Consider the following 55,633-nt stretch of genomic DNA (forward strand, 5'->3'; position numbering starts at 1 on the left):
GGGGGGCCCCGGCCGCCGCGTGGGCGGTTTTGTTTGTGTGGGGCGGGGGGGGTCGGGGGCGCCCCCCCCCACCCGCCCCCCGGCTTTCACCTGAGGGGTACTCAGGAGCTCATCGGTGACTGCGAGTTGAATAAAGGCTTGAGCTAGGAGTTGACCTGCGTGGTCACCAGGCTGGAGAAGGTCGTCAGGCGGGTGTAGACACCCGGGTAGCCGGCCTCGGCGCAGCCTTCGCCCCAGGAGGTGATGCCTGCCAGGACGCCGCCGATGAGCAGCGGGCCGCCGCTGTCGCCCTGGCAGGTGTCGACGCCGCCGGAGGAGTATCCGGCGCAGACCATGTCGCTGGCGATGAAGTCGGAGCCGTACGAGCTCGTGCAGCTGGTGTTGGAGACGATCGGGACGGTCGCGGTCCGGAGCTGGTTGGAGGAGCTGCCGCTCTCGGAGGTGGTGCCCCAGCCGAGGACGCGGGCGGTGGCGCCGGTCGCGTACACGCTGGTCTGCGAGGAGGTGACGTACGACACCGGGGTGTACGACATCGCCGTCGACAGGGTCAGTACGGCCACGTCGTCGCCGTTGGTGGCGTCCGTGTAGCTGGGGTTGATCCAGATCTTGCTGACTCTGCTGACCGTGCCGTTCGTGCCGTTGAGGTACGTACGGCCGCCGACGACGCGGACGCTGCTGGTGGTCTCGCCGACCATACAGTGGGCGGCGGTGACGACCTTCGTGGCCGAGACGAGCGTGCCGCCGCAGAACTGGTTCTGCGAGGCGTCCGTGATCTGCATGACGAACGGGTACGTGGTCGTGGTGGTCGTCGTACCGCCGACGATGGGCTGGGGGGCGGCGACGGCACCGGGTGCGCCGAGCAGTGCCGTCGCGGCGGCGGCAGCGGTTGCCACGCAGAGCGCGGCGGTCTTCTTGGCGCGGTTGAGCCCGAACATGGTTCTCCTCGGAGTTGCCGGTGGGGGGACGCGCGGGTGTGGGGGGTGCTGCACGGCGCCGGTGGGTCGGCGCCGTGTGCCCGGGCGAGCGGCACTGGGATCAGGCTAGAAGCGGAACCCCTCCAACCCCAAGGGGGGAAGCCCCTAAGGGAGTTGGAGGAGGGATAACCCTTGCTGTGAGGCAGCTGGGTTTAGCTTGTGATTCCGTCCGGTTGGTCCCGTATCCGGGGAGGGATCGGGTCCCGGCCTTCCCTGGATACGACGGAACGTCAGCCCGGCCGGTGCCCGACCGCCAGCCGGACTATGTCCACCCGCGAGCGGATCCCCAATTTCCGGTACACCCGCGTCAGTGTGGCCTCCACCGTCTTCACGCTGATGAAGAGACGCGCGGCGATCTCGCGGTTGGTGGCGCCCTCCATGACGAGCGCGGCGACCTGCCGTTCGGTCGCGGCGAGGCTGTCCAGCGCGGCGGCGGCGACGCTGTCGGGGTCGGCGGACGCGAGGGGCGCCGCTGTCGAGCCGGCCGACGGGGCCGCGGAGGCCGTCTCGACCTGGCGCAGCCACGGCAGGGCGCGGCAGCGGCGGAAGAGCCGGGTCGCCTCGTCGTACGAGGTGGGACCGGGCCGCAGGGTGCGCAGCCCGGCGAGGGCGTACGCGGCGCGGGCCTCCTCAAGTCCGTAGCCCAGCTTGCCGAGTCGGTCCTGGGCCGCGGTCAACTGCCGGGTGGCGGCGCCCTGTTCGCCGCGAGCGGCGCGTACGAGGGCCTCGGCGCGGTCGAGTACGGCGAGCACGCTCTCCCGGCCGAGCCGCAGCGCCTGCGCCCGCGTCGCGTCGATGACGTCCTGCGCCTCGTCCGGTTCGCCGATCCGCACCAGCGCCTCGGCGAGATCCCCGTGCCAGCGCCCGCGGGCGGGATCGACGACCCCGAGGCTCTCCTCCAACTCCCTTACGCGCCGCAGCGACCGGACCGTCGCCGACGCGTCCCCCGCCACCAGCTGAGCGTGGCCGAGGGCGCCGAGGGCGCGCGACAGGTAGATCAGGTCGCCGTCCTCCTCCGCGCGGTCCACGGCCTCCTGGGCGAGCGTCAGCGCCTGGTGCACGTCGCCGCCCGCGGCCTCGGCGAGCGAGGTGAACATGGCGGTGGCCGCCTCGCCGATCCCGGTGTCGCGGGCCAGGCGCAGGCTCTCGCGGGCGAGGTCGAGAGCCCGGCCGCAGTGCCCGGAGCGCAGCTCGGTCTCGGCGAGGCCGCGCAGGAAGTGGACCTCGCTCTCCACCATCCCGCGCCGCCGCACCTCGCGCAGCAGCGCGGTGATGGTCGTACGGGCCTCGGCGAGCTGGTCGCCCATGATCAGCCAGCGGAAGCGGGCGGCACCGGCACCGTTGTGGTCGCACGCCACCCGGGGATCCTGCGGCTCGCGCATCGCGCGTTGGATGGTCGCAGGGGCGCCGGGGTGCCCCATGAGGGTCTCCATCTGCGCCTGGAAGCCGAGCGCGAGGAGTTCGGTGGGCCGGTCCCCGGCAACGGCCGCGAGCTCCGCGGCGCAGGCGGCCTCCTCGCGGGCCTTGGCCATCTCGCCCTCCATGAGCAGGGCCCGCCAGGCGAGTTGGTAGCGGACGAGGGCGAGCAGCCGCGGGTCCTCGCCCGCGTCCGCGAGCGCCTGCGGGAAGACGGCGTCGATCTCGGCCATGGCCTGGCCCGCGGCGTCGATGACGACCATCCAGGCCCGTACCCGGTCCGCGGGCACGGTGGCACGAGCCAGTACCTGGCGCGCGATGTCCCGCGCGAGGTCTGTCTCGCCGGCCGTGAGCGCGTCCTCGGCCGCCTGCAACCTGCGCTCGTCCGGGCCCGGCACGGTGTCCGGCGGGGTGTGCCGGGCCGCCAGCAGTCCGAGCCCCGCCGCGACCGAGGGCGCGCCCCGGTCCCGGGCCGCCGCCGCTGCCTCGCCGAGCCGGGCGGCGACCGCCGGGTCCGTACCCGTGGCGGCCAGGGCGAGGTGCCGGGCCCGCTCGATGGGATCGGAGGCCGCCGTGGACAGCGCGGCATGGGCGGCGCGCCGCTCCTGCGCGCTCGCCTGCGCGTACAGGGCGGCGGACACGAGGGGATGCGCGAACCGGATCACCGGAGCCTCACGCTCCGTCGCCAGCAGACCTAGTGAGGCCGCCGAGGCCGTCTCCGCCTCGGCGTTCTCACGCCCGGCGGCGTGCAGCAGCGCCAGCGTGGGCCGCGCCCCGGCGCTCGCCACGAGCAGGGTGCGGCGGGCCTCGGCGGACAGCATCTCCAGCCGGCTGAGGACGAGCGCACTCAGCGAGGTCGGCACCGGCAGGGGTTCGCCGGGGCTCGGCGGGGTCGGGCTCTCGGCGAGGGCGCGGCCCAACTCCAGCGCGAAGAGCGGGTTTCCGCCGCTGGTGCGGTGGATGTCCCGCACGATCGAGCGGGGCAGGCCGGTGTAGCCGCGCTGGCCGAGGAGTTCGGCGACATGCGCACGGGAGAGCGGGTTGAGCCGCACGGCCAGGGTGTCCGGTGGGGACGCGCGTAGATATCGGTCGTGGTGCTGCCCCTGCGGTTCCGTTTCGGTACGTACGGCACACAGCATCCGTACGGGCATGCCACCGAGCCGACGGGCGGCGAAGCCGAGCAGCTCGGCGCTGGCCGGGTCCAGCCACTGCAGGTCGTCGGCGACGACCAGCACGGGTCCCTGGGCGGCCAGGGCGCGGAACGTCGACAGGACCGCGAGCCGCAGGGCCAGTCCGTCGCGTTGCAGGGTGGATTCGCCGCGGCCGGTGAGCGCCGACTCGAGGGCGGTGCGCTGCGGTCCTGGCAGCTTTGCGGAGACCTCGTCGACGACCAGACCGAGGAGGTCGGCCAGGGCGAGGAAGGGGAGATGGGATTCGGACTCGGTGGCCGAGCAGCGCAACACGGTTCGTGCAGATTCGGTGTGTTCCGCGACCAGCGCCCGCAGGACGGTCGATTTTCCAATTCCGGCGGGGCCGTGCACCAGCACACTGCCGCCGCCGGAGAGCTGTTCGCGCGCCCCCGCGAAGAGCTCCTCCCGGCCGATGACCAGGTCGGGGCGGGGTCTCGCAGGTTCCTTGAAGTCCCCTTGCACGGTCACCGCTCCCCTCGTGTGTCGTGTCCTGACCAATGTTAGGCAATATCTCTTTGAATTACGGACGGACGGGATGGTGAGGGAAATAACAGGGGGCGTATAAGGCATTTCAGAGCGCTCACGATTGAATGAGAAAACGCCAGAACGGGTCGGAGGAACGGGTCGGGGATCCGACGAACTACGGCAGCAGTCCGGCCCGTCGCGCTGCGACCACCGCCTCCCACCGGGTGTGGGAGCCCAGCTTGCGCATCGCCGACCGCAGATATCCCTTCACGGTCTCCGGGCGGAGCCCGAGACGCTCCGCGGCGCCCGCGTTCGTCGCGCCGGCCGCGACACAGGCGAGAACGTCCACCTCACGCGGTGCCAGGCCGATTTCACGAGAGCCCGGGCCCGGGGACACCGCCTCGGCCAGCAGCCCGCAGACCGAGAGGAGTTCGGCCCGCAGCGTGGGATCGAGAACGCGCGGCGCCAGCGCGCGCAGCGCCCCGTGTGCCTCGCGCACTTCCTCCCAGGCCGCGTTCCCCACTCCGGGTGCGGGCTCCCGGGCGACGGCCAGCAGCGCCCGTACCTCGTCCTTGACGACCAGCGCCTGCTCCACGTCCCGGGCCGCCGCCACCGCCGCGCCCAGCGTGCGGTCACCCAGCGGCTGGGATGTGCGCAGGGCGCCGTACAGCACACCGCGCACCCGGCGACGTACGACCACAGGGACCGCGAGGACGGAGCGGAGCCCCTCCGTCGCGACCGCCACGTCGTACTCGTGGCTGATCTGCCGCGAGGACGAGTAGTCGGTCACCGCGCACGGCCGGGCCAGGGCCACCGCCTTGCCGCCCAGGCCGTTGCCGGAGGACACCGCGAGTGCGCTGAGCGCGGCCGTCGCCGTGCCGCTGAGCTGGCTGATGCATACGCGTCGGCTCCCGGAATCGACCAGGCCGCCGAAGGCGACAGGCAGTCCCGTCGTGCGCCGCAGCCGTACCAGCGCGCCACGCACCTCCACCGCATCGGCTGTGTCTGCTGTCACCTGATCGCCCCTTCATCGCGGCGCACCCCCGTTCGGGGGTGGTGAGACCTGCATCACGGAATACACGATGGTAGGCGGCTGTCCGGCGACGAGGAGGACACATGACGGTGACGAGAGACGTGACGGAGCAGTTCCGCACCGCGCGGGACTTCCTGCTGGCCCACCGCGAGGACTACGCGACGGCCTACGAGGGCTTCGACTGGCCCCGCCCGGAGCACTTCAACTGGGCGCTGGACTGGTTCGACGTCATCGCCCGGGACAACGACCGCACGGCCCTGCACCTCGTCGAGGAGGACGGCACGCGGACCGAGATCTCCTTCGCCGCCATGTCCGAGCGCTCGAACCGGACGGCCAACTGGCTGAGCGCGCAGGGCGTCCGCGCCGAGGACCGCATCCTCGTCATGCTCGGCAACCAGACCGAACTGTGGGAGACGGCCCTCGCCGCGATGAAGCTGCGCGCCGTCGTCATCCCGGCGACCACCCTGCTCGGCCCCGCCGACCTGCGCGACCGCGTCGACCGCGGCCGCGTCCGGCATGTGATCGCCCGCGCGGAGGACACGGCGAAGTTCGACGCGGTGCCGGGCGACTACACCCGGATCGCGGTCGGCGGCTCGCGGCCGGGCTGGCGCTCGTACGAGGAGGCGTACGCCGCCGACGCGGCCTTCGAGCCCGACGACGTCACCCACGCGGACGACCCGCTGATGCTCTACTTCACCTCCGGGACGACGGCCCGCCCCAAGCTCGTCGAGCACACCCACGTCTCGTACCCGATCGGTCATCTGGCGACCATGTACTGGATCGGGCTCCAGCCCGGCGACGTACACCTGAACATCTCCTCGCCCGGCTGGGCCAAGCACGCCTGGTCCAACCTCTTCGCGCCCTGGAGCGCGGAGGCGACCGTCTTCCTCCACAACTACACGCGCTTCGACGCGGCCCGGCTGATGGCGGAGATGGACCGGGCGGGGGTCACCACCTTCTGTGCCCCGCCCACCGTCTGGCGCATGCTCATCCAGGCCGACCTGACCCAGCTGCGCACGCCGCCGCGCGAGGCGGTCGCCGCGGGGGAGCCCCTGAACCCCGAGGTCATCGAGCAGGTACGGCGGGCCTGGGGCGTCACCATCCGGGACGGTTTCGGGCAGACGGAGACCGCGGTCCAGGTCTCCAACAGCCCCGGGCAGCCGCTGAAGACGGGCTCGATGGGGCGGCCCAGCCCCGGGTTCCGCGTCGAGCTGCTCGACCCGGTGTCCGGCGCGCCGGGCGCGGACGAGGGTGAGATCTCGCTCGATCTGTCGCTCAAGCCCGTCGGCCTGATGACCGGCTACCACGGCGAGCCGGACCGCACCGCCGAGGCGATGGCGGGCGGGTACTACCGGACGGGTGACATCGGTTCGCGCGACGAGGACGGCTACATCACCTATGTGGGCCGGTCCGACGACGTGTTCAAGGCCTCCGACTACAAGATCTCGCCCTTCGAGCTGGAGAGCGCGCTCCTGGAGCACGAGGCGGTGGCCGAGGCGGCCGTGGTGCCCGCGCCGGACGAGCTGCGCCTCGCGGTTCCCAAGGCGTACGTCGTCCTCGCCGCGGGCTGGGAGCCGGGCCCCGACACCGCCAAGGTCCTCTTCGAACACTCCCGCACGGTCCTTGCGCCCTACAAGCGGGTGCGCCGCCTGGAGTTCGGCGAACTCCCCAAGACCGTGTCCGGCAAGATCCGCCGTATCGAGCTGCGCGAGGCCACGGCCGCGGGATCGGACGCCGAGTACCGCGAGGAGGACTTCCGGTGACTGACCCGTCGTACGCGCACGGGACGAGCACGACCGCGTTGCTGGGGGACACGATCGGGGCGAACCTGGACCGGGCCGTCGAGGCATGGCCCGACCGGGAGGCGCTCGTCGATGTGCCGTCCGGGCGACGCTGGACGTACGCCCAATTCGCCGCGGACGTCGACCGGTTGGCGTGCGCGCTGCTCGCCGGCGGAGTCGCCAAGGGCGACCGCATCGGCATCTGGGCGGTCAACTGCCCCGAGTGGGTGCTCGTCCAGTACGCCACCGCCCGCATCGGCGCGGTCATGGTGAACATCAACCCGGCCTACCGCACCCATGAGGTCGAGTACGTCCTCAACCAGGCCGGGATCTCGGTGCTGTTCGCCTCGCTCAGCCACAAGGCGAGCGACTATCGGGCCATGGTCGAGCAAGTGCGCGGCAGATGCCCGCAGTTGCGGGAGACCGTGTACATCGGCGACCGGAGCTGGGACACGCTGATCGGGCGTGGCATCCCCGAACTGCACGAGGACCTCAGGACCCGCGCGAGCGAGTCGTCCTGCGACGACCCGATCAACATTCAGTACACCTCGGGGACGACCGGCTTCCCCAAGGGCGCCACCCTCTCCCACCACAACATCCTCAACAACGGCTATTTCGTGGGTGAGTTGATCGCCTACACCGAGCAGGACCGGATCTGCGTGCCCGTGCCCTTCTACCACTGCTTCGGCATGGTGATGGGCAACCTCGCGGCGACCTCGCACGGCGCGTGCATTATCATTCCCGCTCCCTCCTTCGACCCGGCGGCCACCCTGCGCGCGGTCCAGGAGGAGCGCTGTACGTCCCTCTACGGCGTACCGACCATGTTCATCGCGGAGTTGAACCTCGCCGACTTCGCGACGTACGACCTGTCGTCGCTGCGTACCGGCATCATGGCGGGCTCGCCCTGCCCCGTCGAGGTGATGAAACGGGTGGTCGCCGAGATGCACATGGCGGAGGTGTCCATCTGTTACGGCATGACGGAGACCTCGCCGGTGTCCCTGCAGACGCGGCGGGACGACGACCTGGAGCACCGCACCGGCACCGTCGGCCGGGTCCTCCCGCACATCGAGGTGAAGGTGGTCGATCCGGTGGACGGGGTGACGCTGCCGCGCGGCTCGGCGGGCGAACTGTGCACCCGCGGCTACAGCGTCATGCTCGGCTACTGGAACGAGCCCGAGAAGACCGCCGAGACCGTCGACGCGGGCCGCTGGATGCACACCGGCGACCTCGCCGTGATGCGCGAGGACGGTTACGTCGAGATCGTCGGGCGCATCAAGGACATGATCATCCGGGGCGGCGAGAACATCTACCCGCGCGAGATCGAGGAGTTCCTGTACGCCCACCCGAAGATCGCCGACGTCCAGGTGGTCGGCGTGCCCCATGAGCGTTACGGCGAGGAGGTCCTCGCCTGTGTCATCCCGCGCGACCTGGCCGACCCGCTGACGCTGGAGGAGCTGCGGGCTTTCTGCGAAGGGCGGCTGGCGCACTACAAGATCCCGAGCCGGCTGCGGATCCTGGAGTCCTTTCCGATGACGGTGTCGGGGAAGGTGCGGAAGATCGAGCTGCGGGAGTCGTACGGGGGGTAGGGCGTACGGGGAGCGGGGCTCGCCCGGTGCCGGTGCCGGTCAGGCGCCGGGCGCCAGTAGTTCGTCGGCCGGGGTGTTCACCGGCTGGGGGGTGCCCGTGAGATCGAGGACGAAGAGGGGGACGCCGAGGGTGTCGGCGAGGGCGCGGGCGTCGTCCGCGAAGCCCGAGAGGGAGAAGTACACGCATTCCGCGGACTCCGTCATCGCCGTCAGCCACAGGCACTCCACGTCGCGCAGCGAGGCGGGTCGGACCGTGGGGTCCACCTGGGCCAGGATCCCGCGGGCGGCCAGCCCGATCCCCGTCGGGGGCCGCTGGTCCGCCCGCCTGATGTCCCGGTAGCCGAGCCAGCGCAGGTACAGCGCGGCGGCCGTGACGGCGTCCCGGGCGGTCCGGATGGTGACCGGCTGGAACGCGGGGCGGGGCGCGGGCGAGGTGCCGGGCGAGGTGTCCTTGGGGGTGTGCGGCGGGCTGTCGGTGTCGCGGCGCGGTGAGCCGTCGGTCGGGTGCGTGCGGGTTCCCGGGGCGGGTTCGGCGCGGGTGTCCTCGTCCGCGCGGTTGTCATCGTCCATGCGGATGCCGTCGTCCGTGCGGGTGTCCTCGTCCGCGAGGGTGCTGTCGTCCGTGCGGGTGTCCTCGTCCGCGAGGGTGCTGTCGTCCGTGCGGGTGTCCTCGTCCGTGTCGTGGTTCGCCTCGGCGACGGTGCCGGGCGCGAGCTGCGCGCGCCGCGGGCGACGTATCCCTCGTACCGGAATCCGCAGCTCCGTCCCGCAGGAGCACCCCAGCTCCGGAGCGGGCCACTGGCCCTCGCGGCCGCAGGCCTCGCAGCGGACGCTCACCCAGTCCTCGTCCCAGGTGCGGTGGGTGACGGCCGCCGGTTCCGCGAGGCGGTCGAGCGGGGGCGTGACGGGGGTGCCGCACACGCAGGGATAGGACTGCGCCGCGTACAGGTGCTCGCGGCGGCAGGCCGGGCACCGCACCGGCACGCTCTCGGCCATGGCCCACTCCAGGACGTCGTCACGTCGTCACGTCGGGACAGCGCGTCCATAGTCCTCCAGTGAGGGGGCCTCCGACAGGGAAACGGTCCGACAGCCTCCGACCGGACTCTTGACGACCCTCGGTACCCCGCCTACTATCTTCCAGATAGTAGAAGTTATTTTCCGCAATACGGAATTCGGACAGGGAAGCCGCTGCGGAACCGCACACGGAATCACCAGCTCTCCGCGGGCGCGACGGGAGCGCGAATCCGACAGCCGAAGCAGGAGTACTCCATGGCTCGTATGACCGCTGCCCGCGCGGCAGTCGAGATCCTCAAGCGCGAGGGCGTCAGCAACGCGTTCGGCGTCCCGGGCGCGGCGATCAACCCCTTCTACGCGGCTCTCAAGGCCGCCGGCGGGGTCAACCACACCCTCGCCCGCCATGTCGAGGGTGCCTCGCACATGGCGGAGGGCTACACCCGTACCCACCCGGGCAACATCGGCGTCTGCATCGGCACCTCGGGACCGGCAGGCACCGACATGATCACCGGGCTGTACTCCGCCACCGGCGACTCGATCCCGATCCTCTGCATCACCGGCCAGGCTCCGACCTCGGTGATCCACAAAGAGGACTTCCAGGCCGTCGACATCGCCTCGATCGCCAAGCCGGTGACGAAGATGGCGATCACCGTCCTTGAGCCGGCCCAGGTTCCCGGCGTCTTCCAGCAGGCCTTCCACCTCATGCGCTCAGGGCGTCCGGGCCCGGTCCTCATCGACCTGCCCATCGATGTCCAGCTTGCCGAGATCGAGTTCGACCCGGAGACGTACGAGCCGCTCCAGGCGTACAAGCCCGCCGCCACCCGCGCCCAGGTCGCGAAGGCGATCGGGTTGCTGAACGAGTCCGAGCGGCCGCTGATCGTCGCCGGCGGCGGTGTCATCAACGCCGACGCCGCCGAACTCCTCGTCGAGTTCGCAGAGTTGACGGGCACTCCGGTCGTGCCGACCCTGATGGGCTGGGGCATCCTCCCCGACGACCACGACCTGAACGCCGGGATGGTCGGCCTCCAGACCTCGCACCGCTACGGCAACGCCACCTTCCTGGAGTCCGACTTCGTCCTCGGCATCGGCAACCGCTGGGCCAACCGCCACACCGGCAAGCTGGATGTCTACACCGCGGGCCGCAAGTTCGTGCACGTCGACATCGAGCCCACACAGATCGGCAAGATCTTCGCCCCGGACTACGGCATCGCTTCCGACGCCAAGGCCGCGCTGAAGCTGTTCGTCGAGGTCGCGCGCGAGCTCAAGGACGAGGGCAGGCTTCCCGACCGCAGCGAGTGGGCCGCGTCCGCGCAGGAGAAGCGGGCAACTCTCCAGCGCCGTACGCACTTCGACAACATCCCGATCAAGCCGCAGCGCGTCTACGAGGAGATGAACAAGGCCTTCGGCCCGGAGACCCGGTACGTCACCACCATCGGGCTCTCGCAGATCGCCGGCGCCCAGATGCTGCACGTCTACCGGCCGCGCCACTGGATCAACTGCGGCCAGGCGGGCCCGCTCGGCTGGACCATCCCGGCCGCGCTCGGCGTCGCCAAGGCCGACCCGGAGGCCCAGGTCGTCGCGCTCTCCGGCGACTACGACTTCCAGTTCATGATCGAGGAACTGGCCGTCGGCGCCCAGCACAAGATCCCGTACGTCCATGTCCTGGTGAACAACGCCTACTTGGGTCTGATCCGCCAGGCGCAGATCGGCCTGGACATCAACTTCCAGGTCAACCTGGAGTTCGAGAACATCAACTCGCCGGAGCTGGGCGTCTACGGCGTCGACCACATCAAGGTCGTCGAGGGGCTCGGCTGCAAGGCGATCCGCGTCACCGACCCGAGCGAACTGGGCGCCGCCTTCGAACAGGCCAAGAAGCTCGCCGCCGAGTTCCAGGTCCCCGTCGTCGTCGAGGCGATCCTGGAGCGCATCACCAACATCGCGATGAGCAAGACGAACGACATCAGCAACGTCGTCGAGTTCGAGGAGATCGCGACCGAACCGGGCCACGCGCCCACCTCGATCAGGACGTTGAAGGTCTGACACGCGGGACACTGGCAGGCCATACGTCCGGCAGGGGGCGGCTCACCGGGAGGGTGAGCCGCCCCCTCGCCGTCCAGGACCTGTCCTAGCCGTCTAGAAGCCCGCCCCGCCCAACCCGGAACCACCACCGTCGGAGCCCTGCGGCGACCGCTCGTTGTCGGCCGCCCCGCCGCGCCCCAACAGTCCCGCGTCACGGGCGAAGCGGGGCGACAGGACGGTGAGCGCCTCGTCGTCGTAGAGGGCGACCGCGAGCAGTATGTCGGCCGTCGAGAGCCCCTCCCGTCCGGCGGGCGGGGGAAGTTGGGCACGCAGGTCGTCGAGGGTGCGTCGAGCGGCCCGTGTCCGGGCGCGCGGAAAACTGCGCAGCAGCCCCGCCGCGGTCAACTCCGCGCGCAGCTCCGCCACCGACGTCCGTATCCGCGGCTGCTTCAGCAGATCCCGTATCCCCGCAGGCCGGCGGTAGAGAGAGGTGTGCACCGCCTTCTCCAGAGGATGACCCGCGACCTGTGCGGCCACCCCCGACGTCCGCATCGTGCCCGGCCGTGCAGTGTTCGCGGCGCCCTGTAGGTGCAGGGCGAGCGCGGCGACCTTCACGGCGGCGAGTGGCCCCCCGCGCAGCAGCGCGACGGCGTGTGGCTCCAGCTGGATCTTCGCAGCGCTGTCCATGGTGCCCCCCTAGGACGAGGCCCGCCGCCCCCGTGTCGGCGGGCCTCGTGTGCTGAGAATGTGCCCCTACCCGGGGGGAGTTGAAGCCCCCGGGGCCGTGTTCAGAGGTTGATTTGAGGGTTCCGTACCCCGCGTACGCCCGGTGGCGTACCCACCGGGGAGCCGGGCTCACGGCTCGGTGTGCTCCGACAGGCCCGGCCACTCGTCGGGGCCGCCGCCCTGCCAGTCGATGATGTCGCTCTCCTCGACCTCGATCGCGTCGAGGTCGACGTCCGCCCGGCGCAGGACGTCGACGACGTCATCGAGGTGATAGGCGACACCGAGGGTCTCGTCCCCCGCGGTGACCCGCCGGGACCCGTCCAGAGCCGGGGTGTGCACGACGATGCTGGGATAGTCCATGACCTCAGGCTGCTGCGCGTCGGCCCGATCCGCACCCCGGGTGCATGACAGAGCGCCGGGTACGGGACCGTCCGTACCCGGCGCTCCGGCCCGGTGATCTGTGAAGTTGTGCCGTCCGACGGCGCGAGGCTGGGCGTGACAGGACATTCGCGCCGCCGGACGGAGTCGATGGTCGTGCCGTAGGACTTACGGCTGGGACCGCGGCGGGTGCGATGGAGCCGGGGCCGCCTTCCCTCAGGTCGAGAAGGGGGCCCTGGGACCTTTACCACCGCACTGGCTCGCACACCGCCGCGGTCCTCCGCATGCCCGCCTGCCGGCCGTGGTCACCCCTCATCCGGGTCCACGGTCGTGGCGGGCGCGCGTCCTGGATCAGACCTCCCGTCAGATCCAGGACGCAGCCCTTGAGTTGAGGCTCAGTCCTCGCGCAGGGCGCGGACCGCCTCCGCCACGCGCTTGCCGTAATCCGGGTCGGCGGCGTGGAAGTGAGCGAGATTCTTCTCGATGACGTCGTCGCGGGAGACCTGCGAGAGGCCGCCGGCGATGTTCGCGACCAGCCGGGACCTCTCCTCCGCGGGCATCAGGCGGTACAGCTCGCCCGCCTGGAAGAAGTGGTCGTCCTTGGTGTGGAGCGGGGCCTCGTGCGTGCCCGTGTGGCCGTGTACGGCGAGCGGCGCCGACAGCGGGCGGCCGGTCTCGACCGGGCCGGCGTAGGAGTTCGGCTCGTAGTTCTTCGCGGCGCGGCCCTGCGCGTTGGAAGCCATGACGCCGTCACGGCCGTAGTTGTTCGCGACCGTCGCCTTCGGGGCGTTCACCGCGAGCAGCGTGTGGTTGACGCCCAGGCGGTAGCGGTGCGCGTCGGCGTACGCGAACAGGCGGCCCTGGAGCATCTTGTCCGGCGAAGGACCGATGCCAGGGACGAAGTTGTTCGGGGAGAACGCGGCCTGCTCGACCTCGGCGAAGACGTTGTCGGGGTTGCGGTCCAGGACCAGCCGGCCCACGCGCCGCAGCGGGTAGTCCTGGTGCGGCCACACCTTGGTGACGTCGAAGGGGTTGAAGCGGTAGTCGGCCGCGTCCGCCGCCGGCATGATCTGGACATGCAGGGTCCAGGACGGGTTGACGCCCCGCTCGATGGCCTGGAGCAGGTCCGTCTGGTGCGAGTTGGGGTCCTTGCCCGCGATCTCGGCACCTTGCTCGCTCGACAGACTGCGGACGCCCTGGTTCGTCTTGAAGTGGTACTTGACGAAGAAGGCCTCGCCCTCGGCGTTCGTCCACTGGTAGGTGTGCGAGCCGTAGCCGTTCATGTGGCGGTAGGAGGCCGGGATGCCGCGGTCGCCCATCAGCCAGGTGATCTGGTGCGTCGCCTCGGGGGCGTGCGCCCAGAAGTCCCAGACATTGTCCGGCTCCTGCCTGCCGGTGAACGGGTCGCGCTTCTGGGAGTGGATGAAGTCGGGGAACTTGATCGGGTCCTTGACGAAGAAGACCGGGGTGTTGTTCCCAACGAGGTCGTAGTTCCCCTCCTCCGTATAGAACTTGACCGCGAAGCCGCGGGGGTCACGGACCGCGTCCGCGCCGCCGAGGTTGTCGGCCACCGTGGAGAAGCGCAGGAAGACCTCGGTGCGCCTGCCGACGCTGTTCAGGAAGTCGGCGTGGGTGAAGTCCGTGACGTCGTCGGTCACTTCGAAGTAGCCGTACGCGCCGGAGCCGCGGGCGTGCACCACGCGCTCCGGGATGCGCTCGCGGTTGAACCGAGCGAGCTTCTCCAGGAGGTGCTGGTCCTGGAGGAGGAGCGGGCCGCCTACGCCGGCGGTGGCTGAGTTCTGGTTGTCGGCGACCGGAGCGCCGGACTCGGTCGTAAGCACGCGCTTCGACATCGTGACCTTCCGTACGAGGGGCAGCGGAAAACTTCTTCCGCTTGGTGGAGCTTCCGCTTTGTGGAGCCTAGGTTCGGGGCGATCTGGGCGTCAACAGTTTGTTGAAGTCCAGGGTGTGAATCCGGGCCACGGCGGCGCATGGGCGCGACAGGACAGGTGTCAGCGCCGCCGTGGCCCGGAAGTTTCGTGGACGTCAGGACGGGGTCAGGACGGGCTCGGACCGGATTCGGGCCAGGCTCAGATCTCTGAGCCGGAGAGGCGCTCCACGCCCCGGAGCAGGGCCGAGTGGTCCAGGCCCCCGTCACCCTGCGTGCGCAGGCTGGCGACGAGCTGGGCCACCACGGCACCGACCGGAAGGGCCGCGCCGACGTTGCGGGCGGCGTCCGTGACGATGCCCATGTCCTTGTGGTGCAGGTCGATGCGGAAGCCCGGCTTGAAGTCGCGGTTGAGGAAGTTGTCCTTCTTCCGCGTCAGCACGGTCGAGCCCGCGAGCCCGCCGTTGAGGACGTCGAGGGCGGCCTTCAGGTTCACACCCGACTTCTCCAGGAAGACCACGGCCTCGGCGCACGCCTGGATGTTCACGGCGACGATCAGCTGGTTGGCGGCCTTCACGGTCTGGCCCGAGCCGTGCGGACCGCACAGCACGATGGTCTTGCCGAGCGCCTCGAAGATCGGCTCGGCCTCGTCGAAGTCGGCCTGCGTGCCGCCGACCATGATCGACAGAACGGCCTCGACCGCACCGGCCTCACCGCCGGACACGGGCGCGTCGAGCACGCGGATGCCCTTCGCCACGGCCGCCTTCGCGAGGTCCACCGAGGTCTGCGGGGTGATGGAGGACATGTCGATCAGGAGCGCGCCGGACCGCGCGTTCTCCAGGATGCCGTCAGGGCCGTACGCGATGGCCTCGACGTGCGGGGACGCGGGCACCATGGTGATCACCACGTCGGCGTCCCGTACGGCCTCGGCGATCGAGCCCGCCGCAGTGCCGCCGGCGCCGGCCAGCCGCTCCAATTTGTCCTGCTCCAGGGTGAAGCCGGTGACGTCGTATCCGGCCTTGATCAGGTTCTCGGACATGGGGGAGCCCATGATGCCGAGACCGACCCATGCGACCTTGGGGAGATTGCTCATGAGGGTGCCTCTCTGACTGCTGCGATACGTCGGTGAGTTGCCGCTCAGCGGGCGGCTCGGGCCGCTGCGGGCAGCCATGCGAAGGACTCGGCGCTCGGCCGGTCGCCCGGCTTGTACTCCAGGCCGACCCAGCCCTCGTAACCGGCCTTCCTCAGCTGGTCGAGGAGGTCTTCCAACGGGAGTGAGCCGGTGCCCGGCGCGCCGCGGCCCGGGTTGTCGGCGATCTGCACGTGGCCGGTCTTGGCCGCGTACTGCTCGATGACCGACGGCAGGTCCTCGCCGTTCATGGACAGGTGGTAGATGTCCATCAGGAACTTGGTGTTGCCGAGGCCGGTGGCCTCGTTGACCTTGTCGACGATCTCGATGCCGGCCGGGGCGGTCACCAGCGGGTAGCGCGGCGACTCGGGCTTGTTGAGGGTCTCGATCAGCAGGATCGCGCCGATGCGGTTGGCCGCGCGGGCGGCCAGCACCAGGTTCTCCAGGGCGAGTTCGTCCTGCTCGGCCGGGTCCACGCCCTCGACTCGGTTGCCGTAAAGGGCGTTGAGTGCCCGGCATCCGAGCGACTCGGCGAAGTCCGCGGCCACGTCGATGTTGTCGTGGAACCGCACGGACTCCTCGCCTGGGATCGACAGGGCGCCGCGGTCCGGGCCCGGAAGCTGTCCGGCGTAGAAGTTCAGGCCCGTGAGCTGGACGCCCGCGTCCTCGATCGCCTGCTTGAGGGCGTCGAGTTCGGACTGCTCGGGGGTGGGGGAGTCGACCCAGGGCCACCACAGCTCGACCGCGGTGAAGCCCGCCGCGGCGGCGGCCGCGGGGCGCTCCAGGAGCGGGAGTTCCGTGAAGAGGATCGACAGGTTGACGTTGAAGCGCTGGTCTGCGAATCCCATGGGGGTCGGCGCTCCCTTCCGTATCAGCGGGTCGGGTGTACTCGTGAATCTTAGCTGATTCCGTATTGCGGAAGTTCGTTTCTGCTTAATGGAAGATTGCCGCCGTGTGTCGTGGGTTGTCAAGAGGGGGCTGCCGGAAAATCGACACCGCGCAGTAGGTTGAGCGCGTGCGATTGAGAGTGGAGTTCACGACCGAGCCCTTCGACCTCGACGAGGCGCCGCCGCACGCGCTGGTCGCCCGTGAGGTCATCGAGGCTGCCGAGCTGGACGCCGTGGACGTAGGCCCGTTCGGCAACACCGCGGAGGGTGGTGCTGACGCGGTGCTCACTGCGGTCGACGCGCTGCTGCGCAAGGCCCTGGAGGCGGGCGCCACCAGGGTTTCGTTGCAGGTCAACGTGGTCGAGGAGGGGGGTCGGTGACCGGTTTCGGGGACGACCCCTTCCTCGCGGCCGTCAAGCCGCTCGTCGACGCCATGGGCGGCGAGATGCTGCCGCCGGACCAGGCCGGCGCCGATGACGTCGTGCTGTCCTGGGAGGGCGCGGATGTCGTCGCCGTACGTCTGCCCCAGCTCGCCGACTCCCTCGATCACATCCTGGTCGCCCTGGAGCGCAAGCGCGGAAAGCCGCTGGCCGACCTCGACCGCAAGGCCAAGCAGGAGGTCGTACGGATACTGGAGGCGCGCGGCGCCTTCTCCGTGCGGCACGGCGTGGAGACGGTGGCGAGCGCCCTCGGGGTGAGCCGCTTCACGGTCTACAACTACTTGAACCGCGAGAAGGACTCCTGACCTGCGGAGATGCCGGCAGATCGCTGACGGCGTCCTGGTTGTGACCCGCCGCCGTCCGGACCACCCGGGCGGCGGCTTTTGTTACCCGAAGTTTTCAACAAAGTGTTGACGTGAAGTTTCCGAGGGCGTTAGCTATCCGCAGCCCGTCCAGTAACAAGGCCACGGAGGCTCCCGTGACTTCGAGTTCCGCTACACCGGGCCTCGCCCGGTTCAACGCCCTGGAGGAGCACGCGGCAGTCGCCGCCCTCCACGAGGCGTGCGCCTCATCGGCATGGGGGAGCGGTCTGCTCGACCGCCGCCCCTTCGCAAGCCTCGCCGACCTCCTCGCCACCAGCGACGCCGTCATGGCCGAGCTGACCACCGCGGACCTGGCCGAGGCGATGGCCGGGCATCCGCCGATCGGTCGGCCGAGGCCCGGGGACCCGACCTCCTCCCGGGAGCAGCGCGGCATGGCCGGCGCCTCCGAGGAGCTCAAGGAGGAGATGCTCGAACTGAACCTGGCGTACCAGGAGAGGTTCGGCCACGTCTTCCTGATCTGCGCCACCGGCAGGACCGGCGAGCAGATGCGCGACGCGGTGAAGGAACGGATCGGCAACGCGCCGGGGCAGGAGCGCGAGATCGTCCGCACCGAGCTCGGCAAGATCAACCGCATCCGCCTCGCCAATCTCGTACAGCAGGAAGATGAAGCATGAGCACCGACAGCACGGCTTCCGTGTCCACACACATCCTGGACACCAGCGTCGGACGGCCCGCCGAGGGCGTCGCGGTCCAGCTCGCGGCCCGTGCGGGGCGTGAAGCGGACTGGCAGGCACTCGGCGGGTCCGCGACCGACGCGGACGGCCGGTGCAAGGACCTTCCGGCGCTGCCGGAGGGGACGACCCACGTACGGCTCGACTTCGCGGTCGAGGCGTACTTCGAGAAAAAGCAAGCCGATGCGCAGCAGGACGCCCCCGCGAACCGGGACAGCGGCGCGAGCGGAGTGTTCTTCCCCGAGGTGGCGATCACCTTCGCCGTCAGGCCGGGCGAGCACTACCACGTACCGCTGCTGCTCAACCCGTTCGGCTACTCCGTTTACCGAGGGAGCTAGCAGACATGACCGACAATGCCCGTCCTGCCCGCCCTGTGATCCTGGGACAGAACCAGTACGGCAAGGCCGAGAACCGCGTCGTCAAGATCACGCGGGACGGCGACACCCATCACATCAAGGACCTGAACGTGTCGGTCGCGCTGAGCGGCGACATGGAAGAGGTCCACTACTCGGGCTCCAACGCGAACGTCCTGCCGACGGACACCACCAAGAACACGGTGTACGCCTTCGCCAAGGAGCACGGCATCGAGTCCGCCGAGCAGTTCGGCATCCACCTCGCCCGGCACTTCGTGACGAGCCAGGAGCCGATCAGGACGGCGCGCATCCGGATCGAGGAGTACTCCTGGGAGCGCATCGAGACCTCGGACGCCAACTCGAAGTTCATCGGCGCCGACGAGGTCAAGCACTCCTTCGTGCGCAAGGGCCAGGAGACCCGGGTCAGCCAGATCACGTATGACGGTTCGTCATGGGAGATCATCTCGGGGCTGAAGGACCTCGTCGTGATGAACTCGACGAACTCCGAGTTCTGGGGCTACGTCAAGGACAAGTACACGACGCTGCCCGAGGCGTACGACCGCATCCTGGCCACCCAGGTCTCCGCCCGCTGGCGCTTCAACTGGTCGGGCGACGACCAGCAGATGCCCAACTGGGAGAAGTCCTACGACCAGGTCAGGAAGCACATGCTCCAGGCCTTCGCGGAGACGTACTCGCTGTCCCTCCAGCAGACCCTGTACCAAATGGGTTCGCGGATCATCAACAACCGCAGCGAGATCGACGAGGTCCGCTTCTCGCTCCCGAACAAGCATCACTTCCTGGTGGACCTGAAGCCGTTCGGCCTTGAGAACGACAATGAGGTCTACCTCGCGGCGGACCGCCCGTACGGGCTCATCGAGGCCACCGTCATCCGTGACGGCGTCGAGCCGCGGATCCCGGTGGACCTCACCAATCTCTGACCCTGCCCGCTGCCCCCGGCCTGCCTTGCTCGCCGGGCGGGGGCGGCCCTCCTTCGGCACCCGTGGCTTCAACGACCGCGGCACTCAAACCTCCTAGGGTCCTGCCGTGCCCACCCCCGAACGAAGAAGGACGCACCATGGCAGCATCGGCGGAAGTCCAGCGGATCGTCATCGAGAACTGTGCGATCGCGACGGTGGACGCGGGTGACACCGAGTACACGTCGGGCCACGTCGTCGTCGCGGGCAACCTCATCGAGTCCCTCGGCGCGGGCAAGGCCCCGCAGGGCCTGGAGAACGTCGTACGCCGCATCGACGGCACCGGCCACCTGGTGACCCCGGGCCTGGTCAACACGCACCACCACTTCTACCAGTGGATCACCCGGGGTCTGGCCACCGACCACAACCTCTTCAACTGGCTCGTCGCGCTCTACCCGACCTGGGCGCGCATCGACGAGCAGATGACGTACGCGGCGGCGCAGGGCTCCCTCGCCATGATGGCCCGCGGCGGAGTCACCACCGCCATGGACCACCACTACGTCTTCCCGAAGGGCTCCGGAGACCTGTCCGGCTCGATCATCCGGGCCGCGCGTGAGACGGGCGTCCGCTTCACCCTGGCCCGCGGCTCCATGGACCGCAGCGAGAAGGACGGCGGACTGCCGCCGGACTTCGCCGTCGAGACCCTCGAAGGGGCGCTCGCCGCCACCGAGGCGACGGTCGACGAGCACCATGACGCCTCCTTCGGCGCGATGACGCAGGTGGCCGTCGCGCCCTGTTCGCCGTTCTCCGTGTCCACCGAACTGATGCGGCACGGCGCCGAGTTGGCCCGCCGCAAGGGCGTACGGCTGCACACGCACGGCTCGGAGACCGTGGAGGAGGAGCAGTTCTGCAAGGAGCTGTTCGGCATGGGCCCGACCGAGTACTTCGAGTCGACGGGCTGGCTCGGCGAGGACGTGTGGATGGCGCACTGCGTCCATATGAACGACTCCGACATCGCCGCCTTCGCCCGTACGAAGACGGGTGTGGCCCACTGCCCGTCCTCCAACGCCCGCTTGGCCGCGGGCATTGCGCGCGTCCCCGACATGCTCGCGGCCGGCGTCCCGGTCGGCCTCGGCGTCGACGGCACGGCGTCGAACGAGTCCGGCGAACTGCACACCGAACTGCGCAACGCGCTCCTCATCAACCGCCTCGGCGCACACCGCGAGGCCGCCCTGAACGCCCGTCAGGCGCTGCGCCTCGGCACCTTCGGCGGCGCCCAAGTCCTCGGCAGGGCCGCGGAGATCGGCTCCCTGGAGCCGGGCAAGCTCGCCGACCTCGTGCTGTGGAAGCTGGACACCCTGGCCCACGCCTCGATCGCCGACCCGGTGACCGCGCTGGTCTTCGGCGCGGCGGCCCCGGTCACGCTCTCGCTCGTCAACGGCAGGCCGGTCGTCGAGGACAGCCGGCTCCTGCACGTCGACGAGGACGCCATCGCCCGCTCCACGCGGGACCAGGCACAGCGCCTCGCGCGCATCGCCGCGCAGGCCTGACGGTTCGGCTCACGCGCATCGCCGTACAGGCCTGAACAGTTGAAGATCTCCGGCTGAGGGGGACGGCCCTCGGCCGGTAGCCGTGGACCCGAGCGGGGTCCATGGCGGCCGTATCCGGGGCGTGCACGGAGGTGCGCGCCCCGGGGCGGTCTCTGCCCCGTCAGACGGTCTCCGTTCCTCCCGAACGTCCCCGTCCCGGTCCCGCACGACCGCGCATCACCTCCCTGACACCCGCGTCAATGCCGACGCGTAACCGACCGGAGGAGCCGCCGTGGCCGCCCAGCAGCCCGAGCCCAGCACCGATCCACAACCAACTGGCCAGCCCAGGTACCCAGTTGGCAAGCACCCAGTTGACGAGAAACTCCCGCCCCTGAAAATGGCCACCAGCGGCCTTCAGCACGTCGCCGCCATGTACGCCGGGGTCGTCGCCCCACCGCTGATCGTCGGCGCCGCCGTCGGTCTCTCCGCCACCGAGCTGACCTTCCTCACCGGCGCCTGCCTGTTCACCGCGGGCCTCGCCACCTTCCTCCAGACGATCGGCTTCTGGAAGATCGGCGCCAGGCTCCCGTTCGTCAACGGCGTCACCTTCGCCGGTGTCGCGCCCATGACCGCGGTCGTCGCCTCGATCAAGGACAAGAGCGACGCGCTGCCGGTCATCTTCGGCGCGGTCATCGTGGCGGGCGTCCTCGGCTTCATAGCCGCCCCCTTCTTCAGCAAGGCGGTCCGCTTCTTCCCGCCCGTCGTCACCGGCACCGTCATCACGCTCATCGGCGTCTCGCTGTTGCCGGTCGCCTTCGGCTGGGCGCAGGGGCCCAACCCCGCGGCAGACGACTACGGTTCGACGACCTACCTGGGCCTGGCCGCCGCCACGCTCCTCATCGTGTTGCTGCTGCGCCGCTTCACCCACGGCTTCGTCAAGCAGATCGCCGTACTGCTCGGCCTCGTCATCGGCACGCTCGTCGCGATCCCCTTCGGCGTCACGGACTTCGGACCGGTGGCCGACGCGGACGTGGTCGGCTTCCCGACGCCGTTCCACTTCGGCGCCCCGCAGTTCCAGGTCGCCGCGATCCTCTCGATGTGCGTGGTGATGGTGGTCTCGATGACCGAATCGACCGCGGACATGCTGGCGTTGGGCGAGATCGTCGAACGCCCGGCCGACGAGCGGACCATCGCGGCCGGCCTGCGCGCCGACACCCTCGGCTCGGCGCTCAGCCCGCTCTTCAACGGCTTCATGTGCAGCGCTTTCGCACAGAACATCGGCCTGGTCGCGATGACCAGGATCCGCAGCCGTTACGTCGTCGCCACCGGCGGCGGTTTCCTCGTACTGATGGGTCTGTGCCCGATGGCCGCGTCGCTGATCGCCGTCGTACCGCGTCCCGTTCTCGGCGGCGCGGGCGTGGTCCTCTTCGGCTCGGTCGCGGCCAGCGGCATCCAGACCCTCGTACGAGCGGGCCTGGAGAAGGACAACAACGTGCTGATCGTCGCCGTGTCGCTGGCCGTCGGCATCATCCCGATCACCGCGCCGGAGTTCTACCACGCCTTCCCGGAGACGGCGAAGATCGTCCTGGACTCGGGGATCTCGACGGGCTGTGTGGCCGCCGTGGTCCTCAACCTCGTCTTCAACCACCTCGGCAAGGGACAGGACGCGGACGACGTGACCCATCCCATGGAGGCGGGCGACGATCTCAAGGCGGTCCCGGCCCACTGACACCCCGGGCACACGGAGGGCGCGGCACCTAGGGGGTGTCGTTTGGATCACCCCGGGTCCGCGACGCCTGGCACGGCACGGCACCTCGCCGCGTTGTCGCATCACCCGAGTACGTCCAGTACGCGGGTCATGCTCCGCCTTGCGATGCACCGCACCATGCGCCGCGGCCTGATCCGAGGTGATCCAAACGACACCCCCTAGGGGTGTCGCGCCCTCCGCCGTGCCTTGGGTCGGGCGGCCGTACCTTCGGTCATGCCGCCCTGCCTTCGGTCAGGTCAGCCGATGTGGAAGCTGTCGCCGTACACTTTCCAGTCCAGCGGCGGATTCAGGCTCAGGTTCCGCTTCTGGACGAAGACCCGCTGCGCGGTGTCGACGCGGCTGGTGTCCGAGTGCGCCTCTTCCTGCTTCATCGCCCAGACGCGCGCGTCGAGGAACGCGTTCAGGTACGTCACCTCGTCGCCTCCCTGGGCCGGCGGCTTGGCCTTCGTCAGGGCGCGTCGCCGGATGCTGCCGAAGCTGGTGCTGTCGCCGCCGTTGCCGTGCATCACGATGGCGTCGTAGTAGGTGAACTGGCCGAGGACGCCGATCCCGTCGGTCTTGCCCTGCTTGACGGACGGGTTGAAGTAGACGCGGTCGCGCTCGTCGTTCTGGGCCTGCTGGAACGCCGAGTCCTGGGCTGCCCTTGCCCAGTCGCCCGGGAACCCGGGGTCCAGGCCCTGGTGCGAGTCGGTGCCGTCCACGTTGCGCAGGGCGGGCAGGTATTTGGCGAGTACGTTGCCGGGCTTGCGCTGCGCGTACAGCTCCACGAGGTCGAGCATGTCGCCGGTGCCGGAACAGAAGCCGATGATCCCGGCCGTGTAGCCGCGCCCGTCGCCGATGTCCTCGATGTACTTGTACTGCGCCTTCCAGTCCAGCGAGGAGTTCTCCGCGCTGGACACCAGCTTCATGGCGATCTCCTTCTTCGCCGGGTCGTCCAGACCGACCGCCGCGGCGGTCGCGGGCTGGCTCGCGATGACAGGACCTGCCACCAGTGAAGCTCCGATCAGGGCGAGCAGGGTGCGGCGTGACGTGCGTATGTGGGGGGTGTGCACGGTACCTCCGTTGGGGAGAGTGTCGCTTCCGCGTACTGTTAGGAAAGTTTCCTACCAGAGATTGCGGTTGACGTATACCCGTCAGGAAGGGATCGGATCTCGCGGGTTCCTCTACGGTCGTACGGCGCCGGGTGGTCGTATCCGGGGTTCAGGCGCGGCGGAAGGCCTGGCAGGGCTGGGGCCCGGGGAGGCGGCCGGTGAAGAACGACGTGGGCGGAACGCCCATCAACGTGCGGAAGTCGGCGGTCATGTGCGACTGGTCGTAATAGCCGGTGGCGATGGCCAGTTGGGCCCAGGGGGTGTCCGGCGCGCTGCGCGCGTGCGTGAGAATGTGGCGTACGCGGGCGATGCGGGCGTAGTGCTTGGGGGAGATGCCGATGCCGTCCGCGAAGAGGTTGCGCAGCTGGCGTTCGCTGACGGCGAGGCGTCCCGCCAACTCCCGTACACCCAAGGGTAGATGGCCCTCGTCCGTCGACATCGCCGCGACCGCCGCGCGGAGCAGTCCGGTACGTGAGGGGTCGGCTGGGGTGAGCCGTTCGGGCAGGGCCTCCGCGAGGTGGGGGACCACCTGCTCCGGCTTCAACGGAATTAGTTCGTCGGCCAGTTGGGCGGCATGGGCGCCTGGGAAGTCGCCGAGCGGTGCGACCCGGCCGACGAGATCGACCGCCGCCACGCCGAGCAACGGGCGCGCCGCTCCCGGCCCCAGGCGCAGCTCCACGCAGGAGGCAAGGCGCTTGCTCGCATGGTAGGAGGCGCGGGTGCGTGGCCCGACGACCAGGACATCACGGCGGCCGTTCTCCTCGACCCGCACCACCATCTTCGTTGCCGCGTCCGGGACATGGGTGAACGGTTCGCGCAACTCGCCGTCGACGGACGTGAAGGCGGCGCCGACGAACCAGGGCCGCAGCACCCCGGGCAGTGCCAGGCGCTCCTCGGCGAGACCGCTCGCGCCGGACTTGGTCTCATACGGGGTGGTCACCCCTCCACGGTAGACGCGCCGGGGCATCGGCCGGGCCCGGGAACCGTGCCGGAATTTCCTAGCGGCCGACCGCACCGGCTCGGCACGGTGAAGGACATGATCCTAGTGACCGGTGCCACGGGCACCATCGGCAGTGAACTTCTACGGCAGCTCGCCGCGCGCGGTGAGAAGGCCCGCGCGCTGACCCGGGACCCCGCCCACGCTCAGGTGCCCGCCGGCGTCGAGGTGGTGCGCGGCGACTACCACGAGCCCGCGTCCGTCGAGGCCGCCATGTCCGGGGTGTCCGCCATCTTCGCGGTGGGCGTCCTCGGCCCCGGCGACGCGGACGCCGACGCGGCACTGGTCGCGGCGGCGCGGGCGGCGGGCGTACGGCGGGTCGTGAAGCTTTCCTCCATCGGCACGGGTGACCCTGTCCTGGGCAACTGGCACCTTGGAGGTGAACAGGCCGTACAGGCAAGCGAGTTGGAGTGGACGGTGCTGCGCCCCTCGTCCTTCGCCTCGAACACGCTGAGCTGGGCGGGGGCGATCCACTCCGGCGCCCCGGTGCCCAATATGACCGGGACGGGCACGCAGGGTGTCATCGATCCGCGTGACGTGTCCGAGGTCGCGGCCGAGGCGCTGCTCGCGCCGGGACACGCGGGCCGCACATACACCCTGACCGGACCCGAGCTCCTCACCACGTCCGACCAGGCAGCCGCCCTCACCGAGGCCCTCGGCCGCCCGGTCGCCACCGTCGACGTACCCCCGGACGCCCTACGGGCGCAGTTCCTTGAGGCCGGAATGTCCGAGACCTACGTCGAAGGCGTTCTGGCGGGTACGGCGTACGTGCGCAGGGGCGGGAACGCGGTACTGACCGAGGACGTACGCCGGGTACTGGGCCGTGAGCCGGGTACGTATGCCCGGTGGGCGCGCGATCACCGGGAGGCGTTCGCGCGGGGCTGACGGCCGGCCTCGGGTGTCTCCTCCTCCGTGGCAGGGGCGCTTTCCGCCACGGCGGAGGCGAGGCGCCCCGGCCGCAACAGCGCCGCCGCCAGCACCAGCGCGGTCGCGGTGATCCCCATGCCGACCGTGAACGCCAGCTGATAGCCGTCCGCCGTCGCCGCGACGAGCCGCTCGCCCTCGCCGAGCAGCCGCTCCGTGCGGCTCGCCGACAGGGTCGTGAGGACCGCCAGGCCCAGTGAACCGCCCACCACCTGGGTGGTGTTGAAGAGCCCGGAGGCCAGTCCCGCGTCCTCCTCGCGGGCGCCCGACATGGCGAGTCCCGTGACCGCCGGCATCGCGGCCGCGAATCCGGCGGCGAGGAAGAGCAGCGGAGGCAGCACGTCGGCGAGGTACGTGCCGTCGGCCGGGGCCCGGCTCAACAGGCCCATGCCCGCGGTGATGAGGACGAGCCCGGCGAGCAGTACCCGGTACGGGCCGAACCGGGCGATCGTCCGCGCCGACAGGCTCAGCATCAGCACCCCGATCGCGATCGGCGCGGGCAGGAACGCCGTACCAGTGAGCAACTCGCTGTAGCCCAGAACGCGTTGGAGGTAGAGCGCGCCGATGAACTGGAAGCCGAACATCGCCGAGATCATCAGGGTCAGGACGATGTTCGCACCCGTCAGGGCACGGGAGCGGAAGAGCCGCAGCCGCAGCAGCGGGCGTGCGGCCCACGCCTGCCGCACGGTGAATCCGGCGAAGAGGGCGAGCGACACGGCGGCGAGGGTGAGTGTGGTGCCCAGCGCGCGGTCACCGGCGCCGACGATCGCGAAGACGGTCAGCATCAGCGCGCCCGTCACCAGCGCCGCCCCGGGATAGTCGGCACCCTTGCCGAGGCCGGCTCCCTGATCGGGGACGAGGATTCGGAGCGCCGCGAAGAACGCCACCGCCCCGATCGGCAGGTTGATCAGGAAGATCCAGTGCCAGCCGACCGCCTGCGTCAGCGCCCCGCCGAGGAAGGTGCCGAGCGCCCCGCCCCCCGCGCCGACCGCGCTGAACACCGCGATGGCGCGGGCCTGTTCACGCGGCTCGGGGAACAGGGCGACCAGCATGCCGAGGACGACGGCCGAGGTCATCGCCCCACCGACACCTTGCAGCGCGCGGGCGGCGACCAGCATGCCCTGGCTGGTGGCGACCCCGCACAGGACGGACGCCGCGGTGAACACGGCGAGCCCGGCGACGAACATCCGCTTGCGGCCCACCAGATCCCCGAGCCGCCCGACCAGCAGAAGCAGCCCGCCGAAGGGAATCAGATACGCGTTCACGACCCACGCGAGACCCGGGCCGGAGAAGCCGAGGTCGCTCTGGATCGCGGGCATCGCGACGGTGACGATGTTCCCGTCCAGGACCGTCATCAGCGTGCCCGCGCACAGCACCACCAGGGCGGCCCAGCGGGAGTATGTTCGTGGTGGCGGCGACACGACGGTTCGGAACTGCATGGCGATGACCTCGGCGTTCTCCATAGGTGCACGACTTGTAACGGGGTACATCGTGAGCGACCATGGAGACCGGCATAAGGAGGCACTTCGATGTCCCAGGGGAACACCGGTGTTACCGCGCAGGCAGTGCACGCGCAGGCCTGCCCGGTCCGTGAAGTTCTTGACAGGGTCGCCGGAAAATGGAGCGTTCTGATCATCGTGGCCGCCGCGCACGGACCGATCCGGTTCACCGAACTGGAGCGCAGCGTGGAAGGCATCAGCCGCCGCATGCTCTCCCTCACCCTGCGAAATCTGGAGCGCGACGGACTCGTCACCCGCACCGTCCATCCGACGGTGCCGCCCAAGGTGGAGTACGAACTCACCCCGGTGGCCCACGAGTTGCACGCGACGCTGCTGTCCCTGACGGACTGGGCCGAGCGGCACCGCGGCACGATCGCCGAGTCGCGCGCGGCCTACGACGCCCAGCACCGGCCGGAGCTGCTTGACGTGTAGGCCGCGCGCGACCCGGCGATTTGTTCTCACGGCGTCGCGAGCGCCTCCGTCGGGGACAGCCGCGACGCCCGGACCGCCGGGTAGAGGCCGGCCAGTCCGCCGATCACCAGGGTGGCCGCGACGCCACCGGCCAGCGACCAGGGCGGTACGACGGTCGGCCAGCCCTGGTAGAGGGCGTATCCGGCGGTGACGGTCAGGCCCAGCAGGGCGCCCGCCGCGCCGCCGAGGGCGGACAGCAGCAGGGACTCGGCCAGGAACTGCGTACGGATCTGTCCCCGCGTCGCGCCCAGCGAGCGGCGCAGCCCGATCTCCGCCCGGCGCTCAAGGACCGAGATGACCATCGTGTTCGCCACCCCCACCCCGCCGACGAGCAGGGCGACCGCGCCCAGACCGAGCAGCAGCCCGGTGAACGCCTCACCCGCGGCCTGCTTGGCGGCCAGCGCGTCCGAGGGTCGGGAGACCTGGACCTCGCTCGGTGCCTCGGGGTTGGCGGTGGCGCCCAGGGCCGAGCGGACCGTCGCCACGGACGCGTCGGCCGAGCGGGTGTAGACCGTGGTGGCATGCCCGTCGAACGCCAGCTCCGACTCGGCCACGGGCCAGCCGACCAGCGTCGCCGTGTCCAACTCCGGTGTCAGCTGCGACGGCTGGAGAATGCCGACCACCGTGAACCAGGTGCCGCCGACCAGCACCTGCGTGTCCGCACTCGCGTGCCCGATCCCGAGCCGCTGGGCGGCCTTCGCGCCGAGCACCGTCGCCGGGTAGCGGCCCGTGCCCCCGTTCAGCCAGGTTCCGCTCGCCAACTCGGCGCCGATCGTGGCCCGTAGAGACGTGCGGGCCGCGTACACCGCGATGCCGTTCGTCTGCGCCTCGGGAATCCGGTCGGTGCGGTAGACCTTCGCGTCCTCGGCCCTGCCGATCGCCGACACGGACTCCACGCCGTCGATGCGGGACACCATGTCCTCGGCGGTGGAGGGGAGTTCCGCGTCCCCGCCGGTCAGGGTGGAGCCCGGTGACACCGTGAGCAGATTGGTGCCGAGGGCCGCCAGCGCACGGTCGAGATCGGCGCGGGACGAGGACGAGATGCCGACGACGGCGACCATCGCCGCGATGCCGATAGCGATACCGAGCGCCGAGAGGAAGGCCCGCAGCGGCCGGGTACGCAGGCCGACGGCGCCTACTCTGACGACGTCGCCGGGGCCGAGGTGGGCGGGGCGCAGTACATCCGGAGTCAGGGGCGGTGCGTCCGTGGTCATCGGACCGCCTCCCGCACCACGTCGCGGGCCGCATGGGCCGAGTCCTCGACCACCCGGCCGTCCCGCATCCGCACCCGCCGTGGCAGCGAGTCGGCGATCTCCCGGTCATGGGTGATGATCACGACCGTGGTCCCGGTGGCATGCAGTTCGCGCAGCAGCCGCATCACCCCCAGGCCCGACACAGAGTCCAGCGCCCCCGTCGGCTCGTCGGCGAGCAGTAGCGGAGGATCCCCGGAGACCGCGCGGGCCACGGCGACCCGCTGGCGCTCGCCGCCGGACAACTCCTGCGGCTCGTGGTGCATTCGGTGCCCCAGGCCCACCCGGCGCAGCGCCTGCGCCGCGCGACGGCGGCGCTCGGCCGGCCGCAGCCCGGAGTAGAGCAGACCGTCGGCCACGTTCTCCAACGCCGTTGTCCCGCCCGCCAGATGGAAGCGCTGGAAGACGAAACCGATCCGGCGCGCCCGCAGCGCCGACAGCCGCGCGTCCGACAGCGCGCCCGCGTCGTACCCCTCGACCCGCACACTGCCCGACGAGGGCCGGTCGAGCGTGCCGAGCATATGCAGCATGGTCGACTTTCCGGAGCCCGACGGGCCCACGATGGCGACGAGTTCACCGCGCGCGATCGTCAGGGACACCCCGGCCAGCGCGGTGACGCCGCCCGGGTAGACCTTGGTGACATCGGTCAGCGAGATCATGCGGGCATCCCCACCTTCGTACCCTCGGCAATGCCCTCGCCGGTGATCTCCACCCGCCCGTTCGCGAACAGCCCCGTCTCGACAGCCACGTACGCCGTGGTCGACCCCTGTACGACCTCGACGCCGAAACCGCCGTCCGGAAGCACGACGAGCGCGGCGATCGGAACGGTGAGGACGTCTTTGCGCTCGCCCGCCGTGAAGAAGACGTCGACGGCGGCCAGTACGTAGGACGCGGCCGCTTTCTGCGCCTTGGCGCCGTCCAGTGCGACGGTCACCTTCACCTTGGTCGTCGGATCCTGCTGCCCGTCGTCGCCGGGATCGATCTCGGTGGAGACGTCCTCGATCCGGCCCTCGATGCTCGTACCGTCCGGCAGCTCGACGGCGACCTTTGTGCCCTTCTCCGCCAACCGCCGGTCGGCGGTGTCGAGTTCGAGCGTGACGACCTGGGTGGTGCCGGTGTACGACAGCACCTTCTGGCCCGGGCCCGTGGTGGCGCCCTCCTCGGCGTCCACCGCGTCCACGCGCACGGCGCCCGGCGCGAACACCACCCGGCCCAGCTCGACTGCGCCGGTCTCGTCCAGGCCCCGGTCCTCCTGCCACTCCTGCACCGCGTCGGCGGTCGCGTCGGTGTACTCGTCGTCGACCGTGAAGCCCGAGTAGCCGAGCGCGTCGAGGTTCCGCTCCAGCGCCTCGACGTCCGCGCCCTCGACGCCGGGCTTCAGGTCGCGGTACGCGGGAGTCCCGCCGTACATCAGGGTTACGGGCTTGTCGTCGACCTCGTACAACGTCCTGCCCCGGCTGATCTTCTCGCCCGCTTCCGGGAGTTCGGTGACGGTGCCGGCGACGCGGCCGGTCGCGGCGGTTGCCGTTCCGTAGCCGAGTTCACCGTCCTCGGACTGGCTGTCCTTGAGGGTCTGGCGGGTCACGTCGGCGCTGGCCGGGGGGAGTTGCGAGGCGGACGCGGCGCCGGATCCGTCACGTCCGGCCAGACCGAGCCCGGCGGCCGCCACTCCGCCGACCGCGGCGAGGACGCCCACGGCGATGACGGCGTTGCGGCGGCGGCGCTTGTGGCGCCGGCGACGCATCGGTTCGGTCGGTTCCGAGGGGGAGAACCCGGTTTCGGGTTGTGTGTACTCGGGCGGGGTTTCGGAATGCGCCTGCTCGGAACGGACTTCAGGCAGCGCTCGCTCGCGCGGGCCCTGTTCGGACCGGACTTCAGGCAGCGCCCGCTCGGGCGGGGATTCAGAGGGTGTGTGTTCGGGAGAAGTGTCGTCGGGCACGATCGCCGCCTCACTCATCGCCGGCCTTGTCGTTGGACGGACCTTCGCCGCCTTCAGGGGCGTACTTGTCGCACGTCTTCTGGGCCTTGTCGAAGTCGGGGTCCTCGGCGATGTCCTGATTGATCTGAAGGCCCGCGCTGCCGGGCTCGGGGTCGGGGAAGTCCTCCACCCCGTTGTCGCGCATGCACTGGGCGAGCTTGCGTACCCGCTCCTCCGCCTCGGGGTCGGCACTGGCGTCCCCGTTCTGCATGGGGTCGTACTTGCGGCAGGCCTCCATCGCCTTGTCGACCTCGCCCTTGGGCAGCTGACCGGTGATCCGGAGGCCCTTGCCGGGCTCCGGATCCTCCACGTCCACGCCGTGCTCGCGCAGACACTGCGCGAACTTCATCCCTTGGTCGTCCTGCGCGCTCTTGCTCGCCGCCGCATCGGTTTCCACCGTGTCGTCGCCGGAACCACATCCCGAAAGGGACAGGGCAAGCGCGAGGGCGAGTGCCGGCGGGAGGGCGGCGAGTGTGCCGCGGGTCCGCTTCCGCATCGCGTTGTCTCCTCATGTTCTGACCGGAGGAGTTCTCCGGCCACTGGCCAGGAGGGAACAGGACCGGGTGTTTCTCCAGCGTTTCCACGGCACTTGAGTGCCCGAGGTGCGGCCTGCCGACGATCACTAACAGAAAGGAAACGCGACACCCGGCACCCTTGCTCTGCGGAGCGCTCCGCCCACAGAGAGGTGTGACCGGATGCGGGTACTGGTGGTCGAGGACGAACCGATGCTCGCCGACGCGATCGCGGAGTGGCTGCGCGGCCATGCCCACGCGGTCGACACGGCGTACGACGGAGCGGCGGCACTGGAGCGTGCGACGGTCGTCGACTATGACGTGGTCGTCCTCGACCGCGATCTGCCGCTCGTGCACGGCGACGACGTGTGCCGGGAGCTGGTCGCCTCCGAATCGAGCGCACGGGTGCTGATGCTCACGGCGGCCGCCGAGGTCACCGACCGCGTCCACGGCCTCGGTCTGGGCGCCGACGACTACCTCGTCAAACCCTTCGCCTTCCCCGAACTCACCGCCCGTGTGCTGGCGTTGGGGCGGCGATCGCGTCCCGCCGCGCCTCCTGTGCTGCGTCGCGCGGGGCTCACCCTGGACCCGGCCCGGGGTGAGGTGTTCCGCGGCAGCCGTTACGTCCCCCTGTCGAAGAAGGAGTTCGCCGTGCTGGCCGAACTACTGCGCGCCGAGGGGGCCGCGGTCTCCGCCGAGCAGCTCCTGGAGAAGGCGTGGGACGAGCACGCCGACCCGTTCACCGGGGCTGTCCGTCTCGCGGTGCTGAAGCTGCGCCGCAAGCTCGGGGACCCGGCCGTCGTGGAGACCGTCACGGGAGTGGGGTACCGGATCCTGTGAGCGATTCCGTGAGACATCCGGTGAGCGGGGCCGAGCCGCGGCCGAGGGTACGCACCCAGTGGCCCCGCCGGTTGCTTCCGCGCAGGATCACCCTGCGCACCCGCCTCACCATGATCTACGGCGGCCTCTTCTTCGCGGGCGGTGTGCTCCTGCTCGGTGTCACCTACGCCCTGCTCACCCAGCAGCTCGACCGCTCAGGGCCGCGGTTGGTCTCCGAGTCGCGGGCGGACAGCGGCACGCCCTCCGCCGAGCCGAGCGGCGAACCGCACAGCGATCGGACACTGGTCTCCGACGGGGGCGCGGTACCTCCTTCGGACTTCGACGACCTTGAGAACTGGATGGGCGTAGAGCGCAACCGGCTCCGGGACGTCGCCACCAACTCACTGCTCACCCAAGGAGGCCTCGCGCTGCTCGCTGTCGGCGGCGTCGCGGCCGGGTTCGGCTGGCTGATCGCGGGGCGCGTGCTGGCACCGCTGCACCGGGTCACGGACACCGCGCACCGCATCGCCAGCTCGCCCGCCGCCGACCGGGGCCTGCATGAGCGCATCGCGCTGCGCGGCCCCGACGACGAGGTCAAGGATCTCGCCGACACCTTCGACACCATGGTCGAGCGGCTCGACCGCTCCTTCGACGGCCAGCGCCGCTTCGTCGCCAACGCCTCCCACGAACTGCGGACCCCGCTGACGCTGGGCCGCGCACTCGTCGAGGTGGCCATGCATCGCAAGACGGCCTCCGAGGACGTCCGGCAACTCGGCGAGAACCTGCTGGAGATCAACACCCGGCACGAGCGGCTGATCACCGGCCTGCTGCTCCTGGCCCGCTCGGAGAACGAGATCGCCGAACGGCTGCCCGTCGACCTCGCCGACGTGGTGACCCATGTGACGGACCAGATCACGGCGGAGGCGGAACGCGTCGGAGTCACCGTCCAGGACAAGGCCGAGGAGGCGCTCGTACTCGGTGACGCGCTGCTCCTCGAACGCCTCGTCCACAACCTGGTGGAGAACGGCATCCGGCACAACACCGGCGACGGGGGCTGGGTCCAGGTGGTCAGCCGTACGAACGACGAAGGCCGGGCGGAGGTGGAGGTCACCAACTCCGGTCCCGCCGTGCCTCCGTACGAACTCCCCGCCCTCTTCGAGCCCTTCCGCCGCCTCGGCGTCGACCGCGTGGTCACCTCGAAGGGCGCCGGTCTCGGCCTGTCCATCGTCCGCTCCATCGCCCGAGCCCACGGCGGAGAGGCCTTGGCCCGCCCACGCGAGGACGGAGGCCTGACGGTGACGGTGACACTGCCCGGGTGCCCGCAGGACGCATGCCCATGACGCCGACGCGACGCCCTTCGGGCCGTAGGCCCAGCCGGTGTCAGAGGCCGAACCTCGGTGGGTCGGTCGCCAGCGCACGGAAGTACTCGCGCGGATCCGCGACCAGCCTGCGTTCCTTGAGGTCCAGCAGCCCTCCGACGCTGGTCAGTTCGGCGGAAACCGTGCCGTCCGTCCTGCGTATCGTCTGCTCGACCCGGAAGGTCTTCCCGTCCCCCCAGGCAAAGCCGCACGTCACCTCGACATCGTCGCCCGCGCGCAGCTCTCGCAGATAGCGGATGTTCGTCTCCAGGACCACCGGGCCCACGCCCTTGCCCATCAGCTCCGTCTGGCTGATCCCGGCAGCGTGCAGCAGCGACCAGCGGGCGTGTTCGGCGTACTGCAGATAGACGCTCTGGTTGAGGTGTCCCTGCACGTCGGTCTCGTACCCGCGGACGGTCACTGGGACGGAAAACAGCTCTGCCACGACTTCCCCTTCAACGACGGTCAGGTCTGATCCAATCGGTCCAACTCCCTTCTACAGCAAGCCATTCCGTCCTCCTCACACGCGCCGAGGCGAAGCCAGTACATACCGGGACCCAGTGCGCGGCTCCGTGTGCTCGCCGACCTGCCAGCCCGCCTTCTCCAGGGTGGCCGCACAGGCACGCAGCGACTCCGGGTCCGGCTCGCGCACGGCGACGGCCTCCGGCTGCGGTGTCGCGCGCACCCGATAGCCGGCGCTCGCTGCATCCGCGTCCGCGGGGCGGTGGCCCGCCGCCTCCAGGGCGAGCGCCGCGGCCTGCACCAGATGCGTCCGCTCCCATCCGCAGGGACGGTCCGTGGCGCCGTCCGGATTGGTCATCCGGCGCATCTCCAGCAGCCCCTGCCAGGCGCTGTGCACCTCACGTACGCGGGCGGGCCCGGTGCCGGCCGCCGCCTCGCCGCCGATCCGCGCGGCAAACACCCCCGAGCCGGTGGGCGCGTACGTCTGCGTGACCATGACCGGTTCGGGCTCGGGAGCCTCACGTATGCGATGCCCGGCAGGCGTCAGGAAGTGGTCGCGCGGCGGCCTGGGATGCCGGAAGGCGAGCCCGCGCTTCACCAGTGCGGCGAGCTGGGTCTCCGTACCCCTCAGTCGTCCGGTCACGGGGTCGGCGGCGTCGATGACACGCCGCTGTGCGGCGGACGGCGGTCGTGTCACGGCGCGCTCCCTCCAGGGTCGGTCAGTGCTCCTCGGGCCCCCGTCCCGCCGGGGAGAGCGGCTCATGAGAACAGTACGAGTCGGGTCTGACATTCCAGCGGGCCACCACATGCCGCCGGTGCTCCGTGCTCAGCCGGCTCATCGTCCCGGTGGCGAGCTGGAACAGGGCGCCGTCCCCGGCGGGCAGCCCAAGCCGCCGCGCGGTCAGCACCCGCAGGAAGTGCCCGTGCGACACGACCACCACATTGCCCTCCGCCTCGGCGAGCGCCGCGTCGATCTTGGCCAGCATCCGCTCCGCGCGCGCCCCGACCTCGTCCGGGCTCTCCCCGGGGTGCTCGGGCGGCCCGGGTGTGACCCCGTCCGTGAACAGGAACCAGTCGGGTCTGCTCCGGTGGATCTCGACGGTCGTGACCCCCTCGTACCCGCCGTAGTCCCACTCGGAAAGATCCGCGTCCACCCGTGCCCCGCCGATCCCGGCCAGCCGTGCCGTCTCCTGGGCCCGCTGCATCGGGCTGACGAACGCCGCCGCGATGTGGTGCCGGGCGATCAGCGGAGTGAGCCTGCGCGCCTGATCCCGACCGTTCTCGGTCAGCGGGACGTCGGTCGACCCCGTATGCCGCCCGGACAACGACCACTCGGTCTCACCGTGCCGTACGAGGAGAAGGTCACCCATCGCCGAAACCCTTTCTGTCCCTTCGCACGCAACTGTCCTTCGTACGGTGACACCGGCCGGCGGCGCTCGCAGCACCGGCTGCGCCGGTCGGCCCTACGGCGGGTACCCGCTACTGCCGGTACCCGCTCAGGAACCGCCCGATCCGGCTGATCGCCGCGTCGAGGTCGTCGGCGTAGGGGAGGGTGAGGATGCGGAAGTGGTCGGGGCGGGGCCAGTTGAAGCCGGTGCCCTGGACGACCTGGATCTTCTCGCGGAGGAGGAGGTCGAGGACGAACTTCTCGTCGTCGTAGATCTTGTGGACCTCGGGGTCGATGCGCGGGAAGGCGTACAGGGCGCCCTTCGGTTTCACGCACGAGACGCCGGGGATCTCGTTGAGCTTCTCCCAGGCGCGGTTGCGCTGTTCGTGGAGCCGGCCACCGGGGGCGGTCAGTTCGTGGATGGACTGGTGGCCGCCGAGCGCGGCCTGAATGGCGTACTGGGCGGGCGCGTTGGCGCACAGCCGCATGGAGGCGAGCATCGTCAGGCCCTCCAGATAGCTGCGCGCGTGCTGCTTGGGGCCGGTGACGACCAGCCAGCCGGAGCGGAATCCGGCGACGCGGTAGGTCTTCGAGAGGCCGCAGAAGGTGAGGACGACCAGGTCGGGGGCGAGTGCGGCGGCCGAGTGGTGCACAGCGTCGTCGTACAGGATCTGGTCGTAGATCTCGTCGGCGAACACCATCAGGCCGTGGCGGCGGGCGAGGTCGAGGATGCCCTCGATGATCTCCTTGGGGTATACCGCGCCTGTCGGGTTGTTGGGGTTGATGATGAGGACGGCGCGCGTCCGGTCGGTGATCTTCGCGGCCATGTCGGCCAGGTCCGGGTACCAGTCGGACTGTTCGTCGCAGAGGTAGTGCACGGCCTTGCCGCCGGCGAGCGTGGTCACCGCCGTCCAGAGAGGGAAGTCCGGGGCGGGGATGAGGACTTCGTCGCCGTCCTCGATGAGCGCCTGGACCGCCATCGAGACGAGTTCGGAGACGCCGTTGCCGAGGAAGACGTCGTCGACGCCGACCTCCAGGCCACGGTCCTGGTAGCGCTGGGCCACCGCGCGGCGGGCGGAGAGGATGCCGCGGGAATCCGTGTAGCCGTGTGCCTGGGGGAGCATCCGGATCATGTCCTGGAGGATCTCGTCCGGCGCCTCGAAACCGAAGAGCGCGGGGTTGCCGGTGTTGAGGCGCAGCACGCTGTGGCCCGCCGCCTCCAGTGCGTCGGCGTGCTCGATCACCGGGCCCCGGATCTCGTAACAGACCTCGCTGAGTTTGCTCGACTGCCGGAACTCCATGCGCTGTGCCCTCCGGTTCGTTGTGATGCTTGGTTTTACCAAGTAGCCGCTTGGAAAGTCCAACAACATGTCTAGACTGCGTCGCATGTCACCTCGCCGTAGCTACGACCAGTACTGTTCCGCCGCCCGGGCGCTCGACGCCGTCGGGGACCGCTGGACCCTCCTGATCGTCCGCGAACTCCTCGGTGGGCCGCGCCGCTACACGGACCTGCACGCGGACCTGCCCGGCGTGAGCACGGACGTCCTCGCGTCCCGGCTCAAGGACATGGAGCGTGACGGGCTGACGACCCGGCGGCGCCTTCCGCCGCCCGGTGCGGCGTACGTGTACGAACTCACCTCGCGTGGAAGGGACTTGCTGCCCGTTCTGCAGGCGCTCGGGGACTGGGGTGCCGCCGAGCTGGGCGAGCGGCGGGCCACGGATGCCGTACGGGCGCACTGGTTCGCGTTGCCGCTGCTGCGGGGGCTGGAGGGCGAGGGGCTGGTGGAAGTCCGCCTGGACGAGGGGGACTTCCATGTGTGGCTGGGGGCCGAGGACGGGGCCGTGTACGGGGACGGGCCCGCACGGGAGGAGCCGGACGTCCGGCTGTCCCTCGACACGGGTACCTGCGAGGCCGTGAGCCGGGGGGACTTGACCTTGCTGGACGCGGTGCGGGAGGGGCGGGTCGGGGTGGTGGGGGAGGGGACGCTGGCGAAGGGGTTGCGGGAGGGATCTTTCAGCCCGTCCGGCGTTTGAGGACGAGCGCGTCAGCGCGACAAGGGGGGTCGGGGGCGCAGCCCCCAGGTACGGGACGGGCAGGGGCGGAGGGGCGAAAAACATCCCCTGCCGCACCACGCGCCAGGGCCCGCCCCACCTCCACCGGGAGTGCGGCGGGCCCCCGTCCCACTACAGGTCAGACGCCCCGTGGCACCCGGGACGGCCGCCCCGACCCCCGCGTCAGCGCGTACCCGCCAATGCCCGCCAGCGCAGCGAGCACGCCACCGAACGCGGTCCACACCCAGCGGTCGGACCACCACCCGGAGGCCCAGCCGTCATCGGGCTCCAGAGACGACAGCGTGGCCGTGGTCGAGTCCTCGGAGTCATCGTCCGACGACTTGGCGGTGATCGCGATCCCCGGCACCAGCGGCTGCGCGAGTGCACCGTCAACCGCCGCCGCCCCGCCGATGTCCTTGGAGTCCACCTGGACCTCTGCGCTGAGCGGCAGGCCCAGGTCGGCGGCCTGCAGCCCGGTGGCGGTCAGCCGGATGTAGTACGTGCCCGGCAGTGGGTCATCGGCCCAAGTCTCCGACCAGGCACGGACGTTGCGCAGGGTGCAGGACAGGTCCACGGAGGCCGCGTCCTGCGCCGCCGTCCGCGTCTGCGCCCCGTACTGGCACGCCTGGCGGCGCCGCAGCCCGTCGTACACGTCGAGCTGCCAGGTCTGCGCGGCGGTCCGCGCCGAGCCCTCGGGCAGCCGCACCGTCGCCTTCACGGTGGGCCGCTGACCGGCGTCCGCGGGGAACGACCAGTACAGGTAGTCACTCGTGGACCCGCTCGCGGTGGCCTGCTGACCCTGCTCGATCTCGGTCGCCGTACGGAACGACGTACCGGCCTGGGTGGGTGCGGCGCTGTCGTCGGACGGGCTCGCCGAGGGCGAGGAGTCGGCGACGGCAGGGGCCGAGGCCACCCCGATGAGGAGCAGGGTGGCGGTCAACACTCGTCGGATACGCATCAGTTGGTCCTCCATACGGCGACCCGCAGGCGCGAGATCCAGCCCCACAGCACACCCGCGAGGAAGCCGGTGAGCACGAGCGCGCCGAGCAGCCACCAGCCGCGACCGAGGCCGAACGAGGCCACGTCGGAGGCCTGGTCCGGCGCGTCGACGACATCGACCGTCAGCTCCAGCGGCAGTCCGGGCGTGGTCTTCACACCCGCGGCGGCCGAGAAGGAGTTGGCGACTTGGAGGCACACCGTCTCGGCGGTGGCGTCCTCGTCGTCGCTCTCCGCCTTCGGATAGCGCAGACCGGTCGAGATGACATCGGTCCGGCCGGTGCCGGCCGCCTCACCGCGGACGATCTCCCGTCCGCTCAGGGTGACGGCCCGCAGCAACACCCCGTAGTCCGGGTTGACTTCGCGGTCCGCCGCGACGCTCACCGAGGCGCGCAGCTCCTGACCCGGCTCGACGTCCACGCGGTACCAGCGGTGCTGCGCGAACTCCTCACGGTCGGTGAAGAGCCCCGACTCGATCGTGGGCGCCTTGGCACACGACTCGGCACCCTCCACGGCCTGCGGCACCACCACCGGATCGGCGGCGCGGTCCACCAACTGGTTGACCTTGTCGGTGAGTTCGTCGGTGTGCTCCACCGACGTGTACGTACCGCCGGTGGCCTCGGCGATGCAGCTCAGCTGCTCGCGCATCTTGGTGTTCGGCACCAGGCCGAGCGTGTCGATGGTGAGGCCGATCCCCTTGGCCGCGATCTCCCGGGCCACCTCGCACGGGTCGAGGGGGGCGCAGGTGTCCTCGCCGTCACTGATGAGGACGATGCGCTTCGAACCGTTGCCGCCGTCGAGGTCGTCGGCCGCCTTGAGCAGCGCGGGCCCGATCGGGGTCCAGCCGGTGGGGACGAGCGTGGCGACAGCGGTCTTCGCCTCGGTCCGGTCCAGCGGGCCGACCGGGTAGAGCTGTGCGGTGTCCTTGCATCCCGTCTTCTGGTTGTCGCCGGGGTAGTTGGCGCCGAGTGTGCGTATCCCGAGCTGGACCTCCTCGGGCGTCGCGTCGAGCACCTCGTTGAACGCCTGCTTCGCCGCGGCCATGCGTGACTTGCCGTCGATGTCCGTGGCCCGCATCGAACCGCTGACGTCCAGTACGAGGTCGACCTTGGGAGCGGCCTGCTCCGCCGTTTCGTCGGCGACCGCGCCGGCCGGGTAGGCGATTCCGGCCGTCAGGGCGGCGAGCAGGGCACAAAGCCCTGTCGCCAGCCGTTGTCTTGTGATCATCGGCGGATCCTATTGACCAAAGGTGTCGTGCTTCAAAACGAGACCTCTTGGTCGGGCTTCAAGACGGGGGCGTCACCAGCGGGTTGGGGAGCTGCGCCCAGCTGTCCCCTGGAGTCTCCGGAGACAGCCGCATCAAGGTCAGCGCCTTGGTGGGGAGTGGTTCGCTGCGGAGGGCCGCGAGGTCCTGGGTGTGCGGCAGATCGGGTACGACCGTCTCCAACGCCTCGCGCAGAGCGGCCGTCGATCCCGCTGTAGCCCCCAGTGCGCCGCCGACGAGGGCGCCGAAGAGCTTGCGGCGCAGCGTGGTCTCGTCGTCGGTGACGATGCGGCCCGCGAGGTTCGGCACCGGGATGCCGTGGCGGGCCAGGCGGGCCGGGCTGACCCGGATGTCGGCCAGGTCGCGGTAGACGAGCCGGAGGGGGGTGCCCGTGGGGGAGAGGACCACGAGGAGGTTCTGGCCGTGCGCCTCCAGAGCCACGCCCAGGTCGAGCAGGTGCAGACAGACGGTGAGGGCGAGCCGGGTGAACTCGGCCATCCAGACAGGGGATCGGGGCAACCCGGTGGTGGCGAGGGCGGCAACCGGGAGGACCCGCTCGCCGGGGTTCGCGTACATGTCCGGGGACTCCCTCAACACCGCCGCCAGATCAGGGCTGTTGGCGGTTGCGGCGCCGAGGGTCCGGGTGATGTGCAGCGGTACGTCCGGACGCTCCGCCATCGCCTCCAGGAACGCCGAGACCGTCGCGGCCGTCTCGATCGAGTACACCGAGATGTCCCGCACGGAGGAGGTCAGCCGGGCGCTCAGCGCCGTCTTGACGTGCGGCCCGTCCGGCAGGGCGAGGGTGCGCAGCGACATCAACGGGTGTGCGGCGAAGCTCTCTTGCCGCACACCCCCGTTGCTGAGGCCTCCCTTGCCCAAGCCGTCCGTTGTGCCCACCCCCGCCCGGCCCGCACCGCCCAGCACATGCGCCGCCTGCCAGGGGTGGACCGGGATCAGCACACGCTCCCCGTCCCGCAGCCACTTCGGCCACTCACCCGTGACGAGGCAGTCGTCGGAGGCCGCCAGCCCCAGCTCCACCAGCGGCCGGTGCTCCGGCCCGTACGCGAGCTGCTCCGCGGCCGAGAACCCGGGCCGCGAACGGCAGTTGGGGTGGTAAGGGTGACCGTCGACGATCCGCTGCTCCCATTCCCAGCCTGCGACCGGCTCCTGGTCGGCGGGCGGCTGACCGGCGCGGGACAGGGCCAACGAGGCGACACTGTTGCCGAGTTCGGCGGCGAAGGCGGCGGCGTGCGGGACGGCGAGGGCGGTCACGAGCCGGTCCGGACGGTCATGCCACGTACCGTCGAGCCGCACCTCGGTGACGTACGCGGCGGTGGCGTACGGATCCGGGCGCGGGCCGTGCAGCCGGCGGCCGTCGGCCAGCCGCAGGGTGAGACCGTCACGCCCCGCCTCGCGGCGCGCGACCCAGGGCATCGGCTCGTACGCCAGCGCACGCCACAACCGGGTCAGCACGGCCGCCCGCGCGCCGGGCAGCGCGGCCGCGTACGACGCCGACAGGCCGGGCCGTACGACACTCAGTTCGTCCGCGAGCGTGACCTCGGCATCGGCATCGGCCTCGGGCGTGGGGGGACGGTGCACGGTGCGGCTCCTTGGGTACGGGGACGTTCATCGCATGGTCGCTCGCGACGAGGGTCTGTCGTCGCGGTCGCCGACGACGGACGACGACACACATAATGATCACCAGAGCACCGTATGGAACGAATGGAACGCGTGGCCCCCATGCCCCCCATGCTCCCCCCGGACGACACGGACGCCAGAGAAGAAGCCGCCGACGAGTATGCGGCGGCGCCGCTGCTCAATTGTCTGCTGCGGGAGGTGGGGGAGCCCGCCGGGACCCCCGGCACATACCGGCTCCGTGCCAGTGGCCGCCTGATCAGGGTCCGCGGCACGCGCCGACCGACCCGCCCCGAGGTGTACGCCGACGACGCCTGGCACCGGCTCACCCATGCCGAGCTCGTCAAGCTCACCGCCGAGGAACTGCGCGCGTACACCGGTCTGTCCAACCCCGAGCTGCCCGCCGAGATGACCGACAGCAGGCACGCGGTCGCCGCGATCCTCGCCGCGCGGGCCCGTGCCACGCCGCCGTCGGACCCGTATATGCGCTCCGAACAGTCCCTGATCACCGGGCATCCGCACCACCCGGCCCCCAAGGCGCGCGGCGGTGGCCCGGTCACCGGGTGGCTGCCGTACGCGCCCGAGGCGTACGCCCGCTTCCCGCTGGAGCTGCTCGCGGTGCGCGAGGACGCGGTCGTCGAGGAGGGTGATACGACAGCGCTCGACAGCCTCGGGGACCCGCCGCCCGGCTACCGGATGCTCCCCGCCCACCCCTGGCAGCTCGACCTGGTTGCCGCCCGCCCGGAGATCCGGGACGCCTTCGCGGACGGCCGGCTCGTCCGACTGGGCCGCACCGCGTACCCGCTCTGGCCCACGGCCGCGATCCGCACGTTGTACGACCCCGCCCCCGACGATGCCGACCTCTTCCTCAAGTTCAGCCTCGATGTGCGCATCACCAACGACATCCGCCGGCTGTGGCGGCACGACCTGCTGAAACTGCGCCGTACGGACGAGGCGACCGCCACGGCCTTCGCGGCCCTCCCCGGCCCCGCCGCATGGCTGAGCGACCGCGGTTACCGCACCGCCGACTTCGCCTTCGAGGAACTCGCCGTCATGGTCCGCGACGGACTGCGCGCCCATGTCGTCCCCGGGGCGACCCCGCTCCTCGCGGCCGCCCTGGCGGAAGGCTTCGACGGCAGTCCCCTCGACCGGCTCACCGACCCCGCCGACTGGTGGGCGGCGTATCTGCGCCAGGTCGTGCCCCCGGTACTGGAGGTGTTCGCGCGCCACGGCGTCGTGGTCGAGGCGCACCTGCAGAACACGGTGGTGGTGGTGGACGCGGGCGGCACGCCCGTGCAGGCGCTCTTCCGGGACGCGGAGGGGGTGAAGCTCCTGCCGGACGTGGACCGGGCCGCCGGTTGGGAGCGGCTGGTCTACTGCCTGGTCGTCAACAACATCACCGAGGTCGCCGCCCTGCTGGCGGAGGAGCACCCGGGCTGGGATCCCTGGCCCGCGGTACGGACCGAGCTGGCCCGGCACGACCTTCCCGAGGTCGCTGACCTGCTCTCCTCGCCCACCCTCCCCGGCAAGACGAACCTCCTGCTGCGCTGGACGGGCGCGGACGGGGCGGACGCCCGCTATGTACCGCTGCCGAATCCGCTCGCGAATCCGCTGCCGAATCCGCTCGCGAATCCGCTGCCGAATCCGCTCGCGCAGCACGTCGCGGATCCGCCGGCCGGCGAATAATCCCGACGGCTCAGGTGACCGGCTGATTTACAGTGGCCAGTGTGCTGCGCGATGTGACTGCTGTTCGATACGTGACCCCGCTGAGGGCGGGCGGTTCCGTGCCCGGAGTCGTCGAGGCCGATGACCTGGGGACGTACGTCGTGAAGTTCACGGGATCCGCGCAGGGCACCAAGGCCCTGGTCGCCGAGGTGATCGTCGGTGAGCTCGCGCGCGCCCTCGGACTGCGGTTCCCCGAGCTGGTCCTGGTGCACTTCGACCCGGCGGTCGCCGCGCACGAGCCCCACCGCGAGGTCCAGGACCTGCTGCATGCCAGCGCCGGGCTCAACCTCGGCATGGACTATCTGTCGGGCGCCAAGGACTTCACCCCGGAGATCGCCAGGACGTTCGCCGTCGACCCGCTGGAGGCGGGCAAGGTGATCTGGCTGGACGCCCTCACGGTCAACGTCGACCGCACGGTGCACAGTTCGAACCTGATGGTCTGGCCCACGCTCGGCATCGCGCCCGCACGCCTGTGGCTGATCGACCACGGCGCCGCCCTCGTCTTCCACCACCGCTGGGACACCTCGGCGCCGGAGAAGTCGTACGACTTCACACGCCACGCCCTCGGCGGCTACACCCCTGACACCCGCGCTGCGGACGCCGCACTCGCGCCCCTGGTGACCGAGGAGCTGTTGCGCGGGATCACGTCTCAGGTGCCCGACGCCTGGCTCGCGGACGAGCCGGGTTTCGCGACTCCCGACGAGGCGCGTGAGGCGTACGTCCGCTATCTCGTCGCCCGCGTGCGGGCCTCCGCGCAGTGGCTGCCCACCGACTTCCCCACCAGGGAACAACTCGCCGCGCAGGACGTGGACCGCGCGGCGAAAACCCGGCGAGGCCGTCCGAACTGGCTCAAGCAGGTCCCTGACCTGCACGGCGAACCGGCCGCGGAGCAGGATTGGTCGGTGCATCTCGGATGACCACGGAGAATGTACGTCTCGGATGACCACGGAGAAGACGGAGACTGCGGAGAACATGGCGGACGCGGAGACTGCAGAGAACGTGGCGGACGCGGAGAACGTAGCGGACACGGAGCCCTCGGACACCCATCGCGTCCAGATCGAGTACTGCACTCAGTGCCGCTGGCTGCCCCGTGCCGCCTGGCTCGCCCAGGAACTCCTGACCACCTTCGAGACCGAGTTGACGGAACTCGCCCTCAAGCCCGGCACCGGCGGTGTCTTCGTCGTACGCGTCGACGACGAGGTCGTCTGGGACCGCCGCGACCAGGGCTTCCCGGAGCCGACGGCCGTCAAGCGCCTCGTACGCGACCGAGTGGCCCCGGAAAAATCCCTGGGCCACTCGGAGAAATGAGCGTCAGCCGGCCAGCTGCTCGTACGCGGGCAGCGTGAGGAAGTCCGCGTAGTCCTCGTCCAGGGCGACCTTCAGCAGCAGGTCGTGCGCCTGCTGCCAGTTGCCCGCGGCGAAGGCCTCCTCGCCGATCTCGGCGCGGATGTTCACGAGTTCCTCGGCGGCGATCTTGCGCGCCAGCTCGGGCGTCGCGGTCAGGGCCGTGCCGTCGTGCTCGAAGACAACCCCCGCGTTGATCCACTGCCAGATCTGCGACCGGGAGATCTCGGCGGTGGCCGCGTCCTCCATGAGGTTGAAGATGGCGACCGCGCCCATCCCGCGGAGCCAGGCCTCGATGTAACGGATGCCGACCTGGACGGCGTTGACCAGTCCGTCGTACGTCGGCTTCGCGTCGATGGAGTCGACGGCGATCAGGTCACCGGCCGCCACCGAGACGTCCTCGCGCAGCCGGTCCTTCTGGTTCGGCTTGTCGCCGAGGACCGCGTCGAAGGAGGCCATGGCGATCGGGACGAGGTCCGGGTGGGCCACCCATGAGCCGTCGAAACCGTCGCCCGCCTCACGGTCCTTGTCCGCCTTGACCTTCGCGAAGGCGACCTTGTTGACCTCTTCGTCGCGGCGCGAGGGGATGAACGCTGCCATACCGCCGAGAGCGTGGGCGCCCCGCTTGTGGCAGGTGCGGACGAGGAGTTCGGTGTACGCGCGCATGAACGGGGCCGTCATCGTCACCGCGTTGCGGTCCGGCAGCACGAACTTCTCGCCGCCGTCACGGAAGTTCTTGACGATGGAGAAGAGGTAGTCCCAACGGCCGGCGTTCAACCCGGAGGCGTGGTCGCGGAGTTCGTAGAGGATCTCCTCCATCTCGTACGCGGCCGTGATCGTCTCGATCAGGACGGTCGCGCGGACCGTGCCCTGCGGGATGCCGACGTAGTCCTGCGCGAAGACGAAGACGTCGTTCCAGAGGCGCGCCTCCAGGTACGACTCCGTCTTCGGGAGGTAGAAGTACGGGCCCTTCCCGAGGTCGATCAGGCGCTGCGCGTTGTGGAAGAAGTACAGGCCGAAGTCGACGAGCGCGCCGGGGACGGGTGTGCCGTCGGCGTCGACGAGGTGCCGCTCGTTCAGGTGCCAGCCGCGCGGCCGCATGACGACGGTCGCCAGTTCATCGGCCGCCTTGAGCGCGTACGACTTGCCGGTGCGCTCGTCCGTGAAGTCGATGTTCCGGGTGTAGGCGTCGGTCAGGTTGACCTGACCGAGGACCACGTTCTCCCAGGTGGGCGCTGAGGCGTCCTCGAAGTCGGCGAGCCAGATCTTTGCGCCGGAGTTGAGGGCGTTGATGGTCATCTTGCGGTCGGTGGGGCCGGTGATCTCGACCCGGCGGTCGTTCAGGGCCGCCGGGGAGGGGGCCACCTTCCAGGAGTCGTCCGCGCGGATCGCGGCGGTCTCCGGGAGGAAGTCGAGCGTGGAGGTGCGGGCGATCTCGGCGCGGCGCTCCGCACGGCGGGCGAGGAGCTCGTCACGCCGGGGCGTGAACAACCGGTGCAGCTCGGCCACGAAGGCGAGGGCCGCGTCGGTGAGGACCTCCTCCTGCCGTGGCAGGGGCTCGGCGTCGACGATGGCCAGCGAGGACGGCGCTGGTGCGGACATGAGCTGTCACTTCCTTCAGCGAGCGTGGCACCGGGTGCCAGTCAATCTGAGTACGGCTGCGAACGCCCGCGGAGCCGCCAGGCGCTTCTGAACAGTGGATACTAGTTTCCTCATGGTGGAAGTTCAATGGTTTGTTGATGTCGAGATTCTCCGAGTCGAGGGAAGCTGGCGCTCAGTGCCACCCCGTTCACGGCCGGGGAGGTGGCTCAAGGTGGACCAGGTCTTCCGTGGTGTCGATGTCGTACGGCCGTGCGACGTCTCCGCACTCGACGAGAGTGATTGCCTCCTCGTGCTCCTTCAGGTATGCGCGTGCCCCCCGATCCCCGGTGGCAGTCGCGGCGATGCCCGCCCAATGGGCGGCGCCGAAGAGAACGGGGTGGCCGCGCACGCCCTCATAAGCGGCCGAAACCAGTGACGTTTCGGCCTGGTACGCGGCAAGGACCCGGCTCACCGCCTCGGGGCCGATGCCGGGCTGATCGACGAGTGACACCAGCGCGGCCCGCGCCCCCGTGCCTGCCAGCGAGTCGAGTCCCGCGCGCAGTGAGGAACCCATGCCCTCCTCCCACTCCGGGTTGTCGACGAGCACGCAGCCGGGCAGCGCGGCCCGCTCCCGTACGGCGTCGGCCCCGGCCCCCAGGACCACGTGGACGCGCGTGCAGCCTCCCGCACGCAACACTGCGACCGCGTGTTCGACAAGGGGTCGCCCCCGGTGGGACAGGAGCGCCTTGGGTCGCCCCCCGAGCCGCCGCCCGCCGCCGGCCGCCAGCAGCAGCCCGGCCACCTGGTCTTTGTTCACCGTCATGTCCCCTGCATACCTGACCCGGCCGGGGCGCGCTCCGGGACCCCGGCGGACCGCACGAATTCCGAGGGCTGAATTTCGGTCAGGGGAGTGGCGCCCACCGCGCCGGGTGGCGTTTACTGGCCCGCGTCTCTCGGCGCCTGACCATCGCCACGGGGCGTTGGACCGACGTACGAAGGACTTGCGCACAAGGATGCGCGAGGGGGGAGAGCTGTGTTGCGGAGCTTGGGGCAGAGGTCAGTGACCGGCAGTGACGAAGACCCGAGAGTGGCGGAACTGCGTACCGCCGTCGCTCGGCTGCGCCGTCAACTGGCCGCGCACCCCGCCGAGTTCCCGGACCGGGGCATCGCCGAGGACGAACTCGCGGCCCTCGCCGCGATGGCCATCAGCGGCATCCCCGAGATCCCGCGTCTGCGCCGCTCCCTACTGCTGGTCGCCGGCTCGATCGGCTCGGTCAGCGCGCTGGCCGCGAGCCTCGCGGACGTCCGCAGCGCGGTGGAGCTGTTCGGGCAACCGCCGCGGCGGTAGGTCTGGCGGGTACCGGGGGGCCGCCGCGGCGGTAGGTCCGGTGGACGCGGGAACCGTCCGGCGCTGGTAGGTCCCGTGGAGCGGCCGTGGGCGGTAGGTCCGGGGGATTCGTGGAGCCGCCTCGCTGGTGCGGGGAACTGCGCCGATGGTGCGGGGAGCCGCCCCGATGGTGCGGGGAACCGCCCCGCGACAGTCACGCCACCCAGTGCGGGCGCCCCGCGTCCGTACCGGCCGCGTCGAGCCCGCTGTCCAAGGCGGTCGCCACCCGGCGTACGGCGTCGTCGAGGACCTCCGGCGACAGCGTGTACGGGAAGCGCAGGCGCTGTTCGTGGGTGCCGGGATCGGCGCCGAAGCGGGCCCCGCCCTCGACGCGTACCCCCTGCGCGAGCGCCGCGCGGGCCAGCGCCGAGGCGATCGGGCGGCCCAGGTCGATCCACAGCGTCAGCCCTCCGGGCGGCAACTGCCAGCGCCAGTCAGGGAGATGACGGCCCAGCGACTCGGCGAGCGCGTCCCGCTGGGCCCGCAGCCGTGGCAGCCGCTCGCGCAGTACGTCGTCGGTGCGCGCCAGCAGACCGAGCGCGACCAACTGGTCGAGGACCGGGCCGCCCATGTCGGTCGGCACCCGCGCCGTCGCCAGTTCCGTGATCAGCCGGGACCCCGCCCGCACCCAGCCGACCCGCAGACCGCCCCAGTGCGTCTTGCTCAACGACCCAACGGTCACGATCTGTTCGGCCATCCCGCGCGGCGCCAGTGACGCGAAGGGCGCAGGCGCCGGAACATCCAGCGCGATCTCCGACATCGTCTCGTCGATCAGCAGCCAGGTGCCTGTCGCCCGCGCCGACTCCAGTACGGCCAGGCGCTGTTCGGGCGGCATCAGACGCCCCGTCGGATTGTGGAAGTCGGGGATCAGATACGCGATCCGGGGCGCCGCCTGCCGTAGAGCGCAGTCGATCAGACCGGAGTCCCAGCCAATCTCGGTGACGGGAACGGGAGTTGTCCGCAGCCCGGCGCGGCGGATCGCGTCGAGGGCGTTCGGATAGGAGGGGTTCTCGACCAGCACCCGGTCGCCGGGTCGCCCGAGCAGACCCAGCGTCAGGGACAGCGCCTGCTGCGCCCCGGCCGTGATGAGGATCTGATCCGGCAGTGTCGGCAGCCCGCGCCGGGTGAACCGCTCGGCGACCGCGGCCCTCAACTCCGGGATTCCGTAGGGGTTGTAGCCCGGTGTCGGCGCATGACGGGCCAGCATCGTGCACGCCGCGGCGACCGCCTCCGCGAGCTCCGCCTCGGGCGCGCCGGGCGCCGCGAAGGCCAGGTCGATCACCCCGTCGTTGACAGGGAACGAGGCCACATTGGTCGGGCGATGCCCCTCGGGGAGCTCCGTCCAGGTACCGGCACCCCGTCGGCTGCGCGCGAACCCGCTCTCGCGCAGAAGGTCGTACGCCGCCGTCACCGTGGCCCGGCTGACCCCCAGAGTCGACGCCAGTTCACGCTCGGCGGGCAACCGGATGTGCAGCGCGATCCGGCCGTCGAGGAGCAGCTTGCGTACGCCGTCCGCGAGCGCGCGATAACCGGGGCGGCCATCGACTTCGGGACGGCTGTCGGGGTGGGGCGCGGTGGACAGCAACCCCGCCAGCTGCCGGCTTCCCAGCGTTCTGTCCACGGAGCGGACCACCGGTCTGTTCACCATGCCAACTCCCTCGTATTGGCCCTGTAGGGCAGGCCAATCAGCTTACAGAATGTGAGCGTGTACGGAATTCGGCCTGCCGGATTGGCCTGGGAAGGGGAGCAGTGGGATGAAAGCCCGGAACACCCGAGTCCACGGGAAGGAAGCTGCTGACGTCACCGATGTCACCGACCGCCTGGAGCGGGAGCTGCAACGGCGTCAGGAGGAGCGCATGCCGGGCGTACCGCTGCGGGAGTGGGCGCGAGGCCTGCTCGCCAGTTCGCTGAGGCGAGGGGGCGAGCACTGATGGCCGCCGACGGGGCGCGCCTCGTCGTCGGGGTGAGCGGCTCGCTCGCGAGCCTCGCCGCGCTCCGGGTCGCCGCCCACGTGGCCCGAGAGAGTGGTCGTACGCTCGTCGCCGTCCTGGCCTGGGAGCCGCCCGAGGGCGAGGCCCTGTACGTCAGGAGCCCCGACAGCGCCTGGGCCGCCCACTGCGAACACGAGGCCCGAGCCCGCCTGGACCGGGCCTTCGACGAGGCCTTCGGCGGTACGCCCCCGGGGGTCACCGTCCGCCGACGGGTGATCCGCGGCCGCCCCGACCAGGTCCTGTGCGCCTGGGTCGCGGACCCGGGCGACCTGCTCATCCTCGGCACCCGCACCCGCACCCGCACCCGCACCCGCACCCGCACCGGCCCGCGTCGGGCGGCCGTCCGCCGACGCGTCCTGGCGCAGGCCCGTTGCCCGGTTCTGACGGTCCCGGCACCCGCGTTGCCGAGGCGGGAGCGCCGTGCGCTGCGACGCGCGACGGCGGGGGATTTCGAGATGCTGGCGTGAACAGGCCGGTACGACGGTGCGGGACTGCGAGGTGTCGGTCTGCTGTCTGCTCAGGCCGCCGGGCCGGAGCTTGCCAGCGCCGCCGACAGTTCCACCGCGACCTGTTGCAGCACGGGCACGATCTTCTCGGTGGCTTCCTCGGTGACGCGGCCCGCCGGGCCGGAGATCGAAATGGCGGCCGCGGTGGGTGAGTTGGGCACCGAGACGGCGAGGCAGCGGACCCCGATCTCCTGCTCGTTGTCGTCGATGGCATAGCCGAGTCGGCGTACCTCTTCCAACGCGGTCAGGAAGCCGTCCGGCGTGGTGATCGTCTTCTCCGTCGCGGCGGGCATGCCGGTACGGGCGAGGAGCGAGCGCACCTCGTCGGCCGGAGTGTGCGCGAGCAGCGCCTTGCCCACCCCTGTGGAGTGCGGCAGCACGCGCCGGCCCACCTCGGTGAACATGCGCATCGAGTGCTTGGACGGCACCTGGGCGACGTAGACGATCTCGTCGCCGTCGAGCAGCGCCATGTTCGCGGTCTCGCCGGTCTCCTCGACCAGACGCGCGAGGTAGGGGCGGGCCCAGGTGCCGAGCAGCCGGGCGGCGGATTCCCCGAGCCGGATCAGGCGGGGGCCGAGGGCGTACCGGCGGTTGGGCTGCTGGCGTACGTAACCGCAGGTCACCAGCGTGCGCATGAGGCGGTGGATGGTGGGCAGCGGCAGCCCGCTGCTCGCGGCGAGCTCGCTCAGGCCGACCTCGCCCCCGGCGTCCGCCATCCGTTCGAGCAGATCGAAGGCGCGCTCGAGAGACTGGACACCACCGCTCGGCGAAGATGACTTGGCGGCGTCGGTGGTGCTGGCGCTGGACGACGGCACGGGCGCGGTCCTTTCAAGGCTGACAGGCAGTGATGCAGCCTACCGGGGAGTCGGTCGACTCCCGAGTGGTGCATTACTACGTTCTGCTTGGCGGAATTCTAATTCCACTTTGTGGAAACGTCCAGAGTGGGCGGGTGGAGAGCAGAGTGGAGAGATGTGCCCTTGACGGCGCGTGGGTCGAAGTGAAGACTCCTTCAACAGAACGTTGAATTTCGTTACGCGGAAGTAAACAGCCGCATCGGGAGTCAACAGGGGCAGAGAGAGGGGTCCGGGTGTCCGACGTCGAACTGGTACTGCGCTCGACACGCGTCATCACTCCCGAAGGGACGCGCGCCGCCTCGGTCGCGGTCGCCGGGGGAAAGATCACGGCCGTACTCGCGCACGACGCGGAGGTACCGGCCGGTGCCCGCATCGAGGACTTCGGCGACGACGTCCTGCTGCCCGGCCTCGTCGACACCCATGTGCACGTCAACGATCCAGGGCGCACGGAGTGGGAGGGCTTCTGGACGGCGACGCGCGCGGCGGCCGCCGGCGGTATCACCACCCTGATCGACATGCCGCTCAACTCCCTCCCGCCGACGACGACGGTCGACAACCTCCGTACGAAGAAGGACGTCGCCCGTACCAAGGCGCACATCGACGTCGGTTTCTGGGGCGGCGCGCTGCCCGACAACGTCAAGGACCTGCGGCCGTTGCACGACGCGGGCGTCTTCGGCTTCAAGGCGTTCCTGTCGCCGTCGGGCGTGGACGAGTTCCCGGAGCTCGACCAGGAGCAACTCGCCCAGTCGCTGGCCGAGATCGCCGGCTTCGGCGGCCTGCTGATCGTGCACGCAGAGGACCCGCACCACCTCGCGGCCGCCCCGCAGAAGGGCGGCCAGAAGTACGCAGACTTCCTCGCCTCGCGGCCGCGTGACGCCGAGGACACCGCCATCGAGAACCTCATCGCTCAGGCGAAGCGCCTCAACGCGCGCGTGCACGTGCTGCACCTGTCGTCGAGCGACGCGCTGCCGCTGATCGCCGCGGCGAAGGCGGAGGGTGTACGGCTCACGGTCGAGACCTGCCCCCACTACCTCACGCTCACCGCCGAGGAAGTCCCGGACGGCGCAAGCGAGTTCAAGTGCTGTCCGCCCATCCGTGAGGCCGCCAACCAGGACCTGCTGTGGCAGGCCCTCGCCGACGGCACCATCGACTGCGTGGTCACCGACCACTCGCCCTCCACGGCCGACCTGAAGACCGACGACTTCGCGACCGCCTGGGGCGGCATCTCCGGGCTCCAGCTGAGCCTGTCCGCGGTCTGGACGGAGGCCCGCGCGCGCGGGTACGGCCTGGAGGACGTGGTGCGCTGGATGTCCGCGCGCACGGCGGAACTCGTCGGCCTCGGTGACCGCAAGGGCGCCATCGAGGCGGGCCACGACGCCGACTTCGCGGTCCTCGCACCGGACGAGACCTTCACCGTCGACCCGGCCGCGCTCCAGCACCGCAACCGTGTCACGGCGTACGCCGGCAAGACCCTCAGCGGGGTCGTCAAGTCCACCTGGCTACGGGGCCAACGCATCGTGGCCGACGGGGAGTTCGGCGAGCCGACGGGGCTCCTGCTGAGCCGCCGGCCCTAGCTACCCCCCACTCCCACTCTCACCCGCACCCGCAGCGGCCGACCTTCGAAAGGCAGACCTGATCATCGTGACGGCGCAACAGCAATCCCCTCTGGCGGGCTTCACCGGCGACGCGAACCCCTACGGAGGCGGCGATCCGTACGCGGACTACCGCACCGCGGACTTCCCCTTCACCCGGTACACCAACCTCGCCGACCGGCAGCTCGGCGCCGGTGTCATCGCCGCCAACGACGAGTTCTTCGCCCAGCGCGAGAACCTTCTCGTGCCCGGGGACGCCGAGTTCGACCCCGAACACTTCGGCCACAAGGGCAAGGTCATGGACGGCTGGGAGACCCGCCGACGGCGCGGTGCCTCGGCCGAGCACCCGTGGCCGACCGTCGAGGACCACGACTGGGCCCTCGTACGCCTGGGCGCGCCCGGCGTCGTACGCGGCATCGTCGTCGACACGGCCCACTTCCGCGGGAACTACCCGCAGGCGGTGTCGGTCGAGGGCGCGTCCGCCCCCGGCTCTCCCTCGCCGCAGGAGCTGCTTGCGGACGACGTGAAGTGGACGACGCTCGTCCCGCGTACGGCGGTCGGCGGCCACGCCGCCAACGGCTTCGCGGTGTCGGTGGAGCAGCGCTTCACCCACCTGCGCGTCAACCAGCACCCCGACGGTGGCATCGCGCGTCTGCGCGTCCACGGCGAGGTCGTACCGGACCCCGAGTGGCTGTCCGTGCTCGGCACCTTCGACGTAGTCGCCCTGGAGAACGGCGGCCGCGCCGAGGACGCCTCGAACCTCTTCTATTCACCCGCCTCGAACACCATCCAGCCGGGCCGCTCCCGCAAGATGGACGACGGCTGGGAGACCCGTCGCCGCCGCGACCAGGGCAACGACTGGATCCGCTACCAGCTGGTCGCCCGCTCGGAGATCCGCGCGATCGAGATCGACACGGCGTACCTGAAGGGCAACAGCGCGGGCTGGGCGTCGGTGTCGGTGAGGGACGGGGAGTGGACGGAGATCCTGCCCCGTACTCGGTTGCAGCCCGACACCAACCACCGCTTCGTCCTCGACGCCGCCGCCGTCGGCACCCACGCGCGCGTGGACATCTTCCCGGACGGCGGGATCTCGCGGCTGCGACTGTTCGGCTCGCTGACGGAGGAGGGGGCGGCGCGGCTGACGGCGCGCCATCAGGAGCTGGGCGGCTGACGGGGCGCAGTTCAGCCCGTCCGGCGTTGAGGACGAGGCCGTCCAGGCCGATGGCGGGGGTCTGGGGGCGCAGCCCCCAGGTACGGGACGGGTAGGGGCGGAGGGGGCGAGAAAACCCGCCCCTACGCCGCATGCCCCCCGTCCACCGCGAACTCCGCCCCCGTGACGTACCCCGCCTCACCCCCGGCGAGATACGCGACCATGGACGCCACCTCGGCCGCCGTACCGAATCGCCCCAGCGCGGTCATCGCCGCCTGCCCCGGCCCGTGCGGCCCGTCCGCCGGATTCATGTCCGTGTCGATCGGACCCGGGTGGACGATATTGGCCGAGATCCCCCGGTCGCCCAGCTCACGGGCGAGCGCCTTCGTCAGCCCGATCAGGGCCGACTTGCTGGTCGCGTACAGCGTCCCCCCGGGCCCGGGAACACGCTGTGTCATGCACGTACCGATCGTGATGATCCGCCCGCCACGGCCCATGTGGAGAGCCGCTGTCTGGGAGGCCAGGAAGACCCCGCGTACGTTGACCGAGAGGACCCGGTCGATGTCGGCGAGGGACAGCGAGTCCAGGGGACCGAGCAGCCCGACGCCCACGTTGTTGACCAGCACGTCGAGCCGCCCGAGCGCCCCGGCCGTCCTCCGTACCGACTCGACGGCCTCCGCCGCGTCCGCGGAGTCCGCCCGCAGGGCCAGCCCACGTCTGCCGAGCGCCTCGATCCGGCGTACGACGTCCTCGGCGGCTTCCTTGTCCCTCACATAGGTGATGGCCACATCGGCGCCTTCCTGGGCGAGCCGCAGGGCGGTCGCGGCCCCGATCCCCCGGCTGCCGCCGGTCACCAGGACCGCCGCGCCGCTCATGCTCTCTCGTGAAGTCATGACTCCATCCCAGCGGCTACGGCGGCCGATTGCTGGCGGCAAACGGACGGCCAGTTCGCGTGGACGGACATCCTCGGAGATGTCACCTGATGTCACCTGATGTCACTCGTATGGCTGGAACTCTTCCCTCCGCCTCCGGCGTTTTCCCTTCGTGACTCTTCAGCAAGAGATCGTCGGCACCGCCATGCAGATGGCGGTCGTCAGCCTGAGCCCCGGCCAGACCGTGTACTGCGAGGCGGGAAAGTTCCTCTTCAAGACCACGAACGTGACCATGGAGACCAGGCTCTCCGGACCGTCCGGCGGCGCGGGCGGACAGCCCCAAAGCGGCGCCGGGGGCGTGGCCGGCGGCATGGGCGGCATGCTGCGTCAGGCGATGGGCACGGCGATGCAGGCCGGCCAGCGGGCGCTCGCGGGCGAGTCGCTGGCGTTCCAGTACTTCACGTCGACGGGCGGCGAGGGCACGGTCGGCTTCGCGGGTGTCCTGCCCGGCGAGATGCGTGCTCTGGAACTGGACGGCACGCGCGCGTGGTTCGCCGAGAAGGACGCGTTCGTCGCCGCCGAGTCGAGCGTTCAGTTCGGAATCGACTTCCAGGGCGGCAGGACCGGACGCAGCGGCGGCGAGGGCTTCGTCCTGGAGAAGTTCACCGGACAGGGCACAGTGATCATCGCGGGCGCGGCAACTTCATCGACCTCAACCCGGCCGATTTCGGCGGCCGCATCGAGGTAGACACGGGCTGTGTCGTCGCCTTCGAGGAGGGCATCCAGTACGGGGTCCAGCGCGTCGGAGGCCTCAACCGGCAGGGCCTGATGAACGCGGTCTTGGGCGGCGAGGGCCTCTCGCTCGCCACCCTGGAGGGTGAGGGACAGGTCATCCTCCAGTCCCTCACCATCGAGAGCCTCGCCAACGCCCTGAAGAAGGCCCAGGGCGGCGACAAGCAGGGTCCGACGGGCGGACTGTTCTCGACGAACGCCGGCTGAACCGATGAGTTGCGGGTGCCGGCGGGGTCTGAACTGATGACAACAGACCCCACCCGAAAGAGAAGGCACCCGTCATGGGCAAGCTCGTCTCCCAGATCTTCGTCAGCCTCGACGGCGTCTACCAGGCACCCGGCGGCCCCCAGGAGGACCCCAGGGGCGGCTTCGAGCAGGGCGGCTGGACCGTCCCGTACAGCGACGAGGACTTCGGCCGGTTCGTCACCGAGGTCTTCGGCAGCGTCGACGCGTTTCTCCTCGGCCGCCGTACGTACGACATCTTCGCCGGGTACTGGCCGAAGGTGACCGACCCTGCCGACCCTGTCGCCTCGAAGCTCAACGCCCTGCCGAAGTACGTCGCCTCGTCGACCCTGACCGACCCCGCGTGGACCGGCACGA

Annotated in this window: 52 protein-coding genes and 1 pseudogene (1 of these 53 cut by a window edge); 25 read left to right on the plus strand and 28 right to left on the minus strand. The window is 70.6% G+C overall.

What is annotated here, in order from left to right:
- Positions 1-143: 143 nt before the first annotated feature.
- The 3 genes from AB0N66_RS01780 to AB0N66_RS01790 all read right to left on the minus strand — a co-directional run bounded on the left by AB0N66_RS01780 (position 144) and on the right by AB0N66_RS01790 (position 5,060).
- The gene (locus AB0N66_RS01780) at positions 144-935 is read right to left on the minus strand and encodes a serine protease (protein WP_365426976.1); all 792 of its coding nucleotides are present in this window, start codon (positions 933-935) and stop codon (positions 144-146) included.
- Positions 936-1,204: 269 nt separating this feature from the next.
- Positions 1,205-4,042, minus strand: coding sequence for an AAA family ATPase (locus AB0N66_RS01785; RefSeq protein ID WP_365427305.1), 2,838 nt, complete (start codon positions 4,040-4,042; stop codon positions 1,205-1,207).
- Between the two features lie 178 nt (positions 4,043-4,220).
- On the minus strand, positions 4,221-5,060 hold the full coding sequence (locus tag AB0N66_RS01790) for a helix-turn-helix transcriptional regulator (protein WP_365426978.1): 840 nt from the start codon (positions 5,058-5,060) through the stop codon (positions 4,221-4,223).
- A 101-nt stretch (positions 5,061-5,161) separates the two neighbouring features.
- On the opposite strand from AB0N66_RS01790, the gene AB0N66_RS01795 reads away from it, so the two are divergent.
- Positions 5,162-6,841: an AMP-binding protein gene (locus AB0N66_RS01795; RefSeq protein ID WP_365426981.1), complete on the plus strand. Its 1,680-nt coding sequence runs from the start codon at positions 5,162-5,164 to the stop codon at positions 6,839-6,841.
- Positions 6,838-8,445, plus strand: coding sequence for an AMP-binding protein (locus AB0N66_RS01800; RefSeq protein ID WP_365426984.1), 1,608 nt, complete (start codon positions 6,838-6,840; stop codon positions 8,443-8,445). The genes AB0N66_RS01795 and AB0N66_RS01800 overlap by 4 nt, the downstream gene beginning before the upstream one ends.
- Before the next feature lie 39 nt (positions 8,446-8,484).
- On the opposite strand, the gene AB0N66_RS01805 is transcribed toward AB0N66_RS01800, so the two are convergent.
- Positions 8,485-9,441 carry a hypothetical protein gene (locus AB0N66_RS01805; protein ID WP_365426987.1) on the minus strand — a complete coding sequence of 319 codons (957 nt, stop codon included), beginning with the start codon at positions 9,439-9,441 and terminating at the stop codon, positions 8,485-8,487.
- Positions 9,442-9,714: 273 nt separating this feature from the next.
- Between AB0N66_RS01805 and gcl the strand changes: the two genes are divergently transcribed.
- Positions 9,715-11,499: a glyoxylate carboligase gene (gene gcl, locus AB0N66_RS01810; RefSeq protein ID WP_365426990.1), complete on the plus strand. Its 1,785-nt coding sequence runs from the start codon at positions 9,715-9,717 to the stop codon at positions 11,497-11,499.
- A 93-nt stretch (positions 11,500-11,592) separates the two neighbouring features.
- On the opposite strand, the gene AB0N66_RS01815 is transcribed toward gcl, so the two are convergent.
- The 5 genes from AB0N66_RS01815 to AB0N66_RS01835 form a co-directional block, all read right to left on the minus strand.
- Complete coding sequence (locus tag AB0N66_RS01815) at positions 11,593-12,165, minus strand: TIGR04222 domain-containing membrane protein (RefSeq protein ID WP_365426994.1); 573 nt, start codon at positions 12,163-12,165, stop codon at positions 11,593-11,595.
- Between the two features lie 168 nt (positions 12,166-12,333).
- Complete coding sequence (locus tag AB0N66_RS01820) at positions 12,334-12,564, minus strand: hypothetical protein (protein ID WP_365426997.1); 231 nt, start codon at positions 12,562-12,564, stop codon at positions 12,334-12,336.
- A gap of 413 nt (positions 12,565-12,977) precedes the next feature.
- A complete protein-coding gene (locus AB0N66_RS01825; RefSeq protein ID WP_365427000.1) occupies positions 12,978-14,435 on the minus strand; it encodes a catalase in 1,458 nt (485 codons plus the stop codon).
- A gap of 237 nt (positions 14,436-14,672) precedes the next feature.
- Positions 14,673-15,563 carry a 2-hydroxy-3-oxopropionate reductase gene (locus tag AB0N66_RS01830; RefSeq protein ID WP_365427003.1) on the minus strand — a complete coding sequence of 297 codons (891 nt, stop codon included), beginning with the start codon at positions 15,561-15,563 and terminating at the stop codon, positions 14,673-14,675.
- Positions 15,564-15,607: 44 nt separating this feature from the next.
- Positions 15,608-16,447 (minus strand): TIM barrel protein, encoded by an 840-nt coding sequence (locus AB0N66_RS01835; RefSeq protein WP_365427005.1) that lies wholly within the window; start codon positions 16,445-16,447, stop codon positions 15,608-15,610.
- Positions 16,448-16,614: 167 nt separating this feature from the next.
- On the opposite strand from AB0N66_RS01835, the gene AB0N66_RS01840 reads away from it, so the two are divergent.
- The 7 genes from AB0N66_RS01840 to AB0N66_RS01870 all read left to right on the plus strand — a co-directional run bounded on the left by AB0N66_RS01840 (position 16,615) and on the right by AB0N66_RS01870 (position 22,505).
- Positions 16,615-16,866 carry a hypothetical protein gene (locus tag AB0N66_RS01840; protein WP_365427008.1) on the plus strand — a complete coding sequence of 84 codons (252 nt, stop codon included), beginning with the start codon at positions 16,615-16,617 and terminating at the stop codon, positions 16,864-16,866.
- Positions 16,863-17,231, plus strand: a complete 369-nt coding sequence (locus AB0N66_RS01845; RefSeq protein WP_365427011.1) for a helix-turn-helix domain-containing protein — start codon at positions 16,863-16,865, stop codon at positions 17,229-17,231. Before AB0N66_RS01840 ends, AB0N66_RS01845 begins: the two co-directional genes overlap by 4 nt.
- Positions 17,232-17,404: 173 nt before the next feature.
- Complete coding sequence (uraD, locus tag AB0N66_RS01850) at positions 17,405-17,923, plus strand: 2-oxo-4-hydroxy-4-carboxy-5-ureidoimidazoline decarboxylase (protein ID WP_365427014.1); 519 nt, start codon at positions 17,405-17,407, stop codon at positions 17,921-17,923.
- Complete coding sequence (gene uraH / locus AB0N66_RS01855; RefSeq protein WP_365427017.1) at positions 17,920-18,318, plus strand: hydroxyisourate hydrolase; 399 nt, start codon at positions 17,920-17,922, stop codon at positions 18,316-18,318. Before uraD ends, uraH begins: the two co-directional genes overlap by 4 nt.
- A 5-nt stretch (positions 18,319-18,323) precedes the next feature.
- Positions 18,324-19,271 (plus strand): factor-independent urate hydroxylase, encoded by a 948-nt coding sequence (gene pucL / locus AB0N66_RS01860; RefSeq protein ID WP_365427020.1) that lies wholly within the window; start codon positions 18,324-18,326, stop codon positions 19,269-19,271.
- A gap of 137 nt (positions 19,272-19,408) precedes the next feature.
- Positions 19,409-20,797 (plus strand): 8-oxoguanine deaminase, encoded by a 1,389-nt coding sequence (locus AB0N66_RS01865; RefSeq protein WP_365427023.1) that lies wholly within the window; start codon positions 19,409-19,411, stop codon positions 20,795-20,797.
- A 376-nt stretch (positions 20,798-21,173) separates the two neighbouring features.
- The gene (locus AB0N66_RS01870) at positions 21,174-22,505 is read left to right on the plus strand and encodes a nucleobase:cation symporter-2 family protein (protein WP_365427026.1); all 1,332 of its coding nucleotides are present in this window, start codon (positions 21,174-21,176) and stop codon (positions 22,503-22,505) included.
- 275 nt (positions 22,506-22,780) lie between these two features.
- On the opposite strand, the gene AB0N66_RS01875 is transcribed toward AB0N66_RS01870, so the two are convergent.
- Together AB0N66_RS01875 and AB0N66_RS01880 are read right to left on the minus strand one after the other, a co-directional pair.
- Positions 22,781-23,596 (minus strand): chitosanase, encoded by an 816-nt coding sequence (locus tag AB0N66_RS01875; RefSeq protein WP_365427029.1) that lies wholly within the window; start codon positions 23,594-23,596, stop codon positions 22,781-22,783.
- 148 nt (positions 23,597-23,744) lie between these two features.
- Positions 23,745-24,575, minus strand: coding sequence for a helix-turn-helix domain-containing protein (locus AB0N66_RS01880; RefSeq protein WP_365427032.1), 831 nt, complete (start codon positions 24,573-24,575; stop codon positions 23,745-23,747).
- 96 nt (positions 24,576-24,671) lie between these two features.
- Between AB0N66_RS01880 and AB0N66_RS01885 the strand changes: the two genes are divergently transcribed.
- On the plus strand, positions 24,672-25,517 hold the full coding sequence (locus tag AB0N66_RS01885) for an NAD(P)H-binding protein (RefSeq protein WP_365427035.1): 846 nt from the start codon (positions 24,672-24,674) through the stop codon (positions 25,515-25,517).
- On the opposite strand, the gene AB0N66_RS01890 is transcribed toward AB0N66_RS01885, so the two are convergent.
- Entirely contained in the window at positions 25,490-26,995 is a 1,506-nt protein-coding gene (locus AB0N66_RS01890) for an MFS transporter (protein ID WP_365427308.1), read from the minus strand. The two genes, AB0N66_RS01885 and AB0N66_RS01890, sit on opposite strands and share 28 nt — an antisense overlap.
- 90 nt (positions 26,996-27,085) lie before the next feature.
- Here AB0N66_RS01890 and AB0N66_RS01895 point away from each other — a divergent pair, with 90 nt between their 5' ends.
- On the plus strand, positions 27,086-27,487 hold the full coding sequence (locus tag AB0N66_RS01895; RefSeq protein WP_365427038.1) for a helix-turn-helix domain-containing protein: 402 nt from the start codon (positions 27,086-27,088) through the stop codon (positions 27,485-27,487).
- A 26-nt stretch (positions 27,488-27,513) separates the two neighbouring features.
- Here AB0N66_RS01895 and AB0N66_RS01900 read toward each other — a convergent pair whose 3' ends face one another.
- From AB0N66_RS01900 to AB0N66_RS01915, 4 genes are read right to left on the minus strand one after another with little or no spacing between them, the layout of a single operon-like run.
- Complete coding sequence (locus AB0N66_RS01900; RefSeq protein ID WP_365427041.1) at positions 27,514-28,740, minus strand: ABC transporter permease; 1,227 nt, start codon at positions 28,738-28,740, stop codon at positions 27,514-27,516.
- Positions 28,737-29,435, minus strand: coding sequence for an ABC transporter ATP-binding protein (locus tag AB0N66_RS01905; protein ID WP_365427044.1), 699 nt, complete (start codon positions 29,433-29,435; stop codon positions 28,737-28,739). Before AB0N66_RS01905 ends, AB0N66_RS01900 begins: the two co-directional genes overlap by 4 nt.
- Complete coding sequence (locus tag AB0N66_RS01910) at positions 29,432-30,733, minus strand: peptidoglycan-binding protein (protein ID WP_365427047.1); 1,302 nt, start codon at positions 30,731-30,733, stop codon at positions 29,432-29,434. The genes AB0N66_RS01905 and AB0N66_RS01910 overlap by 4 nt, the downstream gene beginning before the upstream one ends.
- A complete protein-coding gene (locus tag AB0N66_RS01915) occupies positions 30,726-31,250 on the minus strand; it encodes a hypothetical protein (RefSeq protein ID WP_365427050.1) in 525 nt (174 codons plus the stop codon). The genes AB0N66_RS01910 and AB0N66_RS01915 overlap by 8 nt, the downstream gene beginning before the upstream one ends.
- 199 nt (positions 31,251-31,449) lie before the next feature.
- On the opposite strand from AB0N66_RS01915, the gene AB0N66_RS01920 reads away from it, so the two are divergent.
- Positions 31,450-32,106, plus strand: coding sequence for a response regulator transcription factor (locus AB0N66_RS01920; protein ID WP_365427052.1), 657 nt, complete (start codon positions 31,450-31,452; stop codon positions 32,104-32,106).
- A gap of 8 nt (positions 32,107-32,114) precedes the next feature.
- Positions 32,115-33,425, plus strand: coding sequence for a HAMP domain-containing sensor histidine kinase (locus AB0N66_RS01925; RefSeq protein WP_365427055.1), 1,311 nt, complete (start codon positions 32,115-32,117; stop codon positions 33,423-33,425).
- Between the two features lie 40 nt (positions 33,426-33,465).
- On the opposite strand, the gene AB0N66_RS01930 is transcribed toward AB0N66_RS01925, so the two are convergent.
- The 4 genes from AB0N66_RS01930 to AB0N66_RS01945 form a co-directional block, all read right to left on the minus strand.
- A complete protein-coding gene (locus AB0N66_RS01930; RefSeq protein WP_365427058.1) occupies positions 33,466-33,888 on the minus strand; it encodes an acyl-CoA thioesterase in 423 nt (140 codons plus the stop codon).
- A gap of 75 nt (positions 33,889-33,963) precedes the next feature.
- Positions 33,964-34,602, minus strand: a complete 639-nt coding sequence (locus AB0N66_RS01935) for a hypothetical protein (protein ID WP_365427061.1) — start codon at positions 34,600-34,602, stop codon at positions 33,964-33,966.
- 22 nt (positions 34,603-34,624) lie between these two features.
- Entirely contained in the window at positions 34,625-35,275 is a 651-nt protein-coding gene (locus AB0N66_RS01940; RefSeq protein ID WP_365427063.1) for a histidine phosphatase family protein, read from the minus strand.
- Positions 35,276-35,384: 109 nt separating this feature from the next.
- On the minus strand, positions 35,385-36,593 hold the full coding sequence (locus AB0N66_RS01945) for a pyridoxal phosphate-dependent aminotransferase (RefSeq protein ID WP_365427066.1): 1,209 nt from the start codon (positions 36,591-36,593) through the stop codon (positions 35,385-35,387).
- An 85-nt stretch (positions 36,594-36,678) separates the two neighbouring features.
- Between AB0N66_RS01945 and AB0N66_RS01950 the strand changes: the two genes are divergently transcribed.
- Complete coding sequence (locus AB0N66_RS01950; RefSeq protein ID WP_365427068.1) at positions 36,679-37,326, plus strand: helix-turn-helix domain-containing protein; 648 nt, start codon at positions 36,679-36,681, stop codon at positions 37,324-37,326.
- A 157-nt stretch (positions 37,327-37,483) separates the two neighbouring features.
- Here AB0N66_RS01950 and AB0N66_RS01955 read toward each other — a convergent pair whose 3' ends face one another.
- Genes AB0N66_RS01955 through AB0N66_RS01965 form a run of 3 tightly spaced genes read right to left on the minus strand, consistent with a single transcriptional unit; the run spans position 37,484 to position 41,203 of the window.
- The gene (locus AB0N66_RS01955; RefSeq protein ID WP_365427071.1) at positions 37,484-38,302 is read right to left on the minus strand and encodes a hypothetical protein; all 819 of its coding nucleotides are present in this window, start codon (positions 38,300-38,302) and stop codon (positions 37,484-37,486) included.
- A complete protein-coding gene (locus AB0N66_RS01960; protein ID WP_365427074.1) occupies positions 38,302-39,567 on the minus strand; it encodes a VWA domain-containing protein in 1,266 nt (421 codons plus the stop codon). Before AB0N66_RS01960 ends, AB0N66_RS01955 begins: the two co-directional genes overlap by 1 nt.
- A 58-nt stretch (positions 39,568-39,625) precedes the next feature.
- Entirely contained in the window at positions 39,626-41,203 is a 1,578-nt protein-coding gene (locus tag AB0N66_RS01965) for an IucA/IucC family protein (protein WP_365427077.1), read from the minus strand.
- A 141-nt stretch (positions 41,204-41,344) separates the two neighbouring features.
- On the opposite strand from AB0N66_RS01965, the gene AB0N66_RS01970 reads away from it, so the two are divergent.
- The 3 genes from AB0N66_RS01970 to AB0N66_RS01980 are packed head-to-tail and all read left to right on the plus strand — an operon-like array spanning position 41,345 to position 44,272.
- Positions 41,345-42,925 carry an IucA/IucC family protein gene (locus AB0N66_RS01970; RefSeq protein WP_365427080.1) on the plus strand — a complete coding sequence of 527 codons (1,581 nt, stop codon included), beginning with the start codon at positions 41,345-41,347 and terminating at the stop codon, positions 42,923-42,925.
- A gap of 41 nt (positions 42,926-42,966) precedes the next feature.
- Positions 42,967-43,881, plus strand: coding sequence for a HipA family kinase (locus AB0N66_RS01975; protein WP_365427083.1), 915 nt, complete (start codon positions 42,967-42,969; stop codon positions 43,879-43,881).
- Between the two features lie 55 nt (positions 43,882-43,936).
- Positions 43,937-44,272: a SelT/SelW/SelH family protein gene (locus AB0N66_RS01980; protein ID WP_365427310.1), complete on the plus strand. Its 336-nt coding sequence runs from the start codon at positions 43,937-43,939 to the stop codon at positions 44,270-44,272.
- Positions 44,273-44,275: 3 nt separating this feature from the next.
- On the opposite strand, the gene aceB is transcribed toward AB0N66_RS01980, so the two are convergent.
- Positions 44,276-45,910: a malate synthase A gene (gene aceB / locus AB0N66_RS01985; protein ID WP_365427086.1), complete on the minus strand. Its 1,635-nt coding sequence runs from the start codon at positions 45,908-45,910 to the stop codon at positions 44,276-44,278.
- Between the two features lie 187 nt (positions 45,911-46,097).
- Positions 46,098-46,712 (minus strand): nucleotidyltransferase family protein, encoded by a 615-nt coding sequence (locus AB0N66_RS01990; RefSeq protein ID WP_365427089.1) that lies wholly within the window; start codon positions 46,710-46,712, stop codon positions 46,098-46,100.
- 210 nt (positions 46,713-46,922) lie between these two features.
- Between AB0N66_RS01990 and AB0N66_RS01995 the strand changes: the two genes are divergently transcribed.
- Positions 46,923-47,237, plus strand: coding sequence for a DUF5955 family protein (locus tag AB0N66_RS01995; RefSeq protein WP_365427091.1), 315 nt, complete (start codon positions 46,923-46,925; stop codon positions 47,235-47,237).
- 193 nt (positions 47,238-47,430) lie between these two features.
- On the opposite strand, the gene AB0N66_RS02000 is transcribed toward AB0N66_RS01995, so the two are convergent.
- The gene (locus AB0N66_RS02000) at positions 47,431-48,924 is read right to left on the minus strand and encodes a PLP-dependent aminotransferase family protein (protein ID WP_365427094.1); all 1,494 of its coding nucleotides are present in this window, start codon (positions 48,922-48,924) and stop codon (positions 47,431-47,433) included.
- 106 nt (positions 48,925-49,030) lie between these two features.
- Here AB0N66_RS02000 and AB0N66_RS02005 point away from each other — a divergent pair, with 106 nt between their 5' ends.
- Complete coding sequence (locus AB0N66_RS02005; protein WP_365427097.1) at positions 49,031-49,207, plus strand: hypothetical protein; 177 nt, start codon at positions 49,031-49,033, stop codon at positions 49,205-49,207.
- The gene (locus tag AB0N66_RS02010; RefSeq protein WP_365427100.1) at positions 49,207-49,734 is read left to right on the plus strand and encodes a universal stress protein; all 528 of its coding nucleotides are present in this window, start codon (positions 49,207-49,209) and stop codon (positions 49,732-49,734) included. The genes AB0N66_RS02005 and AB0N66_RS02010 overlap by 1 nt, the downstream gene beginning before the upstream one ends.
- A gap of 50 nt (positions 49,735-49,784) precedes the next feature.
- Here the strand turns inward: AB0N66_RS02010 and AB0N66_RS02015 are convergent, their stop codons facing one another.
- Positions 49,785-50,588, minus strand: a complete 804-nt coding sequence (locus AB0N66_RS02015; RefSeq protein ID WP_365427103.1) for an IclR family transcriptional regulator — start codon at positions 50,586-50,588, stop codon at positions 49,785-49,787.
- A gap of 272 nt (positions 50,589-50,860) precedes the next feature.
- On the opposite strand from AB0N66_RS02015, the gene allB reads away from it, so the two are divergent.
- Positions 50,861-52,201 carry an allantoinase AllB gene (allB, locus tag AB0N66_RS02020; RefSeq protein ID WP_365427106.1) on the plus strand — a complete coding sequence of 447 codons (1,341 nt, stop codon included), beginning with the start codon at positions 50,861-50,863 and terminating at the stop codon, positions 52,199-52,201.
- Positions 52,202-52,268: 67 nt separating this feature from the next.
- The gene (gene alc, locus AB0N66_RS02025) at positions 52,269-53,390 is read left to right on the plus strand and encodes an allantoicase (protein ID WP_365427109.1); all 1,122 of its coding nucleotides are present in this window, start codon (positions 52,269-52,271) and stop codon (positions 53,388-53,390) included.
- 122 nt (positions 53,391-53,512) lie between these two features.
- Here alc and AB0N66_RS02030 read toward each other — a convergent pair whose 3' ends face one another.
- Positions 53,513-54,262 carry a 3-oxoacyl-ACP reductase family protein gene (locus AB0N66_RS02030; protein WP_365427112.1) on the minus strand — a complete coding sequence of 250 codons (750 nt, stop codon included), beginning with the start codon at positions 54,260-54,262 and terminating at the stop codon, positions 53,513-53,515.
- Positions 54,263-54,413: 151 nt separating this feature from the next.
- On the opposite strand from AB0N66_RS02030, the pseudogene AB0N66_RS02035 reads away from it, so the two are divergent.
- Positions 54,414-55,240: pseudogene (locus tag AB0N66_RS02035) on the plus strand (AIM24 family protein).
- Between the two features lie 74 nt (positions 55,241-55,314).
- Positions 55,315-55,633 carry the 5' portion of a dihydrofolate reductase family protein gene (locus AB0N66_RS02040; RefSeq protein ID WP_365427115.1) on the plus strand. 308 nt of this gene lie beyond the right edge of the window, so the window shows 319 of its 627 coding nt (coding positions 1-319); its start codon is at positions 55,315-55,317; its stop codon lies off the right edge, out of view.

The organism is Streptomyces sp. NPDC093544, from assembly GCF_040683495.1.
In the GTDB taxonomy this organism is placed as follows: domain Bacteria; phylum Actinomycetota; class Actinomycetes; order Streptomycetales; family Streptomycetaceae; genus Streptomyces.

Bases quoted from the DNA above. Each gene is read 5' to 3' on its own strand.
- AB0N66_RS02030 (WP_365427112.1), bottom strand. From the start codon at position 54,262: ATGACTTCACGAGAGAGCATGAGCGGCGCGGCGGTCCTGGTGACCGGC.
- gcl (WP_365426990.1), top strand. From the start codon at position 9,715: ATGGCTCGTATGACCGCTGCCCGCGCGGCAGTCGAGATCCTCAAGCGC.
- AB0N66_RS01980 (WP_365427310.1), top strand. From the start codon at position 43,937: ATGGCGGACGCGGAGACTGCAGAGAACGTGGCGGACGCGGAGAACGTA.
- AB0N66_RS01890 (WP_365427308.1), bottom strand. From the start codon at position 26,995: ATGCAGTTCCGAACCGTCGTGTCGCCGCCACCACGAACATACTCCCGC.
- AB0N66_RS01835 (WP_365427005.1), bottom strand. From the start codon at position 16,447: ATGGGATTCGCAGACCAGCGCTTCAACGTCAACCTGTCGATCCTCTTC.
- AB0N66_RS01940 (WP_365427063.1), bottom strand. From the start codon at position 35,275: ATGGGTGACCTTCTCCTCGTACGGCACGGTGAGACCGAGTGGTCGTTG.
- AB0N66_RS01805 (WP_365426987.1), bottom strand. From the start codon at position 9,441: ATGGCCGAGAGCGTGCCGGTGCGGTGCCCGGCCTGCCGCCGCGAGCAC.
- AB0N66_RS02010 (WP_365427100.1), top strand. From the start codon at position 49,207: ATGGCCGCCGACGGGGCGCGCCTCGTCGTCGGGGTGAGCGGCTCGCTC.
- AB0N66_RS01945 (WP_365427066.1), bottom strand. From the start codon at position 36,593: ATGGAGTTCCGGCAGTCGAGCAAACTCAGCGAGGTCTGTTACGAGATC.
- AB0N66_RS02005 (WP_365427097.1), top strand. From the start codon at position 49,031: ATGAAAGCCCGGAACACCCGAGTCCACGGGAAGGAAGCTGCTGACGTC.
- AB0N66_RS01815 (WP_365426994.1), bottom strand. From the start codon at position 12,165: ATGGACAGCGCTGCGAAGATCCAGCTGGAGCCACACGCCGTCGCGCTG.
- AB0N66_RS01970 (WP_365427080.1), top strand. From the start codon at position 41,345: ATGCCCCCCATGCTCCCCCCGGACGACACGGACGCCAGAGAAGAAGCC.
- AB0N66_RS01865 (WP_365427023.1), top strand. From the start codon at position 19,409: ATGGCAGCATCGGCGGAAGTCCAGCGGATCGTCATCGAGAACTGTGCG.
- AB0N66_RS01795 (WP_365426981.1), top strand. From the start codon at position 5,162: ATGACGGTGACGAGAGACGTGACGGAGCAGTTCCGCACCGCGCGGGAC.
- AB0N66_RS01915 (WP_365427050.1), bottom strand. From the start codon at position 31,250: ATGCGGAAGCGGACCCGCGGCACACTCGCCGCCCTCCCGCCGGCACTC.
- AB0N66_RS01955 (WP_365427071.1), bottom strand. From the start codon at position 38,302: ATGCGTATCCGACGAGTGTTGACCGCCACCCTGCTCCTCATCGGGGTG.
- AB0N66_RS01990 (WP_365427089.1), bottom strand. From the start codon at position 46,712: ATGACGGTGAACAAAGACCAGGTGGCCGGGCTGCTGCTGGCGGCCGGC.
- aceB (WP_365427086.1), bottom strand. From the start codon at position 45,910: ATGTCCGCACCAGCGCCGTCCTCGCTGGCCATCGTCGACGCCGAGCCC.
- AB0N66_RS01905 (WP_365427044.1), bottom strand. From the start codon at position 29,435: ATGATCTCGCTGACCGATGTCACCAAGGTCTACCCGGGCGGCGTCACC.
- AB0N66_RS01820 (WP_365426997.1), bottom strand. From the start codon at position 12,564: ATGGACTATCCCAGCATCGTCGTGCACACCCCGGCTCTGGACGGGTCC.
- AB0N66_RS01870 (WP_365427026.1), top strand. From the start codon at position 21,174: ATGGCCACCAGCGGCCTTCAGCACGTCGCCGCCATGTACGCCGGGGTC.
- AB0N66_RS01830 (WP_365427003.1), bottom strand. From the start codon at position 15,563: ATGAGCAATCTCCCCAAGGTCGCATGGGTCGGTCTCGGCATCATGGGC.
- AB0N66_RS01885 (WP_365427035.1), top strand. From the start codon at position 24,672: ATGATCCTAGTGACCGGTGCCACGGGCACCATCGGCAGTGAACTTCTA.
- AB0N66_RS01960 (WP_365427074.1), bottom strand. From the start codon at position 39,567: ATGATCACAAGACAACGGCTGGCGACAGGGCTTTGTGCCCTGCTCGCC.
- AB0N66_RS02000 (WP_365427094.1), bottom strand. From the start codon at position 48,924: ATGGTGAACAGACCGGTGGTCCGCTCCGTGGACAGAACGCTGGGAAGC.
- AB0N66_RS01825 (WP_365427000.1), bottom strand. From the start codon at position 14,435: ATGTCGAAGCGCGTGCTTACGACCGAGTCCGGCGCTCCGGTCGCCGAC.
- AB0N66_RS01900 (WP_365427041.1), bottom strand. From the start codon at position 28,740: ATGACCACGGACGCACCGCCCCTGACTCCGGATGTACTGCGCCCCGCC.
- AB0N66_RS01780 (WP_365426976.1), bottom strand. From the start codon at position 935: ATGTTCGGGCTCAACCGCGCCAAGAAGACCGCCGCGCTCTGCGTGGCA.
- AB0N66_RS01920 (WP_365427052.1), top strand. From the start codon at position 31,450: ATGCGGGTACTGGTGGTCGAGGACGAACCGATGCTCGCCGACGCGATC.
- AB0N66_RS01950 (WP_365427068.1), top strand. From the start codon at position 36,679: ATGTCACCTCGCCGTAGCTACGACCAGTACTGTTCCGCCGCCCGGGCG.
- AB0N66_RS01910 (WP_365427047.1), bottom strand. From the start codon at position 30,733: ATGAGTGAGGCGGCGATCGTGCCCGACGACACTTCTCCCGAACACACA.
- uraH (WP_365427017.1), top strand. From the start codon at position 17,920: ATGAGCACCGACAGCACGGCTTCCGTGTCCACACACATCCTGGACACC.
- AB0N66_RS01895 (WP_365427038.1), top strand. From the start codon at position 27,086: ATGTCCCAGGGGAACACCGGTGTTACCGCGCAGGCAGTGCACGCGCAG.
- pucL (WP_365427020.1), top strand. From the start codon at position 18,324: ATGACCGACAATGCCCGTCCTGCCCGCCCTGTGATCCTGGGACAGAAC.